A 50,834-nucleotide genomic window follows, 5' to 3' on the forward strand; every position below is an offset into this window, starting at 1 on the left:
CATTCGGATGCAGGACATCGACAACGTCGGCAAGACGGGTCGTCACACGATGGCGTTCGAGATGATGGCCCACCACGCGTTCAACGCGCGCGAAGCGGCCGGTAATCGGTACGCCTACCAGGGCGAGGTGTACTGGAAGGATCGGACCGTCGAACTCTGTGACGAGCTGCTCGATTCGCTCGGTGCCGACGTCACCGACGTCACCTACATCGAGGATCCGTGGGTCGGCGGCGGGAACGCCGGTCCCGCGATCGAGGTCATCTACCGTGGACTCGAGCTGGCGACGCTCGTCTTCATGTGCATGGAGCAGGATCCGGACGGCGAGTACGAGCTCAAAGACGGCAACCGTTACTCCTACATGGACACGTACATCGTCGACACCGGCTACGGCCTCGAACGCTGGACCTGGATGAGCCAGGGAACGCCGACCGTCTACGAGGCGATCTACCCGGAGATGATCTCCTTTTTGAAGGAAAACGCCGGCATCTCCCACACCGACGAGGAGGCCGCCCTCGTCAACCGCGCCGCCCACCTCTCCGGCCAGCTCGACATCGACGACGTCGACGACGTCGAGGCCGCCCGCGACGACCTCGCCGCACAGCTCGACGTCTCGACCGACGAGCTTCGAACGCTGCTCGAACCGCTCGAGGACATCTACGCGATCGCGGATCACTGCCGGACGCTCGCGTACATGCTCGGGGACGGCATCGTCCCCTCGAACGTCGGCACCGGCTACCTCGCCCGAATGGTGCTCCGGCGAACCAAGCGCCTCTGTGACACCGTCGGCGTCGACGCGCCGCTCGACGAACTCGTCGACATGCAGGCCGACCGACTCGGCTACGAAAACCGCGACACGATCCGCGATATCGTCCGCACCGAGGTCGAGAAGTACCGCGAGACGCTCGAGCGCGGCGGTCGTCGGGTCGAGTCGCTCTCCGAGGAGTACGCGGCCAAAGGCGAGCCGATCCCGACCGACGAACTGATCGAACTCTACGACTCCCACGGCATCCAGCCCGACATGGTCGCCGAGATCGCAGACGACGTCGGCGCGGACGTCGACGTCCCCGACGACTTCTACAGCCTCGTCGCACAGCGCCACGACAGCTCCGGGGCGCTCGAGTCGACGACCGAGGAGGAGGACGAACGGTTCGAGGACCTTCCGAAGACGGAGAAGCTCTACTACGACGACCAGCAGCGAACCCAGTTCGAGGCCGTCGTCCTCGACGTCTTCGAGCGCGATGAGGGCTACGACGTCGTCCTCGACCAGACGATGTTCTACCCCGAAGGCGGCGGCCAGCCCGCCGACACGGGGACGCTCTCGACCGACGACGTCACCGTCGACGTCACCGACGTCCAGATCGAAGACGGCGTCGTCCTCCACCGAACCGACGACACCCCCGGCAAGGGCGAATTCGTCAACGGGCAGGTCGACACCGGACGGCGTCGCCAGCTCATGCGCCACCACACCGCCACGCACGTCGTCATCCACTCGGCGCGCGAGGTCCTCGGCGAGCACGTCCGCCAGGCCGGCGCACAGAAAGGCGTCGACTCTTCGCGCATCGACCTGCGCCACTACGACCGGATCGACCGCGACGACGTCAAGGAGATCGAACGCATCGCCAACGAACTCGTGATGGACAACACGGCCGTCACCCAGGAGTGGCCGGATCGCCACGAGGCCGAGGCCGAACACGGCTTCGACCTCTACCAGGGCGGCATCCCGCCGGGCGAGCAGATCCGCCTCATCCACGTCGCGGAGGACGTCCAGGCCTGCGGGGGGACCCACGTCGCCCGCACCGGCGACATCGGCGCGATCAAGATTCGCTCGACCGAACGCGTCCAGGACGGCGTCGAGCGCATCACGTTCGCGGCCGGCGAGGCCGCCCTCGAGGCGACCCAGGCGACGGAAGATGCCCTCTACGAGGCGGCCGAGGTGCTCGACGTCTCGCCCGCGGACGTCCCCGAGACCGCGGCGCGGTTTTTCGAGGAGTGGAAAGACCGCGGCAAGCAGATCGAGGAGCTGACAGAACAGCTCGCCGAGGCTCGCGCGGGCGGCGGCGACGGCGCGGACGAGGTCGACGTCGGCGAGACGACCGCGGTCGTCGACCGGATCGACACCGACGTGGACGAACTCCGGGCGACCGCGAACGCCATCGCAGAGGAAGGGACGATCGCCGTCCTCGGCAGCGGGGAAGACAGCGCGCAGTTCGTGGTCGCGGTTCCCGACGGCGTCGGCGTCAACGCCGGCGAGGTCGTCGGCGAACTCGCCGCGAAGGTCGGCGGCGGCGGCGGCGGTCCGCCCGACTTCGCACAGGGCGGCGGCCCCGACGTCGACGCCTTAGACGAGGCGCTCGAGGACGCGCCCGACGTGTTGCGTCAGATCCAGGACGCCTGATCCGGATCTCGGTACTCGATAGTAGTTTTTCACACACGGAAGCCTGGTGGTAGCGATTTCTCCGTCGGCTGACCCCACAGATTTTGAGGCTAGCTGTCGTTTTATAACGGGTGTTTGGGACGGAAAACCTTTCACTCGTCATTGGGACGGAAAACCTTTCACTCGTCATTGGGACGGAAAACCTTTCACTCGTCAGATGGTGGTAGTAGACATGGGAGTTCAACCCCGGCGTGACAACAACAGCGATACTATCACTGTTACCCGTAGTGGTGACTGGTACGTCGCTAAAGACGAAGCGACCGGGGTTGCGAGTCAAGGTGAGACGAAAATTGAAGCAATCGAGAACCTTGCTGAAGCACTCGAGTTGCACACTCGCCCCGAACCAGAAGATTCTGACGGAGAAATCGAAGAATCCACGGCTCCGTGGTTCTAAGCACGAGTTTCACTTTCGGTCCCGTGCGGGAACCCTTATTCACTTCCGCGAGAAATAGTGAAATATCGTGACACGAGGGACGTACTCCGGCCACGACATCATCAAAGCTCTCGGGAACTGGGGCTTCCACAAGGTCGATCAGACCGGGAGTCACGTGAAGCTGAAATACGTCCATCCGGACACAGGCAAGACGAGATACGTCACTGTTCCGCTGCACGATGAACTCGCTCCTGGTACGCTTCGATCAATCGCAGATCAGGCCGGTGCTGAGGATTCCCAGGCGTTCCTCGACGAGATGGACAAAATGGTCTGACCTAAACCACGGCAGAGCCGTGAACGAGTAGGGTGGGGAGGAAGTCACTGCCAGAGTCCGACCGCTACCGCGTAGAACCGAAACCGTCGCCTTCCTCCGGGTACTTCCAGTCGGTATGCCCACCGCCACGAACGGCGACGTCTCGCTGTACTACGAGCGCGACGGCGATCCCGACGCGGAGTCGATCGTCTTCGTCCCCGAGGCCGGCCTCGGAGGTTGGCTCTGGGGCTGGCAACACGCCGGACTCGCCGGCCCGTTCGAGACCGTCGTCTGGGACCTCCGGGGAACCGGCCGCTCCGACGCGCCGCCCGGTCCGTACGCTCTCGAGGACCTCGTCGCCGACCTCGAGGCGGTGCTTTCGGACTGCGAGATCCGAAACGCCCACCTGGTCGGCTGCGGCCTCGGCGGCGCGGTCGCGCTCGGTGTTGCCCGCGCGACGAACCGGGTCGAGACGCTGACGCTGCTCGCCACCGCGGCCCGCGGGGACGAGTACGACCTCGAGTCGCTGTTCGCCCCGCCGGACGACCGCGAGGCGCTTCGTCGGTCGCTCGAGACGGCGCTCTCGGGCGACTTTCGCGAGGCACAGCCCGACGTCGTCTCGGGGATCGTCGACTGGCGCGCCGACGGCGACGCCGACCGCAACGGGTGGGAGGCCCAGGTCGCCGCGCTCGAGGACTTCGACGCGACCGACTGGCTGCTCGAGGTGACACGGCCGACGCTGGTCTTTCACGGAACCGACGACGAACTCGTTCCGCCCGCGGCGGGCCGCGATCTCGCCGACGGCCTCCCCCGCGGCGAGTTCGTCCCGCTCGAGGGCGCGGGACACCTCGCGCTCGTCGAACGATCGCGGACGGTCAACGATCGGATCGCGGGGCTGTTCGAGGAGCGGACGGACGGCAACCGCACTGGCCGTTGAACGGGTTACTCACCGTTCGCCCTCGAGGGGCCGCCGCTTGCGAGTGTCCGCTCGCCTACTACGGGGGTGTGCGCCGTACGGTCCGTCGTGACCCTCTCGGTGGCCCAGCGGGCGCGGCGGTTTCCCGACCGAACGGCGGTCGTCGACGTCTCCGAGGAGCGGCTGTACGCGCCGGCCGAGACCGTCCACGAGGACCGCGTCACCTACGCCGAGCTATCGGAACTGGCCGACGACGTGGCCGCCCGACTCGCGGCGCTCACGGTCGACGCCGGCGACACCGTCGCACTCGTCACCCGAAACCGGGTCGCCTCGCTCGCGCTGTTTTTCGCCTGTCGTCGCCTCGGCGCGACGTTCGCGCCGATCTCCCACCGACTCACGCCGGTCACCGTCGAGCGACCGTTCGACGCCATCTCGCCCGAGATCGTCGTCTTCGAGGCCGCACAGCGCGACCTCGTTCGGTCGATCCCCCACGACCGGTCGATCACGCTCGAGAAGCTGGCGACCGTCGCCCTCGACGCCCGGATCGGCGCGGAGCGAACCGCCGGACTCACCGAACTCGACGACGACGTCGGCTCCGATTCCACGGCGGGAGACGACGACCGACCGCTGCTCGTTCTCCACGGCGAGGGCGGACGCCCGGCGGCCGCGTTTTCGGAGCGCTCGCTCGAGCGAACCTGCGCCTCCGCACTCGTGACCTGGGGGCTGTCGGCCGACGACGTCGCGCCGGTCGTCACGCCGCTTTCGGCCGCTGACGGGTTCGTTCGCGTCGCGCTCCCGTTGCTGTACGTCGGCGGTCGGCTGCTGCTCGACCGCGCGTTCGACCCCGGCGATACGCTGGCCGCGATCGAGACCGAGGGGGCGACGTTTCTCGCCGGTCGAACGATCACGTTTCGCGAGTTGGCAACGGAATCCGGGTTCGACGACGCCGTCGGCTCGCTCGAGCGGGCGGTCCCCGATCACTCCGTTCCGGCGACGTTCCTCGAGCCCTACCGCGAGCGGGACGTGACGGTCACCCGCGCCTACGGGAGACTCGAGTGTCCGACGGCGCTGTGCGAGACGGACGACGCGGTCGGTTCCGGGTCCGACGGTGTCGCCGACTGCGACGACGCCGTCGGGTCTACGGGAACCGCCGTCGGCGTCCCCGTCCCCGACTGTCGCGTCAGGCTGGTCGACGAGGACGGAACGGCTCTCGCAGGGTCGGGAACCGGCCGACTGCAGCTCTCGGGGCCGGTCGTCGCGGACGGCTACGTAAACGCTGCCGCTTCCACCGACGCGGATGGGTCCGACGAGTGGGACGCCGTCGACCGGACCACCGAACGCGAGGCGGGCGACTCCGCCGGGGAATTCGTCGACGGCTGGTTCGACGCCGGCGACCGCGTTCGCCGGGACGACCGCGGCGTCTACGTTCTCGAGTAGCTCCGTCCTCGTGCGCTCACACCGAGGAACGCGGCCTCGAGTCATCGATCCGTACCCGACGTCGGGCCGTAACGCTCTCTCGTCCGAGACAGTACGGTCGTCCGATCGATCGTCGCCGGTCGCGGCAACGTCGACGCCGGACAGAAGGTCTATCCGTCCGGAGGGGCCACTGTGGAACGATGAGTCACCTCCGTATCGCCGTCCTGGACGCCACCCACCGGGACGAAAACGCGAGGCGAAACTTCCGGCGCGAACTCGCCGGCTCGCTCGCTGAGTTCGACGTCACCGACGGATCGGTTCCGGACGACTTCGCGTTCGACGCCGCGGTCGTCACCGGCTCGCGGTCGTCGGTCTACTGGGACGAGGCGTGGATCGAGTCCACCAAAGCGTGGGTTTCCGAGGCGATCGACCGCGACATTCCGTTTCTCGGCGTCTGTTGGGGACACCAGCTGCTCGCGGACGTCCTCGGCGGCACCGTCGAGGACATGGGTGCCTACGAGGTCGGCTACAGCGAGATCGAGCGGACGGCCGATTCGCGGCTGTTCGACGGCATCTCCGAGACGTTCACCGCCTTCACCAGCCACTCCGACGCGGTGTCGGAACTGCCGCTGGGGGCCGACGCGCTCGCGAGGAACCACTACTCGAATCACGGCTTCCGAAAGGACCGGGTCTTCGGCGTCCAGTTCCACCCCGAGTACGACACGAAGACCGCTCGCGATCTCGTCCACACCAAGGAGCTCTCGGACGAGCGCCTCGAGTCCGTCCTCGCGGAGATCAACCGGGAGAACTATCGCGCAGCCTGCGAGGCGAAACTCGTCTTCGGGAACTTCCTCGAGTTCGTCCGGGAGACGACCGAGACGGTCGCGGTCGAAGCCGGCGACGCGACGGCGGTCGGTGCCGGCAGCGACGTAGCGACCGACGGGTCCGGCGACGATTCGGCCGCGACGGGGCGCTCGGACTGACGAGCTACCGGACGAGTCTCCGTAGCCGCTCGAGCGGACCCGACGCCGCTCTCTCAGCGGTGCCGTCTGTTTGTTCGGACGTTCGGTCCTCGAGCACCTGTTCGTACCGGACGACGACGTCGCGGTGGCGGCGTTCGCGCGCCGCGAGTTCCCGCTCGAGCGCGGCGACGCGAGCGCGTAGCTGCGTTCGTTCGATGCGGGACGGAAGCGACGCTCCGGAGCGATCGTCGGACGAGGAGTGATCGTCCGAGCACACCGGGGAGACGTCGGACCGAAACTCGAGTTCGAGTCCTCGGCTCGGATCCGTCGTCCGCTCGTCTTCGGCGGGGGTGGAGTCGACTGACCGTTGTTCGACGGACATGCTACCCACTGCCACGGACGTGGGGAAAAAGCTCAGTCAGTCGGGCGTCAGACGGGTCTGACGGGGGTCGTGCGTCCGTCGTTCACTCCCCCTGCAGGTGTGCGAGCACGCCCTCCGTGTCCGCGGGCACCGGCTCGGGGTCGCGACCCGCGGCGGCGGCAGCGTCGGGGTCTTTGAGTAGGTGGCCGGTCGTCAGGCAGGCGACGCGCTCGTCGTCCGAGACGACGCCGTCGGCCCGCAGCTTTCGCAGGCCGGCGACCGACGCCGCGGACGCCGGTTCGACGCCGATCCCCTCGCCCGCCAGGTCGCGCTGGGCCGCGGTGATCTCCTCGTCGGTGACCGAAATCGCGGTGCCGCCGGTCTCGCGGATGCCGGGAAGCGCCTTCGGCGCGTTGACCGGGTTGCCGATCCGGATGGCCGTCGCCCGCGTTTCGACGTCGTCCCAGCGGCGCACCTCGTCGGCTCCGTTCTCGATCGCTTCGACCATCGGGGCCGCGCCTTCGGCCTGGACGCCGACCAGTTTGGGCACCTCGCCCTCCTCGAGTTCGCCCGCCTGAACGAGTTCGCGGAAGGCCTTGTACAGCGCCGACGTGTTCCCCGCGTTACCCACCGGCAGCACGATCCGGTCCGGCACCGCGTCGTAGTCCGCGAGAAAGCCCTCGAGGATCTCGAGGCCGATCGTCTTCTGGCCCTCGAGCCGGAAGGGGTTCAGCGAGTTCAGCAGGTAGGCCTCGCCCTTCGCGGCGAGCTCCTGGACGACGTCGAGGCAGGCGTCGAAGTTGCCGTCGACCTCGAGGATGCGCGCGCCGTGGAGGCTCGCCTGGGCGACCTTACCGGCGGCGACCTTGCCCGCCGGCAGGAGCACGAGGGTCTCCATCCCGCCGCGGGAGCCGTAGGCCGCGAGCGCGGCGCTCGTGTTTCCGGTCGAGGCACACGCCAGCCGGTCGACGCCGAGTTCCTTCGCGACGGCGACGCCGACGGTCATGCCCCGGTCTTTGAACGAGCCCGTCGGGTTCATCCCCTCGTGTTTGATCCGCAACGCCTCGACGCCGACCGACTCCTCGAGCCGGGGCACCTCGTACAGCGGCGTCGCCCCTTCCCGGATCGTCACTCCTTCCTCGAGGGGCAGGGAAGCGCCGTAGCGCCAGACGCCCCGGCCCTCGAAGTCCGCGAACGTCGGGAGGTCGGCGTACCGTACCTCGAGCAATCCGTCGCACTCGTCGCAGGTGTACCGGACGTCCTCGAAGGGCGCGAACGTTTCGCCGCACTCGATGCACTCGAGCCAGACGCCGTCGTCGGCGTCGGCCGGCACCGCCGGTTGATCGGCGGAGAGACTGAGACTCATTGTCGCTCGAGAGGGCGGGCACGGGCAAAAAGAACGTGGATTCGTCCGTCGAATCGGTGGTGACAGTCACGGAGATGCAAGGAGGATTCCCTCGATGTCAGTCGGGTAAATGACTCGAGCAGCCAGCTCAAAAGTGCCCTGACTGCCACCTTTTTTCGCTCGGGTTCGGTCCCCTCACCCTCACGAAAAAATCTGTCTGGCGAGCGCGTCGCTCTCGCCGACCGTCGCCTCACTTCGTTCGGCGAGAGACGGAAAAACCGCTCGCTTCGTTCGCGGGACACTCACTCGAGCAGCCAACTCAAAAGCGCCTTCTGTGCGTGCAGACGGTTCTCGGCCTGGTCGAAGACGATCGAGCGATCGCCCTCGACGACGTCGTCGGTGATCTCCTCGCCGCGGTGGGCGGGCAGACAGTGCATCACCGACGCGTCGGGCGCGTGGTCGAGCAGGTCGGCGTTGACCTGGAACCCCTCGAAGTCGTTCATGCGGACGTCGCGTTCGTCCTCCTGGCCCATGCTGATCCAGACGTCGGTGTAGATGACGTCGGCGTCGGTTGCCGCCTCGACGGGATCGTTCGTGAGCGTCGGCTCGCCGCCGAGCGCTCGAGCGCGTTCGTTGACGTCGTCGTCGATGCCGTAGCCCGCCGGCGTCGCGATCGTGAGGTCGATGCCGGCCAGCGCAGCGCCGACGGCGAACGACTGGGCGACGTTGTTGCCGTCGCCGATCCAGGCCACCGACACGCCGTCAAACCCGCCTTCGTGCTCGCGGATCGTCAACAGGTCCGCGAGCGTCTGGCAGGGGTGGGCGTCGTCGGTCAGTCCGTTGACGACCGGCACCGAGGCGTACTCCGCGAGCACCTCGATGTTGTCGTGTTTGAACACGCGGCCCATCACGGCGTCGACGTACCGCGAGAGGGTCCTCGAGGTGTCTTTCAACGGCTCGCCGTGACCGAGTTGAATGTCGTCCTCGCCGAGAAAGACCGCGTGCCCGCCGAGCTGGGTCATGCCCGTCTCGAAGGAGACGCGCGTTCGCGTACTCGGCTTCTGGAAGATCATCCCAAGCGTCTGGCCGTCGAGATCTTCGTGGTCTTCGCCCTCGTTCTGGGCGTGTTTGTACGCCGTTGCACGATCGAGGATCGACTCGAGTTCATCGTTCGTGACGTCGTCGATCTCGAGAAAGTGTCTCGGCCGCGTCTCGTCCGTATCTGGTGTCATTGTCTGTAAACTCGTGTGAATATCTGCGTTCAGTTCTCGGTGAGCGTCCGCGCGACGCGCTCGAGGATGGCGATCGACCGATCGAACTCCGACAGCGAGAGCCGCTCGTCGGGTGCGTGATCGAGATCGGAGTTGCCCGGGCCGTACGTCACCATCGGGCAGTCCCACGCTCCGGCAAAGATGTTCATGTCGCTGGTTCCGGTCTTTCGGACCAGACGTGGATCTTCGCCTTCCGCCCGGATGGCGACGCGAAACGCCCGTGCGACCTCCGTTCGGGGACTCATCATCACGGGCGCAACCTTGTCCTTCCAGGTCACCGTTCCGACCTCGAGTTCGCCTTCCGCGGCCTCCCGGACGGTCTCGACGGTGAGCGCCGGCGGGACGCGAAGTTGGACGTCCATCGTCGTCTCGACGGAGAGGCCGTCGTCGCTGACGCCGCCCTCGATGGCGACCGGCTTGGTCGTCACCTGCTCGAAGACGGGTTCGTACTCGTCGCCTTCGAAGTACTCCTCGACCGAGGACCACCAGCGGACGGCGTGTTGGATCGCGTTCGGATCCGGACGGGACGTGTGTCCGGATTCGCTGGTCGCGACGTAGGTGCCGGCGAGCAGCCCACGATAACCCAGCGTGATCCCGTCAGTCCCGGATGGCTCGCCGTTGACGACGGCGTCGGGGGCGACGTCCCGGTTGTCGACCAGATAGCGCGAGCCGCGCGAGTCGATCTCCTCGCCGACGACGCCCGCGAACGAGACGCCCGTGCTGACGGCGGCGGCCGCCATCGCGGCGAGCGGTCCCGTCGCGTCGACGCTGCCGCGACCCCAGAGGATCTCGTCGTCACCGGTTTCCTCGGTTTCGACCGGGATATCCCCCGGCACGGTGTCGATGTGTGAGGTCAACAGGACGGAATCGTCGGCGGGCGCACGGACGTTGCCGACCGCGTCGAGCCACACCTCCCGGTTGTGTGCCTCGAAGAAGTCGACGAGCCGTTTGGCTGCTTCGCGTTCCTCGCCCGTCGGCGAGGGAATCGAGACGAGGTCGACCAACAGCTCCCGCGCGTCAGCCTGCGGTACGTCCGTCGGTTCGCTCGTCCTCGCGTTCATGAGTCGGTGTCGGGTTCGATGATCGCGCCCAGCGCGTCCACGAGTCGATCCGCCTCTTCCTCCCCGATCACGAGCGGCGGCAGCAGGCGGAGGACGGTCCGACCCGCCGGAAGCGCGAGAATCTCGTGTTCGAGCGCCAGGTCGCGGGCGACGCGATTCGCCCCGCGTTTCAACTCGATGCCGACGAGCAGCCCCTCGCCGCGGACCTCGCGAACCTCGTCGCCGAGGGCCGCCTCGAGTTCGTCGACGAGGTAGTCGCCGACCTCGGCGGCGTGGGCGGGCCACTCCTCTTCGACCAGCGTCGAGATCGTGGCGTGGACCGCCGCGGTGACGACGGGGCCGCCGCTGAACGTGGCGTTGTGCGAGGCCGCGCCGTCGGCGATCCAGTCCCGGACCGCGACCGCGCCGACGGGCAGACCGTTGCCCAGTCCCTTTGCGGTCGTGAGGATATCGGGCGTGACGCCCGCACCTTCGCAGGCCCACATCTCGCCGGTTCGTCCCATGCCGGTCTGGACCTCGTCGAAGACGAGCGCAGCGCCGGCCTCGTCGGTCAGTTCGCGGGCGGTCTCGAGGTAGCCCGCGGGCGGAACGTTGATTCCCCCTTCGCCCTGGATCGGCTCCAAGATCACGGCCGCGGTCTCGTCGTCGACGGCGTCGGCGAGTTCGTCTCCGTCGCCGTAGGGGACGAACGCCACGTCGCCGGCCAGCGGCTCGAACGGTTTCTTGTACTTGTCCTTCCAGGTCGCCGCGAGCGATCCCATCGTCCGGCCGTGGAACGAGCGGGTCGCGGCGACGATCGTCGACTCGCCGGTCGCCGACCGGGCGAACTTCAGCGCGGCCTCGTTGGCCTCGGTCCCGGAGTTACAGAACCAGGCCCCATCCAGGCCGTCGGGCGTCGACGTGACGAGCGCCGCGTAGGCGTCCTCGCGCGATTGGACGGGATACGAGGAGTCGACGAAGGTCAACTCGCCGACCTGCGTCTGTACCGCGTCGACGACCGCCGGATGGCTGTGTCCCAGCGGCGTACACGCGTAACTCGCGCCCGCGTCGAGGTACTCGGTGCCGTCGGTCGCGTAGAGGTACGGTCCCTCGCCGCGCTCGATGCCGATCGGCTTACCGCCGGAGACGAAGTCGTGATCGCTCATTTCGTGGCCTCCTGTGCGGTTTCGTTCGCGTCCTCGTCCGCGAGCGCGCCGGGCTCGAGCGTCGTGCCCGCGCCGGAGAGCGCGTTCGTGATCGGTTCGTCGACGTTCGCACTGGCGACGGTGACCGACGCCGCGCCGCCCTCGAGGGCCTCCTCCGCGGCCATGACCTTCTTCGTCATGAACCCTTCCGCGGCGTCTTTGACCGCGTCGAACGCCGCGGGCGTCGAGGCGGAGTCGAACTTCGTGGACTCGTCGTCGGGATCGGCGTAGATGCCCGAGACGTCCGTCAGCACGACGAGGTCGGCCTCGATCGCACCCGCGATCGCGGCGGCGGCGCGGTCGGCGTCGGCGTTGACCGCGGTGTAGCCGCCCTCGCGCTCGCGGCCCAACACGGGCACCGAGACGACGGGCGTGTAGCCGGCCGACAGTAACGTCTCGAGTAAGTCCGCGTTGACGGACTCGATCGTGCCCGAGTGGTCGCCGCGTTTGATCTTCTTCTTGCCGTCCTCTTTGACGCGGACGGCGGACTTGCGCTTGCCCTCGAGTACCTTGCCGTCCGTCCCGGAGAGGCCGACTGCGTTCACGCCCTCGTTGTGCAGGCTCTCGACCAGGTCGGTGTTGAGCTTGCCCGGCATCACCATCTTGAAGACGTCCATCGTCTCCTCGTCGGTAAACCGTCCCACCACTCCGCCGGGGGTCTCGACGTAGGTCGGTTCCCGACCCAGTGCCTCGAGCGTTTCGTCGACGGCTGTCGAGCCGCCGTGGGTGAGAACCACGTCCTCCCCGTCGGCAACGAGGGAGGCGACGTCGGCGAGCGCCCCTTCGGGGTCGACGGCGCGCGCGCCGCCGATTTTGACCACTACCGTCATTTACGGTGCCCCCACGGGGTGTAGCCCCGCGAACTCGAGTCCGGCCGTCTCCTCTAAGCCGAGCGCGATATTGGCGGCGTGGACCGCCTGTCCGGCCGATCCCTTCATCATGTTGTCGATGGCCGAGAAGACGACGATCCGCTCGTTCGACGGATCGAGTTCGAAGCCGACTTCGGCGTAGTTCGTTCCGGCGACGGCCTTCGGCTCGGGGTAGCGGTAGACGCCGGAGCCGCCGGCGGCCATGCGGACGAACGGCTCGTCTTCGTAACAGCCCCTGTAGGCTTTCCAGAGCTCCCCCTTCGAGACCGGTCCCGAGGGGAAGACGTGGCTCGTCGCGCTCGCGCCGCGGATCATGTCCACGGCGTGGCAGGTAAAGGCGACCGAGGTGCCGAGGAACTGCTCGATCTCGGCCTCGTGGCGGTGGCCCGTCGGCGCGTAGGGGCGAACGACGCCCGAGCGCTCGGGGTGGCTCGAGGCCTCGCCGCCGCCCGCGCCGCCTTCCGAGGAGCCGACCTTGACGTCGACGACGATCTGCTCTCCACCGTCGAGGATTCCGTGTTCGAACAGCGGATAGAGTCCGAGGATCGACGCGGTGGCGTTGCAGCCGCCGCCCGCGATGAGTTCGGCTCCCGCGAGGTTCTCGCGGTTGATCTCGGGCAGCGCGTACTCCGCCTTCTCCAGGTACTCGGGTGCGTCGTGGCCGTCGTACCACTCGTCGTACTGCGCTTCGGTCTCGAGGCGGAAGTCGGCCGAGAGGTCGACGACGGTGTCCGCGACGTCGAAGAAGTCGTCGATCTGCCCCATCGAGACGCCGTGTGGCGTCGCCGCGAACAGCACGTCGACGGACTCGAGGTCGTCGGGTTCCGTAAAGCGAAGGTCCGCCCCGCGAAGCGGCGGGTGGACGGAGCCGACGCTCTTGCCGGCTTTCGACCGGCTGGTCACTTCTGCGATCTCGAGGGTCGGATGGGAAGCGAGCAGGCGAAGCAGTTCGCCGCCCGTGAAGCCGGAGCCGCCGACGACGCTCGCGGTGATGCCCTCCGCTCCGTCGTCGGCGTCGGCCTCGGCTTCGACCGCCATCAGTGGGTCACCTCGAGTCCCTCGTCGGCCGCGTCGACCGCCTTCGTCTCGAGCCAGTCGACGACGGTGGCGGCGACGTCGGTGTCGACCGCGCCGTCGAGGGCCTTGAACTCGACGGTGTGGTTGACTTCGTGGACGGTGTACCGCTGGCCAGACTCCGTCTGGCTGCCCTCCGAGTGTGACTCGGAGACGTCTTCAGTTTCCATCAGGTCGATCCCGAGCAGCCCGCCGCCGACGGCGTCGCTCGCCTGTGCGACGAGCTTTCTGGCCTCGTCGTCGGGTTCGAAGACGTCCGTCTCGGCACCTTTGGCCGCGTTCGTGATCCAGTGGTCCGACGAGCGAACCATGCCGGCGATCGGCTCGCCGTCGGCCGCGAGCACGCGAATGTCGCGACCGGGTTTCTCGACGAACTCCTGGACGTAGAACACCTTGTGCTCGTAGTGGCCGAGCGTCGCCTTGTGCTCTAAGATCGCCTCGGCGGCGTCCGGCGAGTCGATCTTGGCCATCAGCCGACCCCAGGAGCCGACGACGGGTTTGAGCACGCAGGGGTAGCCGAAGCTCTCGATGGCGTCCATCGCGGTCTCTTTCGTGAACGCGACTTTCGTCGCGGGCGTCGGCACGCCCGCCTCCTCGAGCGCGAGGCTGTTTTTCACCTTGTCCGCGCAGATCTCGGCCGTCTCGTGGCTGTTGATCACGGGCACGCCGTACGCCTCGAGGAACTTCGTGGCGTACAGGCTGCGGCTCGTGGCGAGACAGCGATCGACGACGACGTCGACCTCCGAGAACTCCTCGGGAACCTCGCCGACGTCGAACTCCTGTTTGCGGACGTCGATCTTCTCGACCTCGTGGTCGCGCTCGCGAAGCTCGTTGAGCAGCAGCTTCTCGTCCTTGCGGATTCGGGAGTAGAGTATTCCTACCTTCACTCGAACCACCCCTGACGGGGATCAGCCAAACGCGGCTGTGTCGCGACCGTCTGCAAGGTCACTCACCCCAGTCCTCTTCGAGCTCGGGGGCTCGCTCGAGGACTGGCGGCTCGGTGTCGACGACTTCCAGTTCGGCTCCGCAGGTGGTACAGTCAACGATCTCTCCAACCTCCAGATCGTCGTGAAGGGACACCTCGGCCCCACACTCGACGCATTCGGTCATTGTACTCGCAACTGCGCGCCGATCACCCTTAAAGCCTTCGAACTTAACAGCAAAATTATACTATCTGCACCGTCCTCTATCCGACCGCTGACGCCATTTCACCGCAATTTCAGTTTGACATATCATGTAGTGATTATTTCGTCCCCTCGCGGGGACCGCCGCCGCGGCGTCGGACGTGAAACGACGTCAGACATAGTCGTTCACCTCCGTCCGAAGCGCCTCGTGAGCCGCCTCGAGCGCGTCCGTCGCAGCGTCCGTCGCCTCCCGATCGGCCGAGCGCGCCGCGCGCGCGGATTCGAGTTGCGTCGCGACCTCCTCGGGGGCGGGTCCACCGCGGGAGTTCCGACTCGCGACGCTCTCGGCCGGTTCGAGGGCGTCCTCGACGGCCTCGCGGTCGACGTAGGACTCGAGTGGCTCCTCGAGGACGGCCTCGGCTGCGGCCGCTATGTCGGCGTACTCGTCGCCTCGTTCGGCGGCGACGGCGACGACCTCGTGGGCCGTCCGGAACGGCAGCCCGTTCGCGGCGAGCAGGTCGGCGACGCCGGTCGCCGTCGAAAAGCCCGCGCCGGCTTCGTCGGCCAGGGCGTCCCCGTTCCAGTCGGCCGTCGCGACCGCGCCGGCGGCGACCTCGCTCGCCTCGGTGACCGCGTCGGCGGTCTCCCAGGCGTGGGTCGTCGCCCGCTGGAGGTCGCGGTTGTACGCGCGGGGCAGCCCCTTGAGCGTCGTCGTCAGCCCCTGGACGCCGCCCGCCGCGTTGCCCGCGACCGCGCGGACGAGTTCGAGCGTGTCCGGGTTCTTCTTCTGGGGCATGATCGACGACGTCGAGGAGTAGTCGTCCGCGAGGTCTACGAAGCCGCGGTTCGCGAAGACGACCAGGTCCTCCGCGAGCCCCGACAGCGTCGTCGCGTGCGTCGACAGCGCCTGGGTCGTCTCGAGCAGGAAGTCCCGGCTCGAGGCGGCGTCCATCGAGTTCTCGACGAGGCCGTCGAACCCGAGCAGTTCGGCGGTGCGCTCGCGGTCGACGTCGAACGTCGTTCCGGCGAAGGCGGCCGCGCCCAGCGGCGACTCGTTGATCCGGTCGTACGCCTCGAGCAACCGCGCGGTGTCGCGACGGACCGCTCCCTCGTAGGAGAGCGCCCAGTGTGCGACGGTGGTCGGCTGGGCCGGCTGGAGGTGGGTGTAGCCGGGCATGATCGTCTCGCCGTGCTCGGCCGCGACCGCACACAGCGACTCGCGGAGCGCGAGCGTCGTCTCGACCGCGTCGAGAACGTCCTCGCGCAGTCGGTAGCGGATGCAGGTCGCGACCTCGTCGTTGCGCGAGCGCGCGGTGTGCATCCGGCCACCCTCCTCGCCGACGCGCTGGATGACGGCCGTCTCGATCGCCTCGTGGACGTCCTCGCCGTCGGGCAGCGAGCCGTGGCCGTCGACTTCGATCGCGTCGAGCGCGGTGAGGACGTCGCCGGCCACGCCGTCCTCGACGATTCCCCGCTCGGCCAGCATGACGACGTGCGCGCGGTCGACCTCGAGGTCGGCCTCGAAGATCCGCTCGTCGGCTGCAAGCGAGGAGAGGAAGCTCCGGGCGGGGCCGCCGCTGAAGCGGTCCCGGCGGACGACGCCCGACCCGTCGTCCCGGCGATCCGAAGACGGCTCGCCGCCGTCGGTCGCGACCGCGGGCTCGAGTTCGGAGCGGCCGTCGTCGTCGCGAGCGCTCTCCTCGGTCATGACTAGTCGTCCTCGTCGATCACGCTGTTCGCGAGGCGGCGCTGGAAGCCGTGGTACTTCGCGACGCCGGTCGCGTCCTCCTGGTCGATCTTGCCGACCGACTCGGTGTCGAAGGAGGCGTGCTCGGCCGAGTAGGCGGCGTACTCGCTGTCGCGTGCGACCGCGCGGGCCTGCCCGCCCTCGAAGCGGATCGTCACCGTTCCCGTGACGCGCTTTTGGGTCTCGTCGATGAAGCCCTCGAGCGCGCTCACGAGCGGCGCGTCGATCAGCCCCTCGTAGCCCTTCTTCGCCCAGCGCTGATCGATCAGCTGTTTGAACTCGCGTTCTTCCTGCGTGAGCACGAGCCCCTCGAGCGCTTCGTGGGCGTTGAGCAGCGTCGTCGCCGCCGGGTGTTCGTAGTTCTCTCGGACCTTCAGCCCGAGCATGCGGTCTTCCATCGAGTCCGTGCGACCGACGCCGTAGGTGCCGGCGACCTCGTTCAGGTGCTCGATCAGCGAGACGGGATCCATCTCCTCGCCGTCGATGGCGGTCGGATACCCGTTCTCGAACGTAATCTCGATCTCTTCGGTGTCGCCCGAGGGATCGTCCGTCCAGTCGTAGATCTCCTTCGGCGGGACGTAGTTCGGGTCCTCGAGTTCGTCGCCCTCGACGGAGCGGCTCCAGAGGTTGGTGTCGATCGACCAGTCGCCGCCGCTGCCGCCCTCGACGGGGAGGTCCTTCTCGTCGGCGTACTCCTGTTCCCACTCGCGGGTGAGCCCCAGTTCGCGCACCGGCGCGATGACCTCGAGGTCGGAGTCGCGCCAGACGGCCTCGAATCGCAGCTGATCGTTTCCTTTCCCGGTGCAGCCGTGGGCGATGCCGGTACAGCCCTGTTCCTCGGCGACCTCGAGGATCGCCGACGCGATCACGGGGCGAGCGAGCGCCGTTCCCAGCGGGTACCCCTGGTAGGTCGCGTTCGCGCGAACGCTGTCGAAACAGAGGTCCGCGAACTCGGCTTTCGCGTCCACGACGTAGTGTTCCAGGTTGAGCGCTTCGGCGGTTTCCTCGGCTTCCTCGAACTCCTCGGCCGGCTGACCGACGTCGACGGTCACGCCGATTACCTCGTCGTATCCGTACTCCTCCTCGAGCAGCGGGACACAGACGGTCGTGTCGAGCCCGCCTGAGAACGCAAGTGCAACGCGTGTCATGTCGTACTCGAGTACAGCGTGAGGACGGACTTAAATTCACTGATTTAGATTAAGAATTTTAATTGTAGAGCGGGTGCTGCGTGAGAAACAGGCATTCTCGGGAACTGGAACGTTCGATCGATCGACGGCGGTGGTGGAGTAGAGTACGGGCTCAGCGAGCCCGTCGCCGGGGTCGTCGCGATCGCGGCGGAGAAACGGTCCCGTCGGTACCGATCGCGGCGGATACGGACCCGACGGAGCGACTCATTGGGGTGCGATAGTGAGCGGTCAGTATTAAGTCCTGCTACTCGTCCGCCCGCGGCGAGGGGCCGTTCGCGCTACTCGTCGTCCGGTAGCGAAAGCACGTTCTCGCGGCCGATCCGGAACACCTCGATCTCGCCGTCCTCGCGCAGGCCGCTTACGACCTGGCTCGTCTTCGCTTCGGTCCACTCGAGTTCGGAGACGACCTCCTGCTGTTTGATCCGCCCGCCGTGCTCCTCGAGCAGCCGAAGGACGCGCTCTTCGTTGCTCAACAGCTCTGCCGGCGGGCCGTTCGGTTGGCCCGCGTCGTCCGTCGACCCGTTCGGGGCTGGCGGCGTCTCGGCGGGTGGTGTGGCGGTCGGTGTCCCGCCATCGCCCGCACGGTGTCTGATGAGCCAGCCGACGGTGCCGGCGAGCGCGAGCAGCGCGAGCGCACCGCCGACGGCGAGCCAGGGCATCGACGGGCTCTGTTCCGGTTCGACGGGTTCGTCGGCCGGGCTGCCGTTTTCGATCAGGACGATCCACGGCTGTTCGTCGGTGAACTCGGTTCCGTCGCCGTCCCAGAAGATCGAGTTGTCCGGCGGATCGTCGGGGGAGGGATCCACCTCGCGGACGGCGTACGATTCGGGCCAGAACAGCTGCAGGGTCGTATCGTCGACGAGCGTAAAACCGGCGAGCGCGTCGCCCGCTTCGATCCGGTTCAACTCGACGTGGGCGAACGACGACCACTGGAACGTAAACTCGACGTGGCCGAGGTTCCGCGGCGCGGAACTCGTGTCCGTCTCCACCCCGACGTTCGAAATCTCCATCTCACGGCCGGTTTTGTTCTCCCCTTCGACCAGAATCTCGTTCCAGTCCGATCGTTCGCGGTCCGCGTACTCGTCGGGATTCGCCTCGACGTCGTCTCGCAACGTCTCCCAGTTTCCGGCCGAATCGTTGTCGAACCGATAGTCGACGACGAACGTCGCGGATCCGTTCTCGTGCAGGAATACGTCGATGTGTACCTCCTTGGCATCGTCGAGCCGAGCGCTCTCGTCCGGCTCTTCGTCCTCGTCTTGGCCGTCATCGGGATCGTCTTCGTCGGCTTGTTCGCTCTCGTTTAGCGCCCCGTCGTCCTGGTCGCTCTCGGCTGGTTCCTCCTGGAGCACGGGACTTCCCGTGCCGGCGTCTGCCACCACAGCAGCCGAAACCGACGGAACGAGCGCGATCGAGCACCCAAGCACCACGAGCACACAGACGAGGGCCCGTAGCCCCCTCGCATCCATTATGAAGACATGTCGTAGCCGACTAAATAGGTCTTTCCGACCGCGACGACGGTGCGTTTTTCACACAGTCACGCGAAGCTGAACGTATGGACCGTACTCGCGGATCGATCGAGGTCGAAACGCTGCTGAAGATCGTTCTCGCGCTGGTCGCCGTTCTCCTCGTGATAGAGGTTCTGAGCGCGCTGATCAGCGGACTGCTCGGGCTCGTCAGACCGCTGCTGATGGTCGCAATTTTGCTGGTCATCGTTCTCTGGTTGTTCGACCGCCTCTAACCCTCGAGCCACCGCGTTGTCGCCTCGAGCCACCGAAGCTGTCGTCTCGAAACGCCACACTCATAGGTCGACGGCCCGTACCTCCGTCGAAGTGTACAGCGTCAACGTTCCGGTTCCCGGACGCGTTCGGACCCTCGCGAACGACCTCTATCCGGAACTCGTCGGATTCGATAGCGTCCGCGAGGACCACTCCTGTCTCCTCAAGCGCCTCGGCGACGCCGATCACGTCTCACAGCTCCAACACCGCGCCCACCGGGCGCTCGAGGGTACGCCGGCGGTCGAAGCGCGAATCGACGGCATCGACTACTTCGCCGACCCGCCGCTTGGAGCCGCCCCCGTCGTCTACCTCGCCGTCGAGAGCCCCGGACTCGAGTCGATCCACGCGGACCTCACCGAGACGTTCGACGCGGTCGACGGACTCGAGGGAAGCGATTACGTACCCCACGTAACGCTGGCCCGCGGCGGCGACGCCGCCGACGCCAGACGGCTGGCCGGCCGCGAGATCGAGCCGATCACCTGGACCGTCAGCGAACTCGAGTTCTGGGACGGCGCGTACCGGCTCCCGGTCAGTCGGGTGTCGCTGCCCGCCTGATCGATCTGATCCTCCTGGAGGATCGGCCGGAAGCTATTACGTCACGGTGTTGCTATCTCCACTCAGTATGCGCCGACGTGCATTTATTGCACTTTCGACAGCGACCGCGCTCGCAGGGTGTAGCGGCCTACTCGGCGGCGGTGTCGACGCCGAAATCGGACAGAACGAACGGGTGGAGTTCTCCGCCGACGAGGGCGCGGAGCTTTCGGTCTCGGTCGAAGTGACGGAGATCATCCAGCCCGACGAGGACGAGAGCGACCAGGAGCGCGACGCGCTGACCTTCCGTCTCGACCACGCGGACGAGGGCGTCGTCGACGTCTGGAGCGTCGAAGACTCGAAGACGTTCGACGTCACGATCGAAACCGGCGGAACCCACTACGCGATGATCGTCAACGGCGTCGCCGACGTCACCATCGAGTAGCCGGCTCGTCGCAGCTCCCGTCGTCGATCACGGAGACGGCGGATCGCCGTCGTACCGGCCGTGGTCGGCGTAGAAGTTCAACATCGCGAACTTGAGCTTCTCGGGATCGATGTCGAGCAGCTCCTCGCGCTCTTCGTGGGGAAAGCTTCCGTTGACGCTGTACTTGCCGAGATCCGATTTCGCCTCCCTCGAGTAACGCGCGTCGAGCAACGCGCGCACGCCGACGTCCTCGGGCGAACGGATCACGCGGCCGAGGGCCTGTCTCGTCTTTCGGACGGTCGGAATCTCGACGGCGTACCGCCAGCCGGTGTCGGTCCCGTCGAACGCGACGTCGTAGGCCTCCTGAACCGCTTCGGCCCGGTCGTCGAGGTGCGGATAGGGAACCCCGACGACGAGCACCGTCCGCGCGTCGTCGCCGTCGAAACTCACGCCCTCAGCGAGCGTTCCCCACAGCGACGTACAGAGGATTCCGCCGTCGTCGTCGACGAACTCCCGGCGCAGTTCCTCGACGGCGGTGCCGGGTTCGTCCAGGTACACCGTTTCGCCCCGTCGCTCGAGGCGATCCGCGTACCGGCTGGCCTCGCCGTAGTTGGGAAAGAACGCGAGCGCGTTTCCGGGTGTCATCCGGACGGCGTCGTGGATGGCCTCGGCGACCGTCTCCTGGACCGCCGGATCGTCCCGGTCCGAGGAGAAAAGCGGCGGCGTCTCGACGGCGTACGTCCGGCGGTTCTCCGCAGGGAACTGCAATCCGTAGGCCATCGTCACCGCATCCTCGAGGCCGAGGACGTCCTCGGTGACGTCGAACGGCTGGAGGGTCGCGCTCATCAGGACGGTCGCGTACACCTCGTCGAACAGCCGGCCCGTCACCTGCCGCGGGAGACACGTGTACAGTTCGGCCCGGCCGTAGACCTCGTCGGTGCCGGCGTCGCGGGTGACCGAGACGACCGGATACAGCCCCTCTTTCGACCCCTCGTTCAGCCACGCGCTGACGAACGCCGCGGCCTGCAGGGTCTGACACTCCGTCCGCGTCGCCGTCTCCCCCTCGCGATAGGCCTCTTCGTACCCCTCGTCGAGTTCCTGGCCGAGCTTCATCGCGGCCTCGAGATCGTCGTCGATTCCCCGCCCGGAGTACCGCTGCAAGAACTCGAGAGTGAGATCGTCGCGCCGGTCTTCGTTGGCGATGGGGACGTCCTCCCAGTTCTCGTCGATCCGCTCTCGCTGGCCGAAGCCGAACGACTCCTCGTAGGTCTCGACCAGCGCGCGGTGAAACGCCGAGAGGACGTTCGTGGCGTCCTCCGATCGTGGATCGCCGGTCTCGGCGAGTTCGTCGATCGCCGACTCGAACGTCCGTTCGGAACAGGTTCGAGTCGCGTGCTCTCGCGCGGCGTCCTCGACGTTGTGGGCCTCGTCGAAGACGGCGATCACGTCCTCGGGATCGCGCCCGAGCCACCGGAAGAACTGCTCGCGGATGGTCGAATCGAGCAGGTGGTGGTAGTTACAGACGACCAGATCGACGCCCTCGATCCCCTCCTTCAGCAGTTCGTAGCCGCAGAACTCCTCGCGCTCGGCGCGCTCGTAGATCTCCTCGGGCGTGCGGACGTCCTCGAACAGCCAGGCGAAGAAGTCGTCCGTTTCTTCGGTCAGGTTGTTCCGGTAGTACTCACAGACGTTCTGCGCTTCGAGATCCTCGAGGCGCTCCTCGATCGTCTCGAGTTCGTCCATGACGGCGCTTCGGGCGTCGGCCGCCCCGCCGTCTCCCTCCTGGCTCTCCGCGAGCAACTCCCGCTGACGGCGCTCGAGCTGGTGCCGATCGCGTTCGGCGTCGACCAGCGCCCGCGTGTTGTCCCGCAGCGCCTGACACTCCTCGTAACCGACGTCGATGTGACACATCGATGACTTCCCCTTGAAGACGATCGCCTGGATCGACTCTTCGCGGGTGATGGCGCGGGCTTCGGCCACGAACTGGCGCATCTGCTGGTGGACGTCCGTCGTGATGACGACCGTCTTGTCCTGCTCGCGGGCGACCTCGAGTGCGGGTGCGAGCGACGAGAGGGTCTTTCCCGTGCCACAGGCCCCCTCGAAGAGGACGTTCTGGCCGCGAACCAGCGTGTTGTAGATGCGGTCCATCGCCTCGCGCTGGTTCTCGTAGGGCTCGTCGTACGGGAAAAACCGCATGTAGCCACTCGTCTCGGACACGGTACGTGATTGGTTCCCGCTTCGATAAAAGCGTTCGTCTCGTTCCGACGTCGAAGCTCCCGGCTCGTCTCGAGCGATCCCCCGCGCCGCCGGCGCTAGCCGGAATCGGACGCGCTCAGCGCGTAGCCGGCGGCCGCGAGGCCGAACCCGACGATGACCCCGATCCCGACCGCGCCGAGGGTACCGATCGGCTCGAGGCTGGCCCCGCCGAAGGCCCCGCCGACGAAGCCGACGCCGAAGCCCACGACCACGCCGGCGGTTCGGCGCTGGCGTGGCGGTACGCCCTCCTCGAGGCCGATCGTCGCCACGATCGTCACGGCGAGCCCGGCTACGGTTCCGGCCATCAGCCCGAGCACGAGCGGAAAGTCGATCCAGTGGACGGTGACGGCGGTCACGCCCATTCCGACGGCGAAAAACGCCGCGAGGCCCGCGACGAGCGCGACGATTCCGGTCTTGAGCGACATCGTTCGTCCGCGCCTTCGACCGGACGCACAAGAATACTGTCGCTTCCGGTACTCGGTCGAAGACCGGATCCGTCCTCGGCTGGACCGCCGTTCGCCGTCCGGTTCGGCCGACGCGATCGTTCCCCTCGACGACCGGGAGGGCCGGCTACTGCGCGGTGTACCGCCTTGCCCCTCGAGTGCTTTCCCTCGGATATGCCAATCCCCGGGTACGATTCCGGCACCGTCGCGGAGTTTTCCCACGACCCCGTCGGCGCTCGATTCGACGTGGTCGCGGGCGTCGTCCCCGACGACGTCGCCCTCGAACGAAGCGTCTCCGATCCGCCGGTCGACGTGCTGTCGGAGCCGGTCGATCTGGTCGGTCTCGACGGGCTGAAAGCGGTCGAGGCGATCCGCATCGAACTGGCGTACGCGCCGTCGCGGTTGCCGCCCGGTGCGAGCCCGACCGACGTCGCGGTCGTCGTCGACGCCGACGGCCGCTGGACTCCCCTCGAGTCGACCGTCGACCTCGAGGAGACGACGGTCACCGCGGTGTTGAACGATCGGCCGCCGGGATCGACCGTCGTCGCGGCCTACGACGACGACTCGAGCGTCGTCTGAGGGTTGCGCACTCCGGGCTCGCGTTTACCGGGCTCGCCGTCTACCGTCCGGGTATGAGCGAACGAAACCCGGACGCCGCGTACACCGAGCTCACGCCCGACGCCTGGCACCAGGACGACGAGGGAAACTACACCCTCGACTGTCCCGAGTGCGGCTCCGCCGCGACGCTGATGAACGTCGTCCAACACGGCCGGTGTAACGGCTACCTCGACCGACGGGAAGCTGAGACGGCGGTCGACGAGGAGCGAATGGAGTGTACGGCCAAACTCTGGCTCGAGCTGGGATACGTCTCCGATCCCGGCGACGACTCGAGCGAGGGGGCGGGTGGCGAATCGATCGAGGACGGCTCCGAAAACGTGGAGTCGGACGACGTCGATCCGGACGAGGGTGTCCGCGGCGAAGGACAGCCGCCGGGCGCCGACGGCGCGGTCGACGACGCCCAGCACTAACTCTCGGTCCGCCGGGTCACTCTCGCCCGTCGATGCGTCGTGCGGGAACCCCCGCGACGGTCGTCCCGGCCTCCACGTCGTCGGTGACGACCGATCCGGCGCCGACGGCGGCGTCCGCACCGACCGTGATGGCTCCCAGCAGCGTCGCGTTCGCGCCGATCGTGACGCCGTCTTCGATCGTCGGATGACGCTTGACTCGCTCGTTCGTATCGCCGCCGAGGGTGACGCCGTGGTACATGTGAACGTCGTCGCCGACCTCGGCCGTCTCGCCGACGACGACGCCCATGCCGTGGTCGATGGTCACCCGACGACCGATCCGCGCCGCCGGGTGGATTTCCACGCCGGTCAGCAGCCGCACGACGTGTGCGAACAGCCGCGCGACGAGTCGAAACCCCCTGTTCCAGAGCCGGTGTGCGATCCGATGTCCCCAGATCGCGTGCACGCCGGGATAACAGAGCGCGACCTCGAGACACCCCGTCGCGGCGGGGTCGCGTTCGCACATCGCTCGCGTGTCTTCGCGGAGCCGTCCGAACATCCATCGTCGCGTACCGACGCGGGTCGCATAAAACGGTTGTTTTCCGCCGAGGGCTCGTCTCGGTCCACCTCCTCGCCCTCGGCTCCACGCATTTCCGTCTCACATTCGTCCCGGCGCACTTCCGTCTCGCTCACTTCCCGCGCGCGAGCCGTCGGCCGATCCGTACCGGCAGTCCCGCTTCGTTCACCGCCTCCCGGACCGCGTCGACGTCGTACTCGACGCGGTGGGTTTCGACGGCCATCGCCTCGAGGTCGACGACGGCGTACCCCGCCCGCGGATCGCCGTCGCGCGGCTGACCGACGCTCCCCGGGTTGACTACGATTCCCTCCGCGTACTGCGAGGCCCCCTGGACGTGGGTGTGTCCGAGCACCAGCACGTCCTCGTCCGCGAGCAGCCGCGGCGAGAACTCCTTCGGGTACGTATACCGCGTGTAGCGGTCCGGATCGTCGGGGTGACCGTGGACCAGCTTCACCCTGCCGTCGCACTCGAGGCGTTCGGTCGGGAGGGACGCGAGCCACCGGCGTTGCTCGTCGGTGAGTTCCTCCCGGGCGTGTTCGACGCCCGCTCGAGCCATCCCGTTGAACCGAAACGGTGCGTCCCCGACGACCGCGGCGTCGTGGTTCCCCATCACCGTCGGCACGCCCCGGGCCCGAAGCTCGTCGACGCACTCGCCCGGCCAGGGGTTGTAGCCGACGACGTCGCCCGCACAGCACAGTTCGTCGACCGGCGGCATGTCCGCCAGTACGGCCTCGAGCGCCACGAGATTCCCGTGGACGTCCGAGATGAGCCCGACTTTCATAGCCGAAACTAACCGGCTCGAGCGGTATGTAGATTGTCCACCGATCCGACGTGCCCGGGGACGGCAGACGCTTCGTCGGTTCCAGAACCGTGACGGACGTCCTGATCCGGCGGCTCTCGCGGCGATCAGTCGCCGTTTTCGATCGCCGTCTCGAACCCGGCGTCGGTCCGGGCGACGCCGGCCGCACAGACCGCGTGTTCGAACTCGAGATCGTACGCGTCGCTCGCCGCGTCGCCGGCCGCCTCGGCCGCGAAGTCGATCGACTCCGGTGCGTTCTTCTCGTAGGTCGCGACCAGCGTCGGCTCGTCGACGGTCTCGACGAGCAACGCGTCCCTCCTGACGGTGCCGATCAGCGCCTCGTCGTCGCCGATCGTCGCGGCGATACGCGGCGTGTCGTAGTCGTCTTTCTCGTAATCCAGCGCGAGCAGGCTCTCCGCCAGCGCGTCGCGGGCCGGGTAACCCAGTTCGAGTTTCTCCGCGATCGGATCGACGTGCGAGCCGTTGCCGAAGGCGGCCGTCTCGCCGGTCGGCGTCTCGACCACCCGCAGGCAGTTGTACGAGACGTACGGGTTATCCGTCTCCGGGGCGTCCTCGGTGGGGCCGACGGTGAGCGCGTCGTCTCGAGCGACGATCTGGCGGTTGGGAAACGATCGCGAGGAGACGCGGTAGGCACCGACGTCCGGGCCGACGACGACGAATCGTCCGACGTACATATTCGTACGTGGGCAAGAGGCGGGAAAAGGGATATCGATTCGTCCTCGAGTTTATATCCGATGGGGCGGCCAACCCGGCCGTGACGACCGAGGACGAGTGCCTCAAGGCCTTGCGGCGAGCGGCCGACGAACTCGGCGAGTCGCCGACGAAAGCACAGTACGAGGAACTGGGATTGACGCCGGCGTCCGCGACGATCATCCGGACAGTCGGGGGATGGAACGCTGCAAAAGAAAATGCGGGGCTGGAAACCAGCTACTCGAGGGGGTCTCGCGTCGGTCCGAAACCGGACGATGTCGACCTTCCGCAGGGTACGTCGTGGACGGCCCTCTCCGTCGATCAACGATGGCATTACAGAAATACCGAGTGGAACAGTGAGCGAACGTTACAGCGTCGATCTCGACTTCGGTCGTGGCTCAACGACCGAAAGCGCGACCGTGGTTGTTCACGGTGTGGCGTCGATGCCGCGGCCTGTTTGGACTTTCACCATACCGATGAACACACGAAGGAAATGGCGGTTAGCCGGATGGTCACCTTCGGTTACGGAAAAGATGCACTTCGTGAAGAGATCAAAAATTGCAAGGTCCTGTGTGCCAACTGCCACCGACGACTTCACTATTCCTCGCCGGAGCGCGAACTACGCCGATGGGTTCACGACCGAAAACGTGACGCGGGCTGTCGCCGGTGTGCAGAATCGGATCCAGAGTGTTTAGATTTCCATCACCCTGGTGATACCAAGGAGGCGACCGTCTCGGAACTCGTCTCGGAGTCGAAGCCAAAACAGCGGGTTTCCCTCGAGACCGAACGCTGTCTGGTTCTCTGTGCGAATTGCCATCGGAAGGAACATCACGATGCTCCGCGTTCCTAACGCTCACAGTGACATCCTCCCCGCCGTGAACGGCGGGGCTTCCCTACAAAGGGAATCCAATCTGGCAGGTTTCAGTCCGAGTACGCCGCGAGCGTCATCTCCGAGGATTTCTCGCTCGTCTCGCGGTGGACTGTGGCGCTGTCACCGGCGCTCCCGTTCCGAGGCGAGTCATTGCGTTCCGGTTCCCAAGGAACGCTCTCTCCCCACGGATCTACGCGACCGGCGATATTTGCGGCCGCGTTGATATCTGCTTGGAACTCTGTTACGTGGCAGTCGTCGTTCGTACACGTGAACTCGGCTTGCGACTCACGGTGACCGAGGTGGCCGCACGCGTGGCACGTCTGCGAGGTGTACGCCGCGTTGACGTACTCGACGCGAATCCCTGCTTCGGAGGCCTTGTCTTCGATTCGGCCCTGAAGACGGCCAAACGCCCACGCGTGTAAGCGTCGGTTCATGAACTTGCCGTAGTCGAGTTGTTCGCGGATGTACGACAAGTCTTCGAGTACGATTACCGGGTCCTCGAAAGACCCGACATATTCGATAGCACGCCGGGACACCTTCTCAACGATATCCGTCAGTGCGTTCTGGTAGTGGTCGAAACGTTCGTCCACACGCCAGTCGGCGGCGTCACGCTCTTGGAGCCGCCGGAGCGTCGTGAACATCTCTTTGCGGAGGTGTCGAGCTCGACTGCCACTTTCGAGCATCGGTTTCCGTGGTACGTCGCGCTTGAGGGCACAGCCCGTGATCAGCGCGCTCTCACCTACGTCAAACCCGATGTACGTCGGATCGTCCGGTTCGGTTGGTTCGCCGACGGAAAACTCGACAGTGACATGTAACTCCCACGACGTTCGGTGACGCTGCAAGCGGAGCTCGCCCGCTTTCGCGTCGTCGTTCAGCAGGTCGAACCAGAGTGATTCCTGTTCGGGGTTGATTCGAAGTGGAATCCAGAAGTTCGTCCCTCGGCCGGGTTGCGGGGTCTGCCAGACAAAGCCGTATTCGCGCTCATCAGAGTAGTCGAACTTCGCGGCTCGGTTGACGAGTCGAAGCGGGTGCTCGTCATCAATCTCACGAGCGTTGTACGTATCTCGAAGCTTCGGGACGTAGGACTTGAGCGCGTCTTTGGCCTGATACGGCAGGTCGTAGGGCGTCACAATGTCGTTGACGGCAGACATCGTGCCTGCTTCAGCATCGAAGGCGTCGTGGAGTGCTTCGCGGTAGGTGTCCAAGAGCCGCTGTAGGCGTTGCTCTTTGCCTGCTGTGGGCGTGGCGAGCGTGGCCTGAAGCGTTTTCGTCACCGTCTTGGACACACCAATCACTACAACACCACCACACTTAAACGTAACTTTAGTGTAACACCATGTATGAAGTACGTCAAGATAGAGTTCGACGACGAATCGCAGTACGAAAGCCTGAAAGAGACGAAAGAGCACCACGGGCTGACATGGAAAGGGATGTTACTTCACGCTCAGCGGGAGTTGGATTCCGAGAGTGCCGATTGATCGGTGGACAGTGTAGTCAAGTGACGCGATGGGACGTTATCGTGTTCCTCCTGTTACAGTAGCCACTGTGCCCACTGTGCATCATCCACATCTGATCACCAGAGAGATCGCCGATCAGTATGCAAATCGTTGCAGTCGGTACTATAGACTGTTTTTCGACCGAGTTCGCAACACTCTAATACTGCGATCAACTACAGACTGATACGTCGGAGTTACACGCCGACCGATCGTGTCAAGTCCATTAGGGTAGTGGCCAATCCTGTCAGCTTCTGGGGCTGACGACGCTGGTTCGAATCCAGCATGGACTACTTCTTCGACTCGAGCGCACTCCCCAGCCCCGCCTATCGGTTTCCACCTGAAACGAAGGGGTCGGCTCGCTCGATCACCGCCACCAGAATCCCTATTTGCACGCCGTTCCTACTCGCACCCAATGAATCGACGGCAGTATCTCATCGCGGGAATGGCCGCCACGGTGACGGCCGTCGCCGGCTGTCTCGGCGGGAACAACAGTACCGACGGCTACGGTCCAGAGCCGGAGGAAGTCCCCGAAGAGCGGTCGATCGACACGGACGAGTACGAAACGAAGTCGTTCGGCGGAATCGACGTCCCGCTCGCGCCGCTTGAGGACGTCCACTACTGGTACCAGCGCCAGGAGGCGCGGATGGTCGACACGCGGGGCCGCGACCAGTACGACGCGGTTCGAATCACCGGTGCCGTCCTGAGTAGCGCGCCGGACGGCGTTTCGAACGATCCGGTCGCCACCTGGCCGGAGGAAGACCGGGTCGTCACCTACTGCGTCTGTCCGCACACGCTCGCCGGCCAGCGGGCGGCGACGTTGATCGCGGACGGATACGAGAACGTCTACGCGCTCGACGAGGGCCTTCAGGCCTGGTTCGAATCGGGATACCGAATCGAGGGGAGCGAAGCGACACAGAGTCTCACCGCGTACACCGTCCGCGGTCGGTCAGATCCCGCCTACGCCGGCGAGTTCGTCACCGTGCGAACGCTCGAGAGCGATCAAAGCGAGATGAGCGCGGTCGAGTCGGACGGAAGTTACGAACTGACGCTTCATTTCACCGACGTCGACGACGATACGGTGCTCGAGGTCGACGCGCCGTCGTACACGCGAGAGATGACCCTCGCGGAGGCGACGAGCGACGTCATCTCGGCCTGACTTCCGTCAGGTAACGCTCACCCTCGGTCGTACGCCCCCTTCCGCTCGAGTTCGCCGCGTCGGCGCAGGACGCCCGGCGTTCGACAGATGCCCGGCGCGCCGGTCACCTGCGGGACGGTGCAGTTGTTACAGCTCTCGCAGATGACGCGTGCGTCGGGCTCTTCCGGCTCGAGCAGTCGCGCACCCAGTCTGGGTTCGGCGTAGAACGGCCGGGCCATCCCGACCATGTCGCAGGCGGGGCCGGAAGCGTTCGCTCCGTCGGTTTCGTTCGGATCGAGCAGTCGATCGATCGTCTCGCGCTCGCGGACGCCGCCCTCCGCGAGGACGGGGATCGAGACGCGCTCGCGGACCCGCCGACAGAACTCCTGGTTCCACGCCGGCTCGAAGTCGTACGCGACCGACTCGAGGCGGTTGCCGAGCGCGACCAGCCGCCGCCGCAGCGGTCCGCCGAAGGCGGCGTCGTACCCCTCGCGAAGCGCTTCGTTCTCCCAGGCCCGGTCGGGATACTCGCCGCGGACGATGCTCATGTCCCAGACCACCGACGCCAGAACCGGGACGACCGCGTCGTAGCCGATCCGCTCGAGCCGACGCGCCATCTCGACGCCGTCCTCGAGCGAGAGCGTTCGATTCACGAGCGGCGGGGGCGGTGCCGGCGTCTCGGCCGGCACCTTGGTCGTCAGCGCGACGTCGCCCGCCCGGTCGCGGATCTCGTCGTGGACGAGCGCGAGAAACTCGAGGCGCGCCTCGGGCGAGCCGCCGAACTCGTCGTCGCGCCGGTTGTAAAACGGCGAGCAGAACTGCTGGACGATCCCCATGTTCGCCCCCGAGAGGTGAACGCCGTCGTAGCCCGCCTCGACCGCGTACGCCGCCGAGCGGCCGAAATCGGCGGCGAGGTCGTACACCTCGTCGGTCGAGAGGACGTGCGGATCGTACGAGAGCGCCCCGATCCGGTCCAGAACCCGCAGCTGCCACGGCGGCCTCGAGACGGCGAGTTGCTCGAGGTCCGGATTCTCGCGGCGGTGTTCGGCGTGCCAGGTTTCCATGCTCCGGAGCCCGCCGTGTTCGAGCTGGACGAAGATCCGGCCGCCGTGGTCGTGAATTCGGTCGGTGAGTCGGGAGAGCCGCGAGACGAACGCCGGGTCGTGGACGCGCGTCATCCCCGGTGCCGCACAGCCGCCGTCGGCGCGGACGATCGTCGCTCCCTGAAAGATCAGCCCCACGCCGGAGGCCGCGGCGGGCTCGAGGTCGTCGATCAGCGTCTCGACCGCGTCCGGCCCGTTGCCGGCGCACTCGAGCAGCGGTGCCCGATAGAGTCGGTTCGGAATCCGGACGCCGCCGATCTCGATCGGTTCCTCGAGGGTCGCCATACCCCGCCTATCACGGGATCGTACAAGAGCGTGCCGCACGGGGTGAGCGGACGGCCGCGACCTCGAAGTTCGGGTTGTCGGCAACCCTAACCCTTTCCGTTTCCCGGTCGTTCGACCGCGCATGGCACCCGTCACCCGGCTCGTACTCGACGTACTGAAACCGCACGACCCGGGCGTCGTCTCCTTTGCGACCCAACTGGGCGACCTCGAGGACGTCGACGCGACCACCGCGACCGTCGTCGAGGTCGACGAGACAGTCAAGACGCTCCGCGTGACCATCGAGGGGGACGACCTCGACCTCGAGTCGATACGCGCCGAGATCGAGGATCTGAGCGCGTCGATCCACTCGATCGATCAGGTCGCCTGCGGCTCGCGCGCCGTTGACGATCCCTGGCTCTGACGATGCGTGCACGCATCGCTCGTCTCCGGCGGGTCCTCGAGAAGGAAGACGTCCGTTCGATCTCCCGGCGGTACTTCATCGCCAACGGCTTCGACGGCACGCTCACCAGCATCGGTGTCGTCGTCGGCGCCTACCTCTCGGGCATCGACGACGGCCTCACCGCGGTCGCGATCGGCGTCGGCGCGGCCGTCGGCCTCGGCACGTCGGGGGTCTGGAGCGTCTGGGAGATCGAACGCGCGGAAGCGCGGGCCGAGCGCCACCGCCTCGAGCGGGCGATGCTCACCGAACTCGAGGACACGAGAGTCCAGCGCGAGGGCCGGGCCGCCCAGATCGTCCACGCCGTCGCGAGCGCGTCCGGACCGCTGCTGGCGATCACGCTCACGCTCGTCCCGCTGGCGCTCGAGGGGATCGTCTTCACGATGCTCGAGGCGGTGATCGCCTCGATCGTCGTCGGTATCCTGATCCTCTCGACGTTCGGCGTCTACCTCGCGTCGATCTCGCGCCAACGCTGGTACGTCGCCGCCGTCCGGATGGGACTCGCGGGGCTCGTCGTCGCGGGGATCAACGTCCTGTTGCCGGGGTGATCTCCGCTCGAGCGCGAGACGCGTTCGATCGCGGATCGCTTCCGCTCTGTCCTCGAGGGAGAGGCCCGTCGAACGAGTCGGTCACTTCTCGACTTCGAGCAGCGCCACCCGCTCGCGGACCAGCGCCGACAGCGGGGCGTCGGTCGCCGCCCGCTCGGCGTCGGTGACCTCGAAGAAGTCACACAGCGTCTCCTCGTCCGACTCCGGGAGCGTCGACTCCCGCGAAGCGACCGCCTCGAGTTCCGCCACCTCCTCGAGCGCAGCCGCTTCGCGGTCGTCGTTCCCGTCGTCGCGCCCCGGTTCGGCGTCGATCAGGATCGCGGCCCGGTTCTCGCCCTCGCCGACGCCCATCTCGAGCGCCCGGTCGATCTGTCGCCGCCCGGCGGCGTACAGCAGGATCTCGACGGCTCGGTCGCGAGCCACGTTCTCCCCTCGCTCGATCGACCGGTCGGCCAGTTCGACCGCGCGCTCGAGATGACGGCGATCGGCGACGTACCGGGTGTCGAACGCTTGGACCGTCACGCCGTGACCGTCGCCGATCTCGCCCAGCCGCGAGACGAACGCGTCGAGGTCGTCGACCGACAGCCGGCACTCGAGCAGTTTCACGAGAAGTCACCCAGGCTGGACTGATCGTCGGTCGCCGCCGCGTCCTCGCCCGTCGTTCCGGCCGCCCCGGTCCCGCCGTCGCCGGAACCACCGTCCGTCCCGCCGGCCGCCTCACCCGTCGGCTCGACGCCGTCCATCGACGGATCCTTCCGTCCCGCGTTCTCGAGGATCGTCTCGGCGGTCTTCTTCCCCTTGAGAACCCGGAGAACGACGCCTTTGTCCGCCGTCCGGAGGTCCGCGGGCTCCTCGATGCCCGCCTCGTAGAGTCGGCGGGCGCGCTTGCGGCCGACGCCGCCGACCGAGACCAGCTCGAGCAGCTCCTCGCCGACGCCGTGCTCGACGCGGACGCGCGCCTCGCGAACCGCGACGGTCCACTCGCTGTCGATCTCGCGAGCCAACGACTCCGCAGCGCCGAGCAACCACTCCGCGGTGTCGACCTTCCCGCGGAGGTCGCCGGGACCGATCTTGTAGCGCTCGGTGATCCGCTCCTCGTCGACCTCGTCGGCCCAGTCCTCGAGCAACCTGCCCGTCTTCAGGGCCGCGAGCCAGTCCTCGAAGCGGTTCTCCTCGAACTCGCTCGGGGCGTCCCCGAGCAGTTCGGTTTCGCGTTCGTAGTACAGCTCGCCGAATTTCTCGTCTTCGCCCGAACGGAGGTAGAGTTCGTACATGTCCGGTGTTCGGGAGACGAGCTGGTAGAGCCCGAGCGCGGTCGACCGCTCGTCGGCGCTCTCGAGGCCGTGGACGATTTCGGCGGCGCTCATCGGGTCGAGGTAGAGTCGGGAGACGGTGTGACCGAGGCTGGTGGCCTCGAGTTCCACCTCGGCGTCCCCGCGCTCGGCGAGGTCGGCGGCGGAGGTGAACGCGTCCGCGTCGGGTTCGTCCGCCCCTCCACCGCCCGAGCGCTCGACGAAGTCGTTGCGTTCGAGGTAGGCGAGCACGTCGTCGGTCACCGCCTCGAGTCGCCCGGGCTCGCTCGATTGGCTCGCGTACAGCGTCGCCTCGAGGAACTCGAGCAGTCCCTCGCGGGTCCGGGCGAACCCGGAGGCGATCGTCGCGAGGACGTGCGTCCGCAGGGCGGGCTCGGCCGCGAGCTTCGAGCGGACGGGCTCCGGGTCGGCCCAGACGTAGCGGTCGAACAGCTCCTGGCTCTCGTCGTGGCTCGACGCGAGCAGGACGGCCTCGCCGTAGGGATCGAGTCCCGGTCGACCCGCCCGCCCCATCATCTGGTGGACCTCGAGCACGTCGAGCGGGGCCATCCCGCCGGCGCTGGGGTCGAAGCGTCGCCAGTCGCGGACGACGACGCGTCGGGCGGGCGTGTTGACGCCCGCAGCGAGCGTCGGCGTCGCCGAGATCACCTTCAACAGTCGGTCGCGGAAGGCGTCCTCGACGAGGCTCCGCTGGGTGCTCGAGAGGCCGGCGTGGTGAAACGCCGACCCGCGCTCGACGCAGTCGGCGAGATCGCGACTCGTTTCGGTGTCGCTGTCGTCGCGGATCTCCGCCGCCAGCTCCGTCAGCTCCGTTCGCTCCTCGTCGGCGAGTTCGGGTTCGGCGACGCCGCCGAGTCTGCGGGCGGCGGCCTCGGCGTTCCGACGGGAGTTGACGAACACGAGCGAGGAACCGCCCTCCCGTAGGATGTCGCGGACGAGCGCGGCTTCCTGTCTCTCGCTCCCCTGTACCGCCACCTCGCGCGTCGTGCCGTCGTCGAAGTTGAGCGCGTTGCCGTAGTGGACGCCCATCCGGAGGTCGATCGGCCGCCAGTCCGTCTCGACGAGCGCGGCGTCGAGCCAGTCGGCGATCTCGTTCGCGTTGCCGACGGTCGCCGAGAGCGCGACGACCTGCAGCCGCGGGGTGAGCCGTCGCAGCTTCGCGAGCGTCACCTCGAGCGTCGGCCCCCGATTCCGATCGTCGATGAGGTGGACCTCGTCGCTGACGACGCAGGTGAGATCCGAGAGCCAGTCCGCGCCGTTTCGCACGAGCGAGTCGACCTTCTCGCTCGTGGCGACGATCAGATCCTTCGTGGCGAGCCAGTCGCTGGTCGACTCGTAGTTGCCGGTCGCGACGCCCGTCGTCACGCCGAACGACTCGTAGGCGTCGAACTCGGCCTTTTTCTCGCTGGCGAGCGCCCGAAGCGGCACGATGTACAGCGCCTTCCCGCCGCGTTCGACCGCCGACAGCATCGCGAGCGCGGCGATCATCGTCTTGCCGCTCGCGGTCGGGACGGCCGCGACGAGGCTCTCCCCGTCGGTCGCGCCGGCCTCGACCGCCTCGGCCTGGGGCGGGTACAGCTTTTCGATCCCCTCCCGCTGGAAGTGTTCGATCGCGCCGGGCGGGAGCCGCGACAGCTCCTCGACGTTCATCACGCCCATTTGGCTCGTCCCGCGGTTTAAAGTATCGTCTCGAGGCGGTTTCGTCGCTCGCTCGATCTAGCGGGAGGCGGTCGGTCAGGAACGGCGAGTACGGTCGGCTTTCGAACGAACTTCGACGAGACACGAGCGCAGCCGCGTCCGAACGGTTGGTGGTCGGTTCACCGTCGAGGACGAATCGACGGCGTGTTGCTACGTCGAATCCTGGTCGATCGGCGGATTGAGGTAGCAGGCGTCGACGATCGCGAGCGCGCCGACGACCGACGCCGCGAGTACCGCCCCCGTCGTCGACAGGCCCGTCACGTTCGACGCGACCAGTGCAACCGCGAACGCGACCGGAACGACGCCGAGTACGAAGTCGTACCGGTCCACCGCGGCGAGAACGTCGACCAGGACGTCGAACGGATCCCGTTCGGGTCGGCCGATGGTTTTCTCGTACATTCGTTCTCACCTCGGCACCCGTTCGTAGACGAGCGAGTCCTAAAAGCCCTTTGCGGAACGCTCGGACGCCCGTTCGAGATTTCGGCGTTCGCACTCTCTCAGTCCGTTCTGTGATGAGCAGGCGCACGACCCGCGGTGGACGTCCCGTAGGCGGCTCGTTTTATCGCTCCAGAGACCGTCGCTCGCGGCCCGTGTATCGCTTCCAGCGCATCAAGACCGCCTCGAGACGCGACGGTGGAAAACGGAGTCGAACCCGACCGTCTCGGCGCTGTTCGTACGGCCGTCGTATTCGCTCGAGACGTCTCGACGGGCGGCTCGTAACCCCGTCGAAGGCGAACTCACGAGCTGCGATCGTGAGGCTCGTCGACGCTCGACGGACCGATAGATTGGTACCGTCACACCCGCGAATCGATACTAATGCAGCAGACGGGCCACTACGGCGCAGCGCTCGTGGCGTACGCGCCGGTCGGATTCGTCGTTGCGGTCCTTCTCTCACTCGAGTTGGCGGCGATCGGCGGAGTCGTCGCGGTCGTACTTTCGGTTCTCCCCGACGCCGATATGAAGACCGCGCGAATCGCCCACCGCGGCGTGACGCACACGGTCCATTTCGCTGTGCTGGTCGGCGGCATACTCGGTCTGGCCGGGGTGGTCGCAGGTGTACGAACTAACTTCGGCGTCCCGTTCGTACTCGGATCGCTGGGGTTCGTCATCGGAACGACCGCCATCGCGTCGCACATCGTCGTCGATGCGCTTACGCCCATGGGAGTCGACCCGTTTCTCACCGGTAACCGATACTCCCTTTCCGTGACGCCGGCCGCCAATCCGGTCGCAAACTACGCGTTGCTCTGTCTCGGAATCGTCGCGGTCGTCCTCGCAGTCGGACTGGCGAGCGTGGTGGTCGCATAAGATGTTGCGCACTGCTCGGACGGTTGCAAACACGCTGGATTCACCGGGCAATCGCGACGGCCCGACGTCCGCTTCGATCGGGTAACTCATCGGACCATGGACATCAAAAAACGACTGACTCACGGCTTCTTTTACATCTTCACCGGTCGCGTGGGCGCTGGCGTGTTGACGGTACTCACCACTCCACTCGTCGTCCGCGTGCTGGGAAGCGGCGGCTACGGTGATTACGCGTTTGCGATGGCGGTCTACAGCGCGCTACGTACGCTCGCTGGCGGCGGCGTGTACGAAGGTGCGCGAAAGTACATCGCGGAGTATCCGGATCGCGAGGACAAAGCGGCGGTGTTCTCCTTTTATGTCACGATTTCGTTTTTGTCCGGTGCGGCGATCGCGCTTGGACTGGTACTGTTTACGTACGCCGCGATCGGCACCGTACTGCTGGAGTACCGCTTGCGCAACTACCTGTACATCGTCGCCGTGATGGTGTTCTTCCACGCCTTTTACCACCTCGTTCGAAGTTCGTTGATGGGGTTCAAACTGGAGGAGTACTCGGAGACGATGTACGTTCTCAACAGGGTGTTCTTCCCGATCATCGGGCTTCCTCTCGCCGTGATCGGATTCCACGTTTCGGGCGTACTGATCGGACACGCGGCGTCGACGTTTCTGATCGTGGTCATCGGCTACGCGGCCCTGAAACGTCACACGAGCGTTCGCCTCCGCGGAATACGATCGCTCGTCCCGAATCCGGTAGAACTCTTTCACTCCCCCATGTTCCGGTACGGGTTGCTGAACGTCGTGTTCGTGCTACTAACCAAATCGCTCTACATCGCCGATATTCTCTTGTTGCAGCCGTTCGTGGCGAGCGAACGAGTGGGATTTTACAACGCATCGCTCGTCGTTGCGGAATTCCTGTGGTTCGTACCGCTCGCCTTACAGATCGTCCTGCTCCACTCCGCCTCACAATTGTGGGCCGAAGGCCGGACCGCAGAGATAACGGAGATGGCGAGCAACATTACGCGGTACACGTTGTTGCTCACCGGCGGCGTCGGCGTCGTGCTCGCGATCGTCGGTGACTCGTTTTTGCCGATCTACTTCGGCGGCGAGTTCACCGCGTCGTACGTACCGATGCTGTTGCTGTTACCGGGTGTCGTCGGATTCGCAGTCGCTCGTCCGATATACGCGATCGGACAGGGCCACGGGAACATGCGGGTACTGATCTACGGAACCGGGGCCGCTGCGATACTAAACGTGCTTTTGAATCTCGCGTTGATTCCGCGGTACGGCGTCGCCGGGGCGGCGGTCGCGACCAGCATCGGATACGGATCGATGCTGTTGTTCCACGTCTGGGCGGCGAAACGGCTGGGCTTCGATCCGCTCAGAAACGTTCGGCTCGGCCGGGTGATCGTCTCCTGTCTCGGGCCGCTTCCGATTCTCTGGCTGATCGATCGGTTCGTCGAGTCGAACGTGCTCTCGATCGTCGTCGTGACGCTGGTTGGGTTGACGACGCTCTTTTTGCTCGCCTGGACAACGAGAGCGCTCTCCCGGACGGAAGTCACGGAGGTGCTCGAGGCTGTGCCTCGAGTCCGTCAACTGACGTCCCGGTAGAAGGCGACCGTTCTCGTTCCGAGAATATCGGTCGAGGACGAACAGGGTCCTCGTTCCAGTCGTTTAGACGTCTTGAACCGGACCGGAGAGGCTCGCGTGTTGCCACACTTTGTTCATCACGTATCGCTTGAACCGGTTCGATTTGTCCCGGTTTTCCGTCTTGTACGTCCTGATGCGTTCGCGGACGAACTCGGTGGCGAACGGTGGGACGACGATTATCTCGTCCACGTAGATCAGGACGTGGTAGTCCTCGTTGACCTCTTCGACGGCGTGGATGATCTCCTGGATGCCCGGCCAGTCGTCCATGTCGAACGGTTCCCGTCGCGGAGAGGTGAACACTCGGGCGTCGTCGATGAAGACGAAATGGTCGTGGTCGGACAGCGACAACGCTTCCAGTTCCTCCAGCACCGGACACTCCGTGAACTCGGCGTTGGCCGACGTATCACCCGCCGACTCCAACCACTTTCCGCCGCAGTGGGCGTCGAGGTGAAAGACGGCTGAGTCCTCCAGCTCCTGGACGATTTTCGGCAGTTCGTCCTGAGATTTCCCCTTGACGAACTCGATATTGTCGAGGTGTCCCCTCTCGTTCGTCGCCCGCGCGTGCAGTTCGTCGTCCATCTCGATCGTCGTGACCCGATCGAAGTATTCGCTCGCCCACTCGGCCGTCTCTCCGACGTTCGTTCCCGTTTCGATGAAGCGGTCGACGTCGAACTCGTACCGAATGTCCGTTATCAGGCGAGCGGTATCCGTGTGGAAATTGGCTTGCATGAGTGGGTGGTTCGATCTATGCTACAAAAAGATTCTCAAAACCCGACAAATTGGGAAAAACTCGTCTAAATCCTAGTAAAGTAGGTATAAATCGTCGCCTGTTTTGGATATCTCGACAACGGACTGACAGCTCCACCGTCCCTCTGAATCGGATTGGTGACGGGACCGTTCCCACCCGGCACGGACGGTGCGTTAACCGTGCTGGAATCGTCACGTCACGCCGGTAGGAGTAAGTGGAAGACAAAAGTCCACGAGACCCGTGAGTGACTGACATGGTCGTCGTCGCCGTCGTGAGCGGAACGACCAGGCCGGACAGCGTGGTCGTCGAAGCAGCGCGACGGGCGGACGACCTCGAGACGGCCGTTCACGTCCTGTACGTGCAAGGTCTGGGGTGGTACGCGAACCTGGAGGTCGTTTTGAGCGAGCGGCTCGGAGTTCCGACGGGCATCGAAACGGTTCGAAAAACCTGCGAACGGCGGGCGGAACGGATCGCGGAGCCCGTCCTCGAGGAGTACCGGGCGGTGGGCCGCATCGGCCGACCGATCGACGAAATCGTCGAGTACACCCGGAACGTCGACGGCGACTGCGTCGTCATCGACGCCGCGGTGGACTGGGGGGCCGGCTTCGGGAGTCTGTTCTCCGATCCCCTGACGAGATTGCGCGCGGAGAACGTCCTCGTCGTTCCGGTGTACTGACGCGACGTCGGTGGACGGCGAGCGCGACGCCACGGGCACCCGCCACAGCGTTGCGTTCGAACCGCGTTCGACACGCCACTCGAGGCGCTCGCGAGGGTCGACCGGATCGCGCGTCCACTCACCGCTGGTCCGCACCGTCCGCGTCCAACCGCGTCGCTCACTCGGACGCGAACCGTTCGAGAGTGGCCGTTATCCCGACTCCACCGGTGCGTGCGCTCGAGTTTCGGCTGCGAACGCGAGCATGCCAACGGCGGCGACGCAGTCGGGACAGTGCGGTCGGGTGACGGCCGCGTACCGATCGGCGAGTTCCGAACAGGGCTCGCTCGAGAGCCGGATCACCCGATCGGGCGGTACGGGATCGTCGCACCGATCGCAGACGAGTTCGGAACCGTCGGCGCTCCCCGCGTCGGCGGCCCCGTGGCTGGTACTCATCGGGAGCGGCCTCCGAGCCCGTTTCGGGCCAGTCGACGGCGACGGCGCAGACGCCGCGGTCGTCGACTCCGCACCCGCTGGTCGATGGGAGAGCGATTCTCCCGAACCGCCGCGGAGGGGCCGGTGTCCGAAGCCGCGGGCTGTTCGCTGGCGATACCGAGTCGTCGTGCGAGACCTTTTTGTCTCGGTGGCAGTAACGAAAGCATGGCAACCGAACGTAAGCGTTTGGAAGCCACCCGCCTCGGGTGCTCTGACCACCCGGGGCATTTCGATACGCATGCCCCCGCGTCCGGTTCTGGGGCGAGTGCCTTCCATCGTGACGATCGAACTGAGTGATAATATAATTACTGGTGTCGGTTGAAGGAAGGCGGTCAGCGGACGCTGCTCGAGGACCTCGAACGCGCGATCGGTGCGCCCGCGCCTCCACCCGAGCGGGTTCACGGCCCGGTCCGCGTTCGGCGCGCTCGAGTCCGTCCCTAATACGAAAATAAGCGTTCCGCGCACGCGTTCACACGGTATCGGACGTCATTGCCGGTGGGACCGCGGTCAGTCCGCGGTCCCGCCGATAAATCGGCACGATGGACCGTCTCATACGGTTTACTGTAAGTCAGTACCGGCGCACCCGCCGCCCGGTTCGCAGGTGCGCCGGTACATCGGTACAGCAATCCGTCTCAGTCGTCCGCCGGTGCGGCCTCCTGTTGTTGGATGTAGTCGACGATTTCGTCCGTTTCGGCGACGAACTCGTCGTGGTCGACCTCGTTTCCGTGCAGTATCGTCGAGAAGTACCGCGTGTTGCTCGCGACGTTGATCGTCTCCTCGAGTTCCGCGTCGGACGCGTCGGCCAGCCGCGCTTCTTGCTTGTGGAAGTAGGTGCAGTAGGGACAGCCGATCGCAGCGGCGACGCCGAGTCCGACGAGCCCTTTCTCCCGCTGGGACAGTTCGGTCTCTCCGAGGACGAGATCTCGAAAGAGCCCCCAGCTGTGGTCGCTCGCCGGCTCCGCGATGGTCTCCATCCAGCTCGGTACCTGTCCGAGATACTCCTCGATCTCCTGGTGTGCTTGCTCTGATGTCATGCTTCTCTCCCCCGTTCTTCGTGGAGAACGGTACGTGGCGCTCAATATTGTTCAATGATACCAAGCACCATTCGACCTACTTCGATCCACCACTTATTTCTTTTTCACGAACGGCTTTCGTAACTATCCCGCAGTGTCCGCCGGACGATCCAGTTGATCGGGCGAGGACACTCGCCGTTCGGTTCGCACGCGGTGTAATTTTCGCGTTTCCATTGCGCGTCCCCGCTCGCACCTGCGCCGTCGCTTCGCTCACCGTTCGCCCGCGATTTCCGACTCGAGTCGATCCGCGAACTCGCGGACGAACCGCGTCCGCTCGTGTGCGAGTTCCCGGCCGGGATCGGTGTACATCCGCTCGGGGAGGGCGAGGATCTTCTCGTGGAGGTGTTCGTACCCGGTCTGTTCGGCCGGCGACTCGTCCGCAGCCGGCGAAACCGACGGATCGTGGATCGCGTTCCCGTTCTCGCCTCCGTAGGAGAACACCCGAGCGACTCCAACCGCGCCGAGCGCGTCGAGGTTGTCCGCGTCGCTGAGGAGCTTTGCCTCGAGCGTCTTCGGCTCGACGTCGTTCGAGTACCGGTGGGATCGAACGCAGTGTCGGACGCGCTCGATGGTCTCCGCCTCCGCACCGACGTCCGCGAGGATGCGTTCCGCCTCGAGCGCGCCCCAGTGGGCGTGGTCGTCGATCTCGCCGCGGTCCTCGCGCGCCCGTCCGACGTCGTGGAGGAAGACGGCGAGCGTCACGACGCGCTCGTCCGCCGATTCGGGATTGCGCTCGAGGAGCGTCTCCGAAAGCGCTTCGACCCGCTCGACGTGGTTCCAGTCGTGGGCGGGCGAGGCGTCGGCGAAGTACGGCCGGGCGCGGCTGCGAACCGTCTCGAGCATGATTGCCGCGTTCTCTCGATGAAAGAATAAGCACACCGCTTCGCCTCCCGTCTCGAGGCACGCTCCGACCGGCAGGTGGCTACGGACGAACGACGTCCGCCGGCAGTTCGAACGCCTGTGGATGGCACAGCGCCGCGAGGCGCTCGACGGCGTCGACCAGCCGCGGCGTCCACCGGGTCAGGTAGGCGCTGCCGTCGAGGACGAACACCCGGTCGTCGCGGACCGCCGCGATCTCGTCCCAGCCGGGGCGATCCGACAGTTCGTGAAACTGCTCGAGCGTCCGATCGGCGTCGAACCCGCAGGGAGCGACGACCAGCACCTCGGGGTCGTACTCGAGGAACGCGTCCCACTCGAGGGGCCGGGACCGCTCGCCGGGCTCGCCGATGCCGTACTCCCCGCCGGCCGCGTCGACGACGTCCGGCACCCAGCTTCCGGCGGGTCGAATCGGGTCCATCCACTCGAGAACCGCCGTCCGCGGGCGGGGCTCGTCGGGAACGCGCTCCTCGACGGCGGCGATCCGCTCGCGGAGGTCGTCGACCAGCGCCGCGGCTCGCTCTTCGGTCCCGGTCGCTCGCCCGACGTCCTCGACGCACTCGAGGACGTCCGCGAGACGATTCGCCTGCAGGGCGAGCACGTCGGGATCGGCTTCGAGGTCCGCGAGCGTCTCCTCGACGAGTACGTCGTCGACCGCACAGACGCCACAGACGCCCTGCGTGACGATCAGGTCCGGCTCGAGGGCGTCGATTCTCGCGCCGTCCATCCGGTAGAGGTGACCGTTGGCCGTCGCGGCGCGAACCTGTTCGTGTCGATCGGCGCTTGCGGTCGCGTCGACCTTCGAGACGTCGATCGCCGGTAACTCCGCAGCCGCCGGCGGGTGGTCGCAGGCGTGTGAAACCGCGACCGGTTCCACGCCGAGTTCGTACAGGATCTCCGTCGACGACGGCGAGGTGGAGACGACGTTCATACCGGAACGTGTTTACCGACGAGTATGACGGTACCGACTCGAGCCGACCACGGCGAGCGCCGCGACGATCGCGACGAGGGCGGCCGCGACGCCGAAGCCGGGCTGGTCGTCGGCGTCGTCGGTTCCGTCGGTGCCGGACGGATCGTCGGCTCCGTCGTCGGCCGTGGCTCCATCTGCGTCGTCGCTCACCTCCGCCGTCTCGTCCGCATCGTCGTCCACTGCGTCGGCGGTTGCGGCGGCGTACGCCTCGGGGTGGAACGTCTCGGCGAACTCCGTGATGGCGTGGATCACCCGCGGTCCGGGTCGGTTCAGGTGGTTGACTTCGACCACGAGCACCTGATCGTTCTCGACGGCGGTCGTGGACTCGTAGGCTGCACCGTCGGGAACGTCGGGCGAGTTCGTGTTGAGGACGATCCACTCCGGATCGGCGTCGACGACGGTCTCCTCGCTGAGTTGCTGGTACTCCTCGACGCCGGCTTCGGCCGCGACGTTCGTTCCCCCGCCCGCTTCGATGAGGTCGTGGACGAACGTCTCCGAGCCGGCGGTGAACCCGAAGAACGTGTACAGCACGTCGGGTCGCTCTTCGCCCTCTAGCGCGTCTTCGACGATCGCGAGTTCCTCGTCCATCCAGTCGACGGTCTCCTGGGCTCCGTCGCACTCGCCGACGAGCGAGCCGACGAGCAGCGTTCGATCGCGGACCTCGTCGATCGACTCCGCAGACTGGAAGTAAAAGACGGTCACGCCGGCTTCCCGAAGCGTCTCGACCGTCTCCTCGGAGACGAAGTTCGAACTCGGCGCGAGCACGAGGTCCGGATCGAGGTCGACGACGATCTCCGGCTCGATCGTCTCGGCGTCGGTCGAGATGTTCGTCCGCTCCTCGGCTCCCTCGAGGTTCTCTGCGTGTTTGGTCGTGCCGATCACGTTCTCCTCGGCACCGATCTCCCACATCGTCTGGGCGGCGCTCGGATTCAGCGTAACGACCGTCTCGGGTTCTTCCTCGAGCGTGATCTCGGCTCCCGTGTCGTCGGTCTCGGTGATCGGGAACGAACACTCCGCCGACGCGTCGGCCGTGACGCTCGAGTGCAGCGACGCTCCGCCAGCGTCGGCGACGGCAGCGACCGGACTCACCGCGACGGCCGCGACGAGCAACGCGACGAAACAGATCCGTGCTGTAGACATACCAGTACCGTGGCCAGCACCACAATAAATACGTGACTATTGCAACTCGAGTTGTGAAACTCCGATGGGACGGTGGCACTCGAGATCGGCGTGGCTCGGGCCCGTTCCGTGACACCCGCGGCGCTCACTCACCGCTCGCGAAAAATCTGGACCAAAAACGTCCCGTCCCTGCTCGCCGTCTCTACGCGAACAGCTGGCGGGCGTCCTCGAGGGCGTCGACCAGCTTGTCGACCTCCTCTCGCGTGTCGCGAGACCACCTTTTTCGCTCGCGTTCGTTCGCGGCGCTCACTCACCGCTCGCGAAAAATCTGGACCAAAAACGTCCCGTCCCTGCCCGCCGTCTCTACGCGAACAGCTGGCGGGCGTCCTCGAGGGCGTCGACCAGCTTGTCGACCTCCTCTCGCGTGTTGTAGACGTAAAACGACGCTCGAGTCGACGCGGGAACGCCGAGTCTGTCGTGAAGCGGCTGCGTACAGTGGTCGCCGGCGCGGACGGCGATCGTGTGATCGTTCATGATCGAGGTGAGGTCGTGGGCGTGGACGCCCTCGAGGTTGAAGCTGACGAGGCCGCCGCGGTCGGGGCCGGGTTCGGGACCGTAGATTTCGACGTCCTCCTCGGCTTCGAGCCGTTCGTAGGCGTAGCGGGCGATCTCCTCCTCGTGAGCCTGGATGCGCTCCATGCCGATCTCCTCGAGCCAGTCGACCGCCGCGTGCAATCCGACGGCTTCCGCGATCGGGGGCGTACCCGGCTCGAACTTCCAGGGCAGGTCGCCCCACGTCGACTCTTCGAAGGTGACCTTGCGGATCATGCCGCCGCCGTAGAGAAACGGCTCCATCTCCTCGAGCAGCTCGCGCTTGCCGTAGAGGACGCCGATTCCGGTCGGGCCGGCCATCTTGTGGCCCGAGAAGGCGTAGAAGTCGGCGTCGATCTCCGCGACGTCGACCGGCCGGTTCGGGACGGCCTGTGCGCCGTCGACGAACGCGAGCGCGTCGTGCTCGTGGGCCAGTTCCGCGAGCTCCGCGACGGGGTTGACCGTTCCCAGCGTGTTCGAGACGTGGACCGCCGAGACGATCGCGGCGTCGTCGTCGATCAGCTCGCGGGCGTGGTCCAGGTCGAGTCGCCCGTCGTCGTCGACCCGGACGTACTCCACGTCGGCTCCCGTGCGTTCGCCGATCTGTTGCCAGGTGACCAGCGAGGCGTGGTGTTCCATCTCGGTGAGGACGATCTTCTCGCCCGGATCGAGTTCGTTCAGTCCCCACGCGTAGGCGACGAGGTTCTCGCTTTCTGTCGTGTTCTTGGTGAAGACGATCTCCTCGCGGCCGTCCGCGCCGATGAACTCCGCGACGCGATCGTGGGCCTCCTCGTAGGCGATCGACGCCTCCTGGCTCAGGTGGTGGATGCCGCGGTGGATGTTCGCGTTCGACTCGCGGTAGTAGTCGCTCATCGCGTCGACGACCGCGTCCGGCGTCTGCGTCGTCGCCGCGTTGTCGAGGTAGACGACCTGCTGGCCGTCGAACTCCCGCTGGAGGACGGGAAACTCCTCGCGAATCGCCCCGACGTCGAGGGGCTCGAGATTCCGTTGGCTCATTGGCGACTAGCAGGTGCCCCAGACAAAACACTCCTTCGGTCCGGCGGCGACGGCGTCGCTACGGCGGCGCGAGTCGAGATCGAATAGCCGTTCCGACGGGTGCGACGAGGCGTCCCCGTGGCTGCTCGAAGAGCTGTCCGGAGGTTCGTCCGTCGCGGACCACCGGGGCCGCGACTGGCGGCTTGCCGGATCGCCGAACCGTCACACCGACCGCCGTCAGTCGTTTTCGGAACGACCGCGAGGCCGTCCGACGGTCGCTCCGAGACACTGGTGCAGTGGGCCGTCTCAGAAGTTTCGCGCGAGGACGCTTCCGTCCGGAATATCCAGATCGATCGGCTTCGTTCCGCCGGCGTTGACGGTCGACTCGCCCGAGCAGGCGGCGATGCCGACGATCGCGTCCATCTCGGCCTCGAAGACCACCGTATCACCCGGCTCCGATTCGGGTTCGGCGATTCGCACCTCGTAGTCGTCGATCTCCGATTTCATGAAGACGTTGAGCGTCTCCTGGATCTCCGCTTCCGAGATTCCCTCCCCCTCCAGCACTTCGGCGAGGTTCTCCCGACAGCCGCCTTCCCCGGTCTGTCCGTAGTAATCCCCCACGACCCAGTGATTACACGGCGCGTACAGCAGGTCGTGAACTCCGCAATCGTCGTCGACGAACGTGAGGATGGGCTCGCCCTCGGTGGTATACAGTCGGTCGCCAGTGGTCGGTCGCAGTTTGTTCTCGCGCCGATACGTGTACTTCGGCGAGAACCGCTCGGTGGTGTCCGATCGATCGAACGCGACCAGATCTGCCACCTGGCTTCCCTTCGGGTCGATCACTTCGAACCGCTCGCCGCGGTCGACCTCGAACGCGATTCCGTGTTTCTCTGGCACTCGTTCGCGCACCATGGTACGTTGCTAACGCAACTCACAGTGAAATAACTGCGGTCACCGGAAATTCGTCCGAGCGCAAAGCGCTCCGCGTGAGACTGTCGTCGTTGTCGAGAGACGACGCTACCGCGAGCTACTGCGGGACCTCGAGAATGCGCGCGTCGCAGTCCTCGCAGGTGATCGCGTACACGTCGCGGGAGCGACAGCAAGATTCGACGGTCTCTTCGTCCAGCGAGATGTCGCCGTCGCAGGTCGGACACCGGTCGACGAACGTCCGAAGGCCGTTCGTTAGCTGGCTGCGAGTTTCGATCGGCAATCGGTCCCAGTCGGGAAGTCGCTCTTCGAGCACCGCTGCGCCGGCGAGGTCGGCGACGAGCGCCGCGTCGGACTCCCAGCGGGCGGCGAGTCTCCCGTCGATGCGGGCTCTGACCCCCTCGCCGCGGCTCGGGTTCTCGACCGAGACCAGTTCGGGATCGGTCTCGAGAAACGCACCCACTTGGGCGTCCCGGTCGCCGTCGCGAAGCGTCTCGATCTCGTCTCGCCACGCACGTTCGACCGCCCGGGTGAGACAGAGGTCGTCGTCGGGAAGGTCCGCGTCGGGCGCGGGGAGATCACGACAGGGAACGACGACCTCGTGGGCGAGAAACGTCGACTCGGGATCGAGCGGATCGACCGTGGCTTCGTCGGTCGCCCCCGCCGGCCGTCCGTCGGCGCGTGCACCCTCCGTTTTCGTCGCGGCGTCCCCCTCGAGGGCACCGCCGCCCGGCGCTGGCTGTTTGTCGAACTTCGCGAGCAGCCGGTCGGGAAAGTACCGCTTGGTCAGCGTCGGCGTCCCGGGAACCAGGTAGCCGCGGAAGTAGATGGCCGCGAGCGAGACGGCGAGTACGGGCGGCGCGGCGAGCGGTGCGACGACGGCGACCGCGCCGGCCAGCGCTACCGCGATAACGAAATTAACCGCCGTACACGGGATGCAGCGGTTCTCACCCGTGTACTCGGGCTGTCGAAGCCGCTCGAGGACCGATCGCTGTTCCGAACCCATATTTGATACGTTACTGCCCCGGAATAAAAACGTTCTCCCGGAGGAGGTCGGTCGCGTTCGCCGGGGTCAGTGCATGCGCAACAGCTGGGCGTGGTGGGTTCCGTCGACCTCGAGGACGTTCGCCTCGTCGACGAACCCCTCTTCGATCGCGAGTTCGACGGCTCGCGTTCCGACGATGTTCGCGACGGTCGCCCGCGCCAGGCTGTCGATCACGGCGCTTTCGTCGACCTCGTCGCCGCCGTAGAACTCCTCGGTGACGGTTAACGAGAGCTCACCCTCCTCGAACGTCCGCCCGAGAACGTCGTCGTCGCAGACCGCCACGAGCAGCCCCTCCGGCGTCTCCCGTTCGTTTACGATCATCGTCACTCGAGTTGCCACTCGCGGTCGCGGTCGGCCTCGCGGACGGGATCGGTCACGTCGACGTCTGGCTCACGCGGTCCGTCTCGCTCTCGCTCGGGCGTCCGCCCCTGTCCTTCCATTCGGTCCTGCATCAGTTCCTGTTCGGCACGTTCGCGCAGTTCGTTCGCCTCCTCGGCGATCTCTTCGGCCTCGTCGTACTCGCCGAGCGCCTCCAGGATCTGGGCTTTCTCCTCGAGCACCTTCGCGTTGCGCATGCCCAGCCGAATCGCGTTGTCGATACACTGCAACGCCTCTTCGGCCAGACCGCGCTCGGAGAGGAAAAACGCCCGGTTGAACCAGCCTTCGGCGAACCGCTCGTCGATCTCGACGGCCCGCTCGGCGTGCTCGAGCGCCTGGGCGGTCTCGCCGAACTCCCACAGCGCGTACGCGAGGTTGGTCTCGGCCGTGGCGGCGTGCTCGCTCTCGTCGTCGATCGACAGCGCCTCGCGGTGTGCGCCGACGGCTTCGTCCCACTCCTCGAGTTCGGCGTGGGCGACGCCCTTGTTGATCCACGCCTCCTGTGCGAGTCGTTCGTCGCCGGCGAAGCGTGCGGCTCGTTCGAACGCTTCGGTCGCTTGCTCGTACCGGTTGATCCCCACGTAGTTCAATCCGACGTCGAGCAGCTCCTCGGCGTCGACGTCGTCGTTCGCGACGTGCTGGTCGTCGAGCGTGTCGGTGACGACCCGCGAGTCGACGGGATCGACTTTCGACGGATCGACGGCCAGCTCCGGCGGATCCAGATCGAACTCGTCGTAGGACTCGTCGAACCCTTCCCCGTCGGAGAAGCGGTGGTCGCGGTCGTCCTCTCGGTCGGTCATTACTGGAACCTCGAGTCGACGACTGTTAAGGCCTGCGGCGTCGTCCGGCCGGTTTCCGGTGGCGACGACCGGGACGACCGCCCGGTCGAGACCCGTCAGTCTCCTCGGCCGATCCCGAGGAGCGATCGCAACGTTCGCGTCCGAACGCCACACCGCCCGGCGTACTCGCAGCCGTCGCACTTGGACCGATTGTGAATTCGCGAGGGAGGTCCGTCGACGTTTCGCACCGTTCGGAGCGCACGCCGGTACCGCGCCTTCCGTCGCGTCGTGAGGTCGATCGACCGGATCACGCCGTAGGCGGGGTACTCGAGCCAGGCCCGTTCGATCGCCGTCTCCTCCTCGTAGCCGAGCGCCTTCGCGGCGGCGACGGCGTGGACGGACTGGGACTCCCAGACGCCGCGTTCGGGCGGCTCACCGGTCGAGAGGAGAACCGGCTCGAGCGGCTCGGCGAGCACCTTGTGGACGACGCCGCGGCAGTCTCGGCCCGTCGCGAGAACGTCTCGGTCGCGCGGATCGCGCAGCCGCTGCCACTCGCCCGCCTCGACGAGCCGGTCTCTGGTCCCGGTCAGCGTCTCGCGGTAGTGCACCGACGGGACGGCGATCGGTTCGTTCGTGAGCGCACCCGGGGACGCCTCGAGCAGATCTTCGTAGCGGCGCTCGAGTCCGCGAACCGCCTCGACCCGCGGCGGCGGCTCACGGTCGCCATCCCCGGCACGCCGGTAGTACAGCTTCCGCGGACAGTACGCGGCGGTTCGGAGATCGCTGAACGTGACGTATTCGTCCGACACGCACCGATTGGCCGCTCCTTCGTATATAATGGCTCGTCCGGACCGACGGTGGTGGTCGATTGCTCGAGCAGATGTACCGAGCGCTCGCGACGCTCGGTCTCTTTCATCGAAGTTTTTGGCTGGGGTTCGACTGAGCGCAGCGAAGGAGGATCCAGCCAAAAAGTTCGTCGTTAGAAGTCGACGTCGGTCTCCATTCCTTCCGTGGCGTCCTCGAGGCCGTCCTCGCGGACGTCGGTCGTCATGCGGACGGAGAGTTCGGCGTCGGCGAGGATGCTGTCGAACTCGTCGCGGTAGCGGTCGTTCGCCGCGCGCGATTCGTCCTCGACCGCGGCGACGCGTCGGTAGCGCCGAATTCGATCCTCGTCGACGCCGTACTCCTCGGCCAGTGCGGCGTCGTCCTCGTCGCGTTCGCGGATCGCGACCAGGTCCACCTCGTCCGCGTCGTCCTCGCCGACGAGGTGCAACGACATTCGCGCCTCGAACACCGCCGTCGACCCCACCCCCACCCGATCGGCGATCTGTTCGTCGGACTCTCCGTCGTAAAAGCCCGTCGCGACCTCCACGAGTTCGTCGTCCGACAGCGCCGTCTCGAACTCGTAGCGATCGCGCATCTGCGCGACGACGTTTCGAACCCGCTCTTCGTCGGTTCGCTCGTCCTTCTCGAGCGATCCCCGCGTGTTCTCTTGCGATTCGGTGACGGTCGCTTCACCGTCGGTGACGTCAGTGAAGATGTTCCTGAGCTCTTCGGTTTTTTCGTTCATGGGTGGACACTCCCGACGGGTGGCTATTTAAGCCTGTTGCCAGATAGCGTCGAGCGCAATCGATAATGGACGACTATTATGAACTTTACCACTAAGGAAAAATTTTCGCAAGACGGCACTGACCCCTCCTCCGGACGGCGTGACAAGAATTAAGTCACACCCCCGCCCCTGGTTCTACAATGACAGTCGTAGCACAGACGGAGGTGACGAGGGAGACGTACTGGGGAATCAGCGCCACGGAGTACGCGATGTTCTACCTTCTCGCGGCGATCACCATCTTCGTCTTCCTCTACGGCGTTTACCGACGCTTCGATCGGTACGCCGGCGGCGACGACGACCCGTTCGCACGTCTCGACGACCTCTCGACCCGCGTCGTCGAGGCGGCTCGAATCGCGCTCTCGAACGAGAAGAACTTCAACCGCGATCTCTACGGCGGCCTGATGCACTCGTTTATTCTCTGGGGCTTTCTGACGCTGCTGATCGCGACGCTGATCATCGGTTTCGAGCAGTACGCCACGGAGATGCTGTTCGACGTGGCCTTCTGGCACGGCGACTTCTACCTCGCCTACCAGTTCATCGTCGACGCGATGGGTCTGTTGTTCGTCGTCGGGATCGGCATGGCGATCT

Annotated in this window: 54 protein-coding genes, 1 tRNA gene and 1 pseudogene (1 of these 56 cut by a window edge); 21 read left to right on the forward strand and 35 right to left on the reverse strand. The window is 66.2% G+C overall.

Annotation, left to right across the window (positions count from 1 at the left end; genetic code table 11):
• From alaS to EA472_RS09745, 6 genes are all read left to right on the forward strand, one after another.
• Nucleotides 1-2,395: the 3' portion of an alanine--tRNA ligase gene (gene alaS / locus EA472_RS09720; RefSeq protein ID WP_124191307.1), read on the forward strand. The gene continues 380 nt to the left of window position 1, outside the view; only the last 2,395 of its 2,775 coding nucleotides appear in the window; its start codon lies off the left edge, out of view; the stop codon is at nt 2,393-2,395.
• Nucleotides 2,396-2,606: 211 nt separating this feature from the next.
• On the forward strand, nt 2,607-2,828 hold the full coding sequence (locus tag EA472_RS09725; RefSeq protein ID WP_124191308.1) for a type II toxin-antitoxin system HicB family antitoxin: 222 nt from the start codon (nt 2,607-2,609) through the stop codon (nt 2,826-2,828).
• A gap of 67 nt (nt 2,829-2,895) precedes the next feature.
• On the forward strand, nt 2,896-3,141 hold the full coding sequence (locus EA472_RS09730) for a type II toxin-antitoxin system HicA family toxin (RefSeq protein WP_124191309.1): 246 nt from the start codon (nt 2,896-2,898) through the stop codon (nt 3,139-3,141).
• 115 nt (nt 3,142-3,256) lie between these two features.
• Nucleotides 3,257-4,057 (forward strand): alpha/beta fold hydrolase, encoded by an 801-nt coding sequence (locus tag EA472_RS09735; protein ID WP_124191310.1) that lies wholly within the window; start codon nt 3,257-3,259, stop codon nt 4,055-4,057.
• 87 nt (nt 4,058-4,144) lie between these two features.
• Nucleotides 4,145-5,473 carry a class I adenylate-forming enzyme family protein gene (locus tag EA472_RS09740; RefSeq protein ID WP_124191311.1) on the forward strand — a complete coding sequence of 443 codons (1,329 nt, stop codon included), beginning with the start codon at nt 4,145-4,147 and terminating at the stop codon, nt 5,471-5,473.
• 179 nt (nt 5,474-5,652) lie between these two features.
• Nucleotides 5,653-6,435: a type 1 glutamine amidotransferase gene (locus EA472_RS09745; protein WP_124191312.1), complete on the forward strand. Its 783-nt coding sequence runs from the start codon at nt 5,653-5,655 to the stop codon at nt 6,433-6,435.
• Nucleotides 6,436-6,439: 4 nt separating this feature from the next.
• Here EA472_RS09745 and EA472_RS09750 read toward each other — a convergent pair whose 3' ends face one another.
• The 12 genes from EA472_RS09750 to EA472_RS09805 all read right to left on the reverse strand — a co-directional run bounded on the left by EA472_RS09750 (nt 6,440) and on the right by EA472_RS09805 (nt 19,103).
• On the reverse strand, nt 6,440-6,796 hold the full coding sequence (locus tag EA472_RS09750; RefSeq protein ID WP_124191313.1) for a hypothetical protein: 357 nt from the start codon (nt 6,794-6,796) through the stop codon (nt 6,440-6,442).
• A gap of 82 nt (nt 6,797-6,878) precedes the next feature.
• Nucleotides 6,879-8,141 (reverse strand): threonine synthase, encoded by a 1,263-nt coding sequence (gene thrC, locus EA472_RS09755; RefSeq protein WP_124191314.1) that lies wholly within the window; start codon nt 8,139-8,141, stop codon nt 6,879-6,881.
• Between the two features lie 281 nt (nt 8,142-8,422).
• The gene (gene argF / locus EA472_RS09760) at nt 8,423-9,352 is read right to left on the reverse strand and encodes an ornithine carbamoyltransferase (protein ID WP_124191315.1); all 930 of its coding nucleotides are present in this window, start codon (nt 9,350-9,352) and stop codon (nt 8,423-8,425) included.
• 29 nt (nt 9,353-9,381) lie between these two features.
• Nucleotides 9,382-10,452, reverse strand: coding sequence for a [LysW]-lysine hydrolase (locus EA472_RS09765; RefSeq protein WP_124191316.1), 1,071 nt, complete (start codon nt 10,450-10,452; stop codon nt 9,382-9,384).
• Entirely contained in the window at nt 10,449-11,597 is a 1,149-nt protein-coding gene (locus tag EA472_RS09770; protein ID WP_124191317.1) for an aspartate aminotransferase family protein, read from the reverse strand. The genes EA472_RS09765 and EA472_RS09770 overlap by 4 nt, the downstream gene beginning before the upstream one ends.
• Nucleotides 11,594-12,466, reverse strand: coding sequence for an acetylglutamate/acetylaminoadipate kinase (locus EA472_RS09775; protein ID WP_124191318.1), 873 nt, complete (start codon nt 12,464-12,466; stop codon nt 11,594-11,596). The genes EA472_RS09770 and EA472_RS09775 overlap by 4 nt, the downstream gene beginning before the upstream one ends.
• Nucleotides 12,467-13,543: an N-acetyl-gamma-glutamyl-phosphate reductase gene (gene argC, locus EA472_RS09780; RefSeq protein WP_124191319.1), complete on the reverse strand. Its 1,077-nt coding sequence runs from the start codon at nt 13,541-13,543 to the stop codon at nt 12,467-12,469.
• Nucleotides 13,543-14,466: a lysine biosynthesis protein LysX gene (gene lysX / locus EA472_RS09785; protein ID WP_207891146.1), complete on the reverse strand. Its 924-nt coding sequence runs from the start codon at nt 14,464-14,466 to the stop codon at nt 13,543-13,545. The genes argC and lysX overlap by 1 nt, the downstream gene beginning before the upstream one ends.
• Nucleotides 14,467-14,524: 58 nt before the next feature.
• Nucleotides 14,525-14,689 carry a lysine biosynthesis protein LysW gene (gene lysW / locus EA472_RS09790; RefSeq protein WP_005554620.1) on the reverse strand — a complete coding sequence of 55 codons (165 nt, stop codon included), beginning with the start codon at nt 14,687-14,689 and terminating at the stop codon, nt 14,525-14,527.
• Nucleotides 14,690-14,875: 186 nt separating this feature from the next.
• Nucleotides 14,876-16,411 carry an argininosuccinate lyase gene (argH, locus tag EA472_RS09795; RefSeq protein ID WP_124191321.1) on the reverse strand — a complete coding sequence of 512 codons (1,536 nt, stop codon included), beginning with the start codon at nt 16,409-16,411 and terminating at the stop codon, nt 14,876-14,878.
• A gap of 2 nt (nt 16,412-16,413) precedes the next feature.
• Nucleotides 16,414-17,598 (reverse strand): argininosuccinate synthase, encoded by a 1,185-nt coding sequence (locus EA472_RS09800; protein WP_124191322.1) that lies wholly within the window; start codon nt 17,596-17,598, stop codon nt 16,414-16,416.
• 317 nt (nt 17,599-17,915) lie between these two features.
• On the reverse strand, nt 17,916-19,103 hold the full coding sequence (locus EA472_RS09805) for a helix-turn-helix transcriptional regulator (RefSeq protein ID WP_124191323.1): 1,188 nt from the start codon (nt 19,101-19,103) through the stop codon (nt 17,916-17,918).
• An 86-nt stretch (nt 19,104-19,189) separates the two neighbouring features.
• Between EA472_RS09805 and EA472_RS09810 the strand changes: the two genes are divergently transcribed.
• The 3 genes from EA472_RS09810 to EA472_RS09820 all read left to right on the forward strand — a co-directional run bounded on the left by EA472_RS09810 (nt 19,190) and on the right by EA472_RS09820 (nt 20,388).
• On the forward strand, nt 19,190-19,375 hold the full coding sequence (locus EA472_RS09810) for a DUF7554 family protein (RefSeq protein ID WP_124191324.1): 186 nt from the start codon (nt 19,190-19,192) through the stop codon (nt 19,373-19,375).
• 91 nt (nt 19,376-19,466) lie between these two features.
• A complete protein-coding gene (locus EA472_RS09815; protein ID WP_124191325.1) occupies nt 19,467-19,967 on the forward strand; it encodes a 2'-5' RNA ligase family protein in 501 nt (166 codons plus the stop codon).
• A gap of 67 nt (nt 19,968-20,034) precedes the next feature.
• Nucleotides 20,035-20,388, forward strand: coding sequence for a hypothetical protein (locus tag EA472_RS09820; protein ID WP_124191326.1), 354 nt, complete (start codon nt 20,035-20,037; stop codon nt 20,386-20,388).
• Between the two features lie 27 nt (nt 20,389-20,415).
• Here the strand turns inward: EA472_RS09820 and EA472_RS09825 are convergent, their stop codons facing one another.
• Together EA472_RS09825 and EA472_RS09830 are read right to left on the reverse strand one after the other, a co-directional pair.
• Entirely contained in the window at nt 20,416-22,584 is a 2,169-nt protein-coding gene (locus EA472_RS09825) for an ATP-dependent DNA helicase (protein ID WP_124191327.1), read from the reverse strand.
• 95 nt (nt 22,585-22,679) lie between these two features.
• Nucleotides 22,680-23,048, reverse strand: coding sequence for a hypothetical protein (locus EA472_RS09830; RefSeq protein ID WP_124191328.1), 369 nt, complete (start codon nt 23,046-23,048; stop codon nt 22,680-22,682).
• Nucleotides 23,049-23,240: 192 nt separating this feature from the next.
• Between EA472_RS09830 and EA472_RS09835 the strand changes: the two genes are divergently transcribed.
• Nucleotides 23,241-23,645, forward strand: coding sequence for a hypothetical protein (locus tag EA472_RS09835; protein WP_124191329.1), 405 nt, complete (start codon nt 23,241-23,243; stop codon nt 23,643-23,645).
• 53 nt (nt 23,646-23,698) lie between these two features.
• Entirely contained in the window at nt 23,699-24,094 is a 396-nt protein-coding gene (locus tag EA472_RS09840; protein ID WP_124191330.1) for a hypothetical protein, read from the forward strand.
• Nucleotides 24,095-24,110: 16 nt separating this feature from the next.
• On the opposite strand, the gene cysE is transcribed toward EA472_RS09840, so the two are convergent.
• The 3 genes from cysE to EA472_RS09855 all read right to left on the reverse strand — a co-directional run bounded on the left by cysE (nt 24,111) and on the right by EA472_RS09855 (nt 26,141).
• On the reverse strand, nt 24,111-24,629 hold the full coding sequence (gene cysE / locus EA472_RS09845) for a serine O-acetyltransferase (RefSeq protein WP_124191331.1): 519 nt from the start codon (nt 24,627-24,629) through the stop codon (nt 24,111-24,113).
• A gap of 130 nt (nt 24,630-24,759) precedes the next feature.
• On the reverse strand, nt 24,760-25,428 hold the full coding sequence (locus tag EA472_RS09850; RefSeq protein WP_124191332.1) for a metallophosphoesterase family protein: 669 nt from the start codon (nt 25,426-25,428) through the stop codon (nt 24,760-24,762).
• Nucleotides 25,429-25,553: 125 nt separating this feature from the next.
• Entirely contained in the window at nt 25,554-26,141 is a 588-nt protein-coding gene (locus tag EA472_RS09855; RefSeq protein WP_124191333.1) for an IMP cyclohydrolase, read from the reverse strand.
• Nucleotides 26,142-26,221: 80 nt separating this feature from the next.
• On the opposite strand from EA472_RS09855, the gene EA472_RS23000 reads away from it, so the two are divergent.
• The gene (locus EA472_RS23000) at nt 26,222-27,007 is read left to right on the forward strand and encodes a homing endonuclease associated repeat-containing protein (protein WP_124191334.1); all 786 of its coding nucleotides are present in this window, start codon (nt 26,222-26,224) and stop codon (nt 27,005-27,007) included.
• Between the two features lie 71 nt (nt 27,008-27,078).
• On the opposite strand, the gene EA472_RS09865 is transcribed toward EA472_RS23000, so the two are convergent.
• On the reverse strand, nt 27,079-28,314 hold the full coding sequence (locus EA472_RS09865; protein WP_124191335.1) for an RNA-guided endonuclease TnpB family protein: 1,236 nt from the start codon (nt 28,312-28,314) through the stop codon (nt 27,079-27,081).
• 54 nt (nt 28,315-28,368) lie between these two features.
• Here EA472_RS09865 and EA472_RS22485 point away from each other — a divergent pair, with 54 nt between their 5' ends.
• From EA472_RS22485 to EA472_RS09875, 3 genes are all read left to right on the forward strand, one after another.
• A complete protein-coding gene (locus tag EA472_RS22485; RefSeq protein ID WP_165874866.1) occupies nt 28,369-28,506 on the forward strand; it encodes a hypothetical protein in 138 nt (45 codons plus the stop codon).
• Between the two features lie 235 nt (nt 28,507-28,741).
• A tRNA-Gln gene (locus tag EA472_RS09870) sits at nt 28,742-28,814 on the forward strand.
• Between the two features lie 122 nt (nt 28,815-28,936).
• Nucleotides 28,937-29,680, forward strand: a complete 744-nt coding sequence (locus EA472_RS09875; protein WP_124191336.1) for a rhodanese-like domain-containing protein — start codon at nt 28,937-28,939, stop codon at nt 29,678-29,680.
• A 17-nt stretch (nt 29,681-29,697) separates the two neighbouring features.
• On the opposite strand, the gene EA472_RS09880 is transcribed toward EA472_RS09875, so the two are convergent.
• Complete coding sequence (locus tag EA472_RS09880; RefSeq protein WP_124191337.1) at nt 29,698-31,047, reverse strand: oxidoreductase; 1,350 nt, start codon at nt 31,045-31,047, stop codon at nt 29,698-29,700.
• A 121-nt stretch (nt 31,048-31,168) separates the two neighbouring features.
• Between EA472_RS09880 and EA472_RS09885 the strand changes: the two genes are divergently transcribed.
• A complete protein-coding gene (locus EA472_RS09885; protein WP_124191338.1) occupies nt 31,169-31,447 on the forward strand; it encodes a DUF211 domain-containing protein in 279 nt (92 codons plus the stop codon).
• 2 nt (nt 31,448-31,449) lie between these two features.
• Nucleotides 31,450-32,031: a VIT1/CCC1 transporter family protein gene (locus tag EA472_RS09890; RefSeq protein ID WP_165874867.1), complete on the forward strand. Its 582-nt coding sequence runs from the start codon at nt 31,450-31,452 to the stop codon at nt 32,029-32,031.
• 81 nt (nt 32,032-32,112) lie between these two features.
• On the opposite strand, the gene cgi121 is transcribed toward EA472_RS09890, so the two are convergent.
• From cgi121 to EA472_RS09905, 3 genes are all read right to left on the reverse strand, one after another.
• The gene (cgi121, locus tag EA472_RS09895) at nt 32,113-32,637 is read right to left on the reverse strand and encodes a KEOPS complex subunit Cgi121 (RefSeq protein WP_124191340.1); all 525 of its coding nucleotides are present in this window, start codon (nt 32,635-32,637) and stop codon (nt 32,113-32,115) included.
• Nucleotides 32,634-34,994: an ATP-dependent DNA helicase gene (locus EA472_RS09900; RefSeq protein ID WP_124191341.1), complete on the reverse strand. Its 2,361-nt coding sequence runs from the start codon at nt 34,992-34,994 to the stop codon at nt 32,634-32,636. The genes cgi121 and EA472_RS09900 overlap by 4 nt, the downstream gene beginning before the upstream one ends.
• A 198-nt stretch (nt 34,995-35,192) precedes the next feature.
• The gene (locus EA472_RS09905) at nt 35,193-35,441 is read right to left on the reverse strand and encodes a hypothetical protein (protein ID WP_124191342.1); all 249 of its coding nucleotides are present in this window, start codon (nt 35,439-35,441) and stop codon (nt 35,193-35,195) included.
• Between the two features lie 417 nt (nt 35,442-35,858).
• Between EA472_RS09905 and EA472_RS09910 the strand changes: the two genes are divergently transcribed.
• Both EA472_RS09910 and EA472_RS09915 read left to right on the forward strand, forming a co-directional pair.
• Nucleotides 35,859-36,347: a metal-dependent hydrolase gene (locus tag EA472_RS09910; RefSeq protein ID WP_124191343.1), complete on the forward strand. Its 489-nt coding sequence runs from the start codon at nt 35,859-35,861 to the stop codon at nt 36,345-36,347.
• Between the two features lie 96 nt (nt 36,348-36,443).
• Nucleotides 36,444-37,949: a flippase gene (locus EA472_RS09915; RefSeq protein WP_124191344.1), complete on the forward strand. Its 1,506-nt coding sequence runs from the start codon at nt 36,444-36,446 to the stop codon at nt 37,947-37,949.
• 63 nt (nt 37,950-38,012) lie between these two features.
• Here EA472_RS09915 and EA472_RS09920 read toward each other — a convergent pair whose 3' ends face one another.
• The gene (locus EA472_RS09920) at nt 38,013-38,717 is read right to left on the reverse strand and encodes a hypothetical protein (protein WP_124191345.1); all 705 of its coding nucleotides are present in this window, start codon (nt 38,715-38,717) and stop codon (nt 38,013-38,015) included.
• Nucleotides 38,718-38,989: 272 nt separating this feature from the next.
• Between EA472_RS09920 and EA472_RS09925 the strand changes: the two genes are divergently transcribed.
• On the forward strand, nt 38,990-39,412 hold the full coding sequence (locus EA472_RS09925; RefSeq protein WP_243637821.1) for a Usp family protein: 423 nt from the start codon (nt 38,990-38,992) through the stop codon (nt 39,410-39,412).
• A gap of 189 nt (nt 39,413-39,601) precedes the next feature.
• Here the strand turns inward: EA472_RS09925 and EA472_RS09930 are convergent, their stop codons facing one another.
• The 12 genes from EA472_RS09930 to EA472_RS09985 all read right to left on the reverse strand — a co-directional run bounded on the left by EA472_RS09930 (nt 39,602) and on the right by EA472_RS09985 (nt 50,207).
• Nucleotides 39,602-39,844, reverse strand: coding sequence for a hypothetical protein (locus tag EA472_RS09930; RefSeq protein ID WP_124191347.1), 243 nt, complete (start codon nt 39,842-39,844; stop codon nt 39,602-39,604).
• Nucleotides 39,845-40,515: 671 nt separating this feature from the next.
• Nucleotides 40,516-40,917: a carboxymuconolactone decarboxylase family protein gene (locus tag EA472_RS09935; protein ID WP_124191348.1), complete on the reverse strand. Its 402-nt coding sequence runs from the start codon at nt 40,915-40,917 to the stop codon at nt 40,516-40,518.
• 249 nt (nt 40,918-41,166) lie between these two features.
• Nucleotides 41,167-41,799 (reverse strand): HD domain-containing protein, encoded by a 633-nt coding sequence (locus tag EA472_RS09940; protein WP_124191349.1) that lies wholly within the window; start codon nt 41,797-41,799, stop codon nt 41,167-41,169.
• Nucleotides 41,800-41,878: 79 nt separating this feature from the next.
• Nucleotides 41,879-42,763: an ABC transporter substrate-binding protein gene (locus tag EA472_RS09945; RefSeq protein WP_124191350.1), complete on the reverse strand. Its 885-nt coding sequence runs from the start codon at nt 42,761-42,763 to the stop codon at nt 41,879-41,881.
• A gap of 12 nt (nt 42,764-42,775) precedes the next feature.
• Nucleotides 42,776-43,942 carry a PGF-CTERM-anchored ABC transporter substrate-binding protein gene (locus tag EA472_RS09950; RefSeq protein ID WP_124191351.1) on the reverse strand — a complete coding sequence of 389 codons (1,167 nt, stop codon included), beginning with the start codon at nt 43,940-43,942 and terminating at the stop codon, nt 42,776-42,778.
• Between the two features lie 342 nt (nt 43,943-44,284).
• Nucleotides 44,285-45,529 (reverse strand): aminotransferase class V-fold PLP-dependent enzyme, encoded by a 1,245-nt coding sequence (locus EA472_RS09955; protein ID WP_124191352.1) that lies wholly within the window; start codon nt 45,527-45,529, stop codon nt 44,285-44,287.
• A gap of 285 nt (nt 45,530-45,814) precedes the next feature.
• Nucleotides 45,815-46,420 (reverse strand): DUF1989 domain-containing protein, encoded by a 606-nt coding sequence (locus EA472_RS09960; protein WP_124191353.1) that lies wholly within the window; start codon nt 46,418-46,420, stop codon nt 45,815-45,817.
• A 115-nt stretch (nt 46,421-46,535) separates the two neighbouring features.
• The gene (locus EA472_RS09965) at nt 46,536-47,441 is read right to left on the reverse strand and encodes a hypothetical protein (protein WP_124191354.1); all 906 of its coding nucleotides are present in this window, start codon (nt 47,439-47,441) and stop codon (nt 46,536-46,538) included.
• A gap of 66 nt (nt 47,442-47,507) precedes the next feature.
• Complete coding sequence (locus tag EA472_RS09970) at nt 47,508-47,801, reverse strand: DUF424 domain-containing protein (RefSeq protein ID WP_124191355.1); 294 nt, start codon at nt 47,799-47,801, stop codon at nt 47,508-47,510.
• Nucleotides 47,802-47,803: 2 nt separating this feature from the next.
• On the reverse strand, nt 47,804-48,658 hold the full coding sequence (locus EA472_RS09975) for a tetratricopeptide repeat protein (RefSeq protein WP_124191356.1): 855 nt from the start codon (nt 48,656-48,658) through the stop codon (nt 47,804-47,806).
• Between the two features lie 95 nt (nt 48,659-48,753).
• A complete protein-coding gene (locus EA472_RS09980) occupies nt 48,754-49,446 on the reverse strand; it encodes a CRISPR-associated protein Cas4 (RefSeq protein WP_124191357.1) in 693 nt (230 codons plus the stop codon).
• Between the two features lie 170 nt (nt 49,447-49,616).
• The gene (locus EA472_RS09985) at nt 49,617-50,207 is read right to left on the reverse strand and encodes a conditioned medium-induced protein 4 (RefSeq protein WP_124191358.1); all 591 of its coding nucleotides are present in this window, start codon (nt 50,205-50,207) and stop codon (nt 49,617-49,619) included.
• Between the two features lie 179 nt (nt 50,208-50,386).
• On the opposite strand from EA472_RS09985, the pseudogene EA472_RS09990 reads away from it, so the two are divergent.
• Nucleotides 50,387-50,834: pseudogene (locus EA472_RS09990) on the forward strand (Fe-S oxidoreductase); the annotation flags it as partial.

The organism is Natrarchaeobius oligotrophus, from assembly GCF_003841465.1.
Taxonomy (GTDB): Archaea; Halobacteriota; Halobacteria; order Halobacteriales; family Natrialbaceae; genus Natrarchaeobius; species Natrarchaeobius oligotrophus.

What these genes read in the sequence shown, in the direction of transcription:
- EA472_RS09850 (WP_124191332.1), bottom strand. Translation starts at nt 25,428, where the DNA reads ATGAAAGTCGGGCTCATCTCGGACGTCCACGGGAATCTCGTGGCGCTC.
- EA472_RS09920 (WP_124191345.1), bottom strand. Translation starts at nt 38,717, where the DNA reads ATGCAAGCCAATTTCCACACGGATACCGCTCGCCTGATAACGGACATT.
- EA472_RS09855 (WP_124191333.1), bottom strand. Translation starts at nt 26,141, where the DNA reads ATGTACGTCGGACGATTCGTCGTCGTCGGCCCGGACGTCGGTGCCTAC.
- EA472_RS09930 (WP_124191347.1), bottom strand. Translation starts at nt 39,844, where the DNA reads ATGAGTACCAGCCACGGGGCCGCCGACGCGGGGAGCGCCGACGGTTCC.
- EA472_RS09905 (WP_124191342.1), bottom strand. Translation starts at nt 35,441, where the DNA reads ATGTACGAGAAAACCATCGGCCGACCCGAACGGGATCCGTTCGACGTC.
- argF (WP_124191315.1), bottom strand. Translation starts at nt 9,352, where the DNA reads ATGACACCAGATACGGACGAGACGCGGCCGAGACACTTTCTCGAGATC.
- EA472_RS09985 (WP_124191358.1), bottom strand. Translation starts at nt 50,207, where the DNA reads ATGAACGAAAAAACCGAAGAGCTCAGGAACATCTTCACTGACGTCACC.
- EA472_RS09765 (WP_124191316.1), bottom strand. Translation starts at nt 10,452, where the DNA reads ATGAACGCGAGGACGAGCGAACCGACGGACGTACCGCAGGCTGACGCG.
- cysE (WP_124191331.1), bottom strand. Translation starts at nt 24,629, where the DNA reads ATGTTCGGACGGCTCCGCGAAGACACGCGAGCGATGTGCGAACGCGAC.
- EA472_RS09810 (WP_124191324.1), top strand. Translation starts at nt 19,190, where the DNA reads ATGGACCGTACTCGCGGATCGATCGAGGTCGAAACGCTGCTGAAGATC.
- EA472_RS09775 (WP_124191318.1), bottom strand. Translation starts at nt 12,466, where the DNA reads ATGACGGTAGTGGTCAAAATCGGCGGCGCGCGCGCCGTCGACCCCGAA.
- EA472_RS09840 (WP_124191330.1), top strand. Translation starts at nt 23,699, where the DNA reads ATGAGCGAACGAAACCCGGACGCCGCGTACACCGAGCTCACGCCCGAC.
- EA472_RS09800 (WP_124191322.1), bottom strand. Translation starts at nt 17,598, where the DNA reads ATGACACGCGTTGCACTTGCGTTCTCAGGCGGGCTCGACACGACCGTC.
- argC (WP_124191319.1), bottom strand. Translation starts at nt 13,543, where the DNA reads ATGGCGGTCGAAGCCGAGGCCGACGCCGACGACGGAGCGGAGGGCATC.
- EA472_RS09725 (WP_124191308.1), top strand. Translation starts at nt 2,607, where the DNA reads ATGGGAGTTCAACCCCGGCGTGACAACAACAGCGATACTATCACTGTT.
- EA472_RS09955 (WP_124191352.1), bottom strand. Translation starts at nt 45,529, where the DNA reads ATGAGCCAACGGAATCTCGAGCCCCTCGACGTCGGGGCGATTCGCGAG.
- EA472_RS09735 (WP_124191310.1), top strand. Translation starts at nt 3,257, where the DNA reads ATGCCCACCGCCACGAACGGCGACGTCTCGCTGTACTACGAGCGCGAC.
- EA472_RS09965 (WP_124191354.1), bottom strand. Translation starts at nt 47,441, where the DNA reads ATGGGTTCGGAACAGCGATCGGTCCTCGAGCGGCTTCGACAGCCCGAG.
- EA472_RS22485 (WP_165874866.1), top strand. Translation starts at nt 28,369, where the DNA reads ATGAAGTACGTCAAGATAGAGTTCGACGACGAATCGCAGTACGAAAGC.
- EA472_RS09915 (WP_124191344.1), top strand. Translation starts at nt 36,444, where the DNA reads ATGGACATCAAAAAACGACTGACTCACGGCTTCTTTTACATCTTCACC.
- EA472_RS09970 (WP_124191355.1), bottom strand. Translation starts at nt 47,801, where the DNA reads ATGATCGTAAACGAACGGGAGACGCCGGAGGGGCTGCTCGTGGCGGTC.
- EA472_RS09940 (WP_124191349.1), bottom strand. Translation starts at nt 41,799, where the DNA reads ATGCTCGAGACGGTTCGCAGCCGCGCCCGGCCGTACTTCGCCGACGCC.
- EA472_RS09935 (WP_124191348.1), bottom strand. Translation starts at nt 40,917, where the DNA reads ATGACATCAGAGCAAGCACACCAGGAGATCGAGGAGTATCTCGGACAG.
- EA472_RS09750 (WP_124191313.1), bottom strand. Translation starts at nt 6,796, where the DNA reads ATGTCCGTCGAACAACGGTCAGTCGACTCCACCCCCGCCGAAGACGAG.
- thrC (WP_124191314.1), bottom strand. Translation starts at nt 8,141, where the DNA reads ATGAGTCTCAGTCTCTCCGCCGATCAACCGGCGGTGCCGGCCGACGCC.
- EA472_RS09830 (WP_124191328.1), bottom strand. Translation starts at nt 23,048, where the DNA reads ATGTCGCTCAAGACCGGAATCGTCGCGCTCGTCGCGGGCCTCGCGGCG.
- EA472_RS09745 (WP_124191312.1), top strand. Translation starts at nt 5,653, where the DNA reads ATGAGTCACCTCCGTATCGCCGTCCTGGACGCCACCCACCGGGACGAA.
- EA472_RS09960 (WP_124191353.1), bottom strand. Translation starts at nt 46,420, where the DNA reads ATGGTGCGCGAACGAGTGCCAGAGAAACACGGAATCGCGTTCGAGGTC.
- EA472_RS09885 (WP_124191338.1), top strand. Translation starts at nt 31,169, where the DNA reads ATGGCACCCGTCACCCGGCTCGTACTCGACGTACTGAAACCGCACGAC.
- EA472_RS09950 (WP_124191351.1), bottom strand. Translation starts at nt 43,942, where the DNA reads ATGTCTACAGCACGGATCTGTTTCGTCGCGTTGCTCGTCGCGGCCGTC.
- EA472_RS09925 (WP_243637821.1), top strand. Translation starts at nt 38,990, where the DNA reads ATGGTCGTCGTCGCCGTCGTGAGCGGAACGACCAGGCCGGACAGCGTG.
- EA472_RS09890 (WP_165874867.1), top strand. Translation starts at nt 31,450, where the DNA reads ATGCGTGCACGCATCGCTCGTCTCCGGCGGGTCCTCGAGAAGGAAGAC.
- EA472_RS09805 (WP_124191323.1), bottom strand. Translation starts at nt 19,103, where the DNA reads ATGGATGCGAGGGGGCTACGGGCCCTCGTCTGTGTGCTCGTGGTGCTT.
- EA472_RS09975 (WP_124191356.1), bottom strand. Translation starts at nt 48,658, where the DNA reads ATGACCGACCGAGAGGACGACCGCGACCACCGCTTCTCCGACGGGGAA.
- EA472_RS09880 (WP_124191337.1), bottom strand. Translation starts at nt 31,047, where the DNA reads ATGGCGACCCTCGAGGAACCGATCGAGATCGGCGGCGTCCGGATTCCG.
- EA472_RS09770 (WP_124191317.1), bottom strand. Translation starts at nt 11,597, where the DNA reads ATGAGCGATCACGACTTCGTCTCCGGCGGTAAGCCGATCGGCATCGAG.
- lysW (WP_005554620.1), bottom strand. Translation starts at nt 14,689, where the DNA reads ATGACCGAATGCGTCGAGTGTGGGGCCGAGGTGTCCCTTCACGACGAT.
- EA472_RS09875 (WP_124191336.1), top strand. Translation starts at nt 28,937, where the DNA reads ATGAATCGACGGCAGTATCTCATCGCGGGAATGGCCGCCACGGTGACG.
- EA472_RS09835 (WP_124191329.1), top strand. Translation starts at nt 23,241, where the DNA reads ATGCCAATCCCCGGGTACGATTCCGGCACCGTCGCGGAGTTTTCCCAC.
- EA472_RS09900 (WP_124191341.1), bottom strand. Translation starts at nt 34,994, where the DNA reads ATGAACGTCGAGGAGCTGTCGCGGCTCCCGCCCGGCGCGATCGAACAC.
- argH (WP_124191321.1), bottom strand. Translation starts at nt 16,411, where the DNA reads ATGACCGAGGAGAGCGCTCGCGACGACGACGGCCGCTCCGAACTCGAG.
- EA472_RS09820 (WP_124191326.1), top strand. Translation starts at nt 20,035, where the DNA reads ATGCGCCGACGTGCATTTATTGCACTTTCGACAGCGACCGCGCTCGCA.
- EA472_RS09945 (WP_124191350.1), bottom strand. Translation starts at nt 42,763, where the DNA reads ATGAACGTCGTCTCCACCTCGCCGTCGTCGACGGAGATCCTGTACGAA.
- EA472_RS09910 (WP_124191343.1), top strand. Translation starts at nt 35,859, where the DNA reads ATGCAGCAGACGGGCCACTACGGCGCAGCGCTCGTGGCGTACGCGCCG.